Source organism: Methylophilus sp. TWE2 (assembly GCF_001183865.1).
Classification (GTDB): domain Bacteria; phylum Pseudomonadota; class Gammaproteobacteria; order Burkholderiales; family Methylophilaceae; genus Methylophilus.
On record NZ_CP012020.1, the window covers coordinates 1 to 57,671 of the forward strand.

Sequence of the window (57,671 nt, forward strand, 5' to 3'; positions counted from 1 at the left end):
GGCAATTATAACTAAATAAATGCAAAACACCTGAGACACAGAAGCAGGATGTTTATTGCTGACTTTTTAAAAAAGCACTGGAGCAATGGAAAATTTTTGGGCTTATTGTTTGCTCAAGTTCGAACAGGAACTGTCTGCACAACAATACAATACCTGGATTAAACCGCTTAAGGCACGCGTTAATGGCGAAGCTGTACAAATTGTTGCGCCCAACAAATTTGTCATGCAATGGGTCAAGAGCAAATTTTTCAATCGTATTGCAACCATTGCCAATGAATTATCCCCAACTGCCATCGTTGAGCTGATTGTGGATAGCAGCGAGCAGGCTGCGATTGTCAGCGGCCAAACTCTTGCAAAATCGCCACAGACTACTGAATCAACTGTTGAGAGCACTATCACTGCAGCTGCCACGCAAAAAACAAACAACCGCGTGATAGACAAAAAGCCTGTCAGCAGCCGGGCGCCCGCCAGACATCTTAAAAACGAAAAAAACAGTGGCCTCAACGACAGTTTCCTGTTTGATAATTACGTCACAGGCCGTGCCAACCAGCTTGCGCGAGCAGCAGCCATTCAGGTGGCCGGCAATCCCGGCCAGGCGTATAACCCATTGTTTATTTACGGCGGCGTCGGCTTGGGTAAAACACATCTGTTGCAAGCAATTGGTAACGAGCTGAAAAAAATCAAACCAGAAGCCAATATTCGTTACCTGCACGCAGAACGATATGTTTCTGATGTGGTGAAGGCTTACGAAAACAAAGCATTTGACGAGTTTAAACAGCAATATCACTCATTGGATTTATTGCTAATTGATGATATCCAGTTCTTTGCCAAAAAAACCCGTACGCAGGAAGAGTTCTTTTATGCGTTTAATACTCTGATCGAAGAGAAAAAACAGATCGTCATTACCTGTGATACCTATCCAAAAGAGATTGTGGATATGGACGAGCGGTTGCGTACGCGCTTTAGTTGGGGATTGACGGTGGCAGTAGAGCCGCCCGAACTGGAAATGCGCGTCGCGATTCTGCGCAAAAAAGCAGAAAACCTGAATATTGATCTGCACGAAGATGTGGCTTTCTTTGTTGCCAAACAAATCCGCTCCAGCGTGCGTGAACTGGAAGGTGCACTGAACCGGATTATTGCCATGGCCAACTTTACCGGCCATGCCATTGACGTGCACCTAGCCAAGGATGCCCTGCGTGACCTGATTGCCGTGCGTGGCCGACAAATCACCATCGAAAATATACAGAAGACAGTCGCTGATTATTACAAGATTAAAGTCAGCGATATGTTTAGTAAAAAGCGTTCACGTAATGTGGCCAGGCCACGCCAGGTGGCGATGTCTTTGGCCCGTGAACTGACCAATCACAGCTTCCCGGAAATCGGGGAAGCCTTTGGTGGACGGCATCACACCACGGTGATGCACGCCTGTGAAGAAATCGAACAATTACGCTTGAATGACCAAACACTGGCACGCGATATTGGTTTGCTGACGCAAGTCATCCGTGATTAAAAAACTTGTTTGGTTTAAATTTAGGCTGAGGAAAGCTGTGGATAACATGAGAATGAGGTGTGTTTAAATATTGCGTATAGACAAGATAAATTCGGTTTACAATATTAGGCACAAAAGATGCATGTTTAAACCGCAATTTATACACAAGCTAATCTGTCTGTAAGTGTTTGAATAACATTGATTTTTAGAGTTACCCACAAAAAAGTGAAACATTACTATTAGTCTTATCTTTTATATATTGAAATAAAGTTATTAATCAGGTCAGGCCATGCAAATCAAAATCAACCGTGAGGTTTTGCTCAAACCCCTCAACAATGTGACTGGTATCGTAGAACGCAGACACACACTGCCTATCCTTTCTAATCTGTTGGTGAACATCAAACAACAGGAAATGCATCTGACAGCGACCGATCTGGAAATGCAGATTTCACTGAAAGTGCATGGTGGGATAGAAGGTGAATTGAGTACGACCATTTCAGCCAAGAAATTGCTGGATATCTGCCGCTCATTGCCTGATAGCACGACCATAGAAATGAATAATCAGGATAATCGCATCACACTGAAAGCGGGCAAAAGCCGGTTTAACCTGCAAACTTTGCCAGCAGCAGATTATCCATTGATGAGCAAAGCCAGCGGACAAAACATCAGTTTCAGTCTGGCCCAATCGGAACTCAAGCGCTTGCTCAAACAAGTCGAGTTCGCCATGGCACAACAGGATATCCGTTACTATTTGAATGGCCTGTTACTTGAAGTGAATGGCAACCAGTTACACGTTGTAGGCACTGACGGACATCGCTTGAGTTACACCAATACCACACTAGACCAGGACTTTGAAAAAACCGAAGTGATCCTGCCACGTAAAACGGTATTGGAATTGACCAAATTGCTGGATGAGCAATCAGATAGCCCCGTGGTGATTGATCTGCTGAATGGCCAGGTCAGTTTTGAGTTTGGTGATATCCAGCTGATCAGCAAAGTGATTGACGGTAAGTTCCCGGATTACAACCGCGTGATTCCTACCGGACACCAGAATACATTTATCGTAAATCGTGTGGCGATTTTGAGTGCGTTGCAACGTGCTTCTATTTTGTCCAACGAAAAATACCGCAGCATTCGCATGGTGATCACCAATGGTCTACTCAAGCTAATCAGTACTAACACTGAGCAGGAAGAAGCGGAAGAAGAACTGGAAATTGATTACAGCAAAGTGGCACTGGATATCGGTTTCAATGTCACTTACCTGATTGATGTACTCAACAATCTGAGTGATGAACAGATTGAATTTGCGTTTGCTGATGCCAACAGTAGCTGCCTGATCACTGCCGCCAGTGATGCCAATTATAAATACGTAGTGATGCCAATGCGCATATAATGCATGCTTGCATGTTTCACGTGAAACATGCAAGGCATTGATTATTCATGTCTTTTAATCTCAATTAAAGAAGCTTTTTATGGCACAGCCACAAGAATATAACTCAGACAGTATCAAGATTTTGGAAGGGTTGGACGCCGTCCGCAAACGTCCAGGCATGTATATTGGTGACACGTCAGATGGTTCTGGTTTGCACCACATGGTATTCGAAGTGCTTGATAACGCCATTGATGAAGCGTTGGCTGGGCATTGTGACGATATTAAAGTCATCATCCATCCGGATAATTCCATCAGTATTTCTGATAACGGCCGTGGGATTCCTACTGATATCAAAGACGATGATAAACACGAACCCAAGCGTTCTGCCGCTGAAATCGTGATGACCGAATTGCATGCCGGGGGTAAGTTTGACCAGAACTCCTACAAAGTGTCTGGCGGTTTGCACGGCGTGGGTGTGTCTGTGGTGAATGCTTTATCTGACTGGCTAAAACTCAAAATTTACCGCAAAGGCAAAGTACACCAGATGGAGTTTCATCGTGGTGTGCCACAAGCGCCTTTGGCAGTCACAGGCACAACTGATAAAACAGGCACCGAGGTACATTTCCTGGCGTCTGTAGATACTTTTGTGCTGGTTGAATACCACTTTGAAATTCTTGCAAAACGGATTCGTGAACTCTCGTTCCTCAACAATGGCGTCAAGATCGAGTTGATAGATCAACGTAATGGCAAGTCAGAAAACTTTGCCTTTAGCGGTGGCGTTAAAGGATTTGTGGAGTACATGAACCGCACCAAGACTGTGTTGCATCCAAAAGTGTTTTACGCGATTGGTGAAAAAGACAATATCACAGTTGAAGTGGCCATGCAGTGGAACGATAGCTACTCAGAAACGGTGCAATGTTTCACCAACAACATTCCACAACGCGATGGTGGCACGCATCTGACTGGCTTGCGTACCGCAATGACGCGTACGCTCAATCAATATATCGAGCAAAACGAGTTTGCCAAAAAAGCCAAGGTAGAAACCACAGGCGACGATATGCGTGAAGGCATTACCTGCGTATTGTCGGTCAAAGTGCCCGATCCTAAATTTAGCTCACAAACCAAAGACAAACTGGTCTCCAGCGAAGTACAGCCGGTAGTGTCTGAGATTGTCGCTGCCAAATTGGCTGAGTTTTTAGAAGAAAACCCGGTAGATGCCAAGATCGTTTGCGGCAAGATTGTAGAAGCGGCCCGTGCCCGCGAAGCTGCGCGTAAGGCGCGTGAAATTACCCGTCGTAAAGGCGTCATGGATACCATGGGTTTGCCGGGCAAACTGGCCGACTGCCAGGAAAAAAATCCAGCGCTCAGCGAACTCTACCTCGTTGAGGGTGACTCTGCGGGTGGTTCAGCCAAGCAGGGCCGTGACCGTAAGTTCCAGGCCATTTTGCCGCTTAAAGGTAAAATTTTAAACGTTGAAAAAGCCCGCTTTGATAAACTGCTAGGGTCGGCTGAAATTGCCACGCTGATTACCGCGATGGGGACCGGCATCGGCAAGGATGATTTCAATCTGGAAAAACTGCGTTACCACCGCATCATCATCATGACCGATGCGGACGTTGACGGCGCGCACATCCGTACCTTGTTGCTCACCTTCTTCTACCGCCAGATGCCTGAGCTGGTGGAAAACGGCCATATCTATATTGCGCAACCACCTTTGTACAAAGTGAAACAGGGCCGCGATGAGCGTTACCTCAAAGACGAACACGAGCTGGATGAATACCTGCTCAATTCCGCGTTACGCGATGCCATTCTGGTCACCAAAGAAGGTGGTGAAATCCTCAAGGATGACGCGCTGAACAGCATCGCCAAGCAAATGGTACTGACTGAAGCCGTCATCCGCCGTATCGCTAACCTGTATGATGAAAGCGTGTTGCGTGCTATCCAGGATTTGGGCGATATCAATTTGAGTACGGAAGCAGCTGCCAATAGCGTGGCAGAAAAATTGCGTCCTATTCTTGGGGCCGTGGGTTCTGAAGTCATCGTGGCACAAGATACAGAGACCAGCGCCTATCGCCTTGAAGTGAACAAATACGTACACGGTAACCTGCAAAGTTGCGTGATTGATGCCGAATTTTTAGGTAGTGGTGATTACCGCCAGATCAACCGTACTTCACAAATGGTCAACAACCTGTTGGGTGAAGGTGCCATGATCAAGCGCGGTGAAAAAGAGCAAAAGGTAACGACCTTTAAACAGGCGTTAGACTGGTTGTTGGGTGAAGCCAAACATAACCTGAATATTCAGCGTTATAAGGGTTTGGGCGAGATGAACCCGGAGCAGTTGTGGGAAACGACCATGGATCCTACTGTGCGCCGCCTGCTTAAAGTGCAAATTGAAGACGCGATCGGGGCTGATGAAATCTTCACTACACTCATGGGCGATAATGTTGAGCCAAGACGTGCCTTTATTGAAAGTAATGCACTGAGCGTCAGCTCCCTGGATGTCTAATGATTTATGTAGGTTCGCAGAAATAGTGAAAACTTTCGCACAATTGTGAAAACTTACGTTGTGCGAATTTAATAAAAAAGAAGGTTAATAAGTGAAGCTTTAAAAAATTTGGTTTTTTTAAAGCTTCCTATATAGGAAATTAAGTACAATAATTATATATTTCCTATATAAAACAATAACTTAACAAAAAATTTTGTTGAGAAAATAGTCCCGGTGATGTAATCTTCCTGTTCGAAGATTATTTAATCCGGGATTTTTTTTGAGCCCTTTCGCTGCACATCTTTATCAACTTCGCCAAAGACTTAAATTAAGTCAGCGAGAGCTTGCTGAGCAAGTTGGTTACGAGCAAGGTCTGATCTCCGCGTTGGAGCTAGATAAGAAATCCCCAACGGATGAGTTTGTAGAAAAACTTGTCTGCAGATTTAACTTGAGCTTGGTTGAAATAGAAGAATTGAGGAAGCTCGCCAGAATTTCTCAACGTAAATACGTTATTCCAGCAGAAACACCACCCGAAGCATTTCATATGCTGCATCGTTTAATGAATGCTTTACCAGAACTCCAATTATCCGAGATACGAATTTTTGAAGAAGTACTGAGCTTGCGAGAGCAAAGACCGCTTGCTTTAAAAAGTGTGAACGGCGAAGAGGGGAGGCCAAAAATGTAAAAGGGGACAAACTTTTCAGCTTGCCCCCTTGGCTTCAGAGTAGTGTCTAAAGACCACAGAACCTTAAGTATCTTCTCTGAGCCTTGCGGGCGTCAAGTAGTAAATTCAATTATCACCTCATAAAAAAATTAGGTTTTCACCTGATCAAAGGCTTTTTGCGCCTTAAAAATGAGGATGTTCTGACCTAACAGTAAGGACTGACTATGACTGCACGTAAGGCTGTAACCCGTTCAGGACGGGGAGTAAGAGGCTATAGCGCTTCACTGAAAATGAGAAAGATGATTCCATGGGAATCGACTTTAGAGCGTGATGCCATTCTGATTTTAGAGTTTTCTCATGAGGTAAAAAATTATTCAGCACAACCTCAAAAATTCTATTTCTACGAACATGATCAACAAAAATTCTGTTATCCGGATTTCAGGGCTTGCAGAGCAAATAAATGCATTACCCATATTGAAGTTAAACCATCAGCTAAATTGAAGTGCCCGATATTGAGAGCTCGACTGGCTGCAATTAAGAAAGCGCATGAGCAGCAGGATATAGATTACCAAATCTGGGATGAAACCTTCATCAGACAAGAGCCAAGATTAACGAATCTAAAACTCTTGGCTTATCACTTACCAGGGATCAATGACGATCTTAGCGATGCAGATGATGCATTCGAAAAACTCATCATTCTTCCTGCCAGGACTTTAGCCGGAGTGATTGCAATCTTAAAAGACGAACGCTTGGCCTATCAGTTATTAGCGCTTGGTTATTTGATCTGCGATCTCGATCAACCAATCACGATGGAAAGTGTGGTTTATCTTCGGGAGAGAGATCAATGAAACACTTTGCATTTAGGAAGGGACTGGTCTTTATCCGTGATGAAAAGAAATTCACTCTACTGCGACGTTTAATGGATGGCAGTTTTCAGCTGGAGAGTGAGGATGGTGAGCTAATCAAATGCAGCGAGGCTGAGATCATTCTTGGTTGTAGCCGTGGCGAGTGGGTCATTGACGACGCTGAACTTGAGGCCCCATTAGTCATCGACCCAAAAATTTCTCGAGATCTTTCGACTTTTTCAGAAGAGGAGCAGCGTAAGGCCAATAGGAAAGATGAGTACTTGAGGCGGGTCACTGGCGGGCAGAAGTTTGTGATGAATTACGAAAAGCTCGAAAAGCAAATTGCCCAGGTTGCAGTCGAGTTGAATGATCCTAATCCACCTAGTGCTCTTAGCCTGTATCGCTGGAATAGAAAGAAACAGAAAGGGCGTGGCAGTCCGGTGGATCTCGTTGATCGGTTTGAGCAACGAGGCCGCCGATTGAGTTGGAGCAAAACGGTCAAGGACATCGTGGATAAAGCGATTGAGGAGGTATATTTCAATCATCAGTTATATCCGAAGGTTGCTGTTTCAGAACTGGTTGAAACAAGGGTCGGACAGTGGGCAAAGAAGTTGCCGCCTGACAACGAAATCAAGCTGCCTTCGAAGTCATCAATTTACCGGTATATTGAGAAATTGGAGGCATACAATGTTGTCTCGAAAAGACTAGGAAAGTCGGAGGCTGATCTTAGATTTAGGAGCGTGAAGGGCAAGCAGATAGCAACACGTCTCTCGGAGCGTTGGGAGATAGATCATTCTCCACTAGATATCCTAGTCATTTGTGAGAAAAGTTTTAAGCCACTAGGGCGTCCGTGGCTGACGATTACCATCGATAAATACAGCCGGATGATTGTGGGCTTTTATCTGAGTTTTCGGGAGCCGTCCGCATATGCGGTATTGCAATGCCTGAAGCAAGCCATTTTGCCTAAGGATGAAATTCTAGCGGCGTACTCCGATATCAAAACACCTTGGCCAGCGAGAGGAATTCCAGAGACCATCGTGTGCGATAACGGCATGGATCTCCATGCCAATGCCTTAATTAGTTTCTGCCAGGAGTTGGGCATTCAAGTCCAGTTCTGTCCAGCGAAAACACCTCAATACAAAGGTTCGGTAGAGCGTGTCTTCCGCACAATTGAAGAAGGACTGATACATCAATTACCAGGTACCGTGTTTGCCAACATTGATGCGCGTGGTGATTACCCATCGGAAGAAAAAGCCAGTCTGACATTCAGTGATCTTCAACATCTGCTGATCAAATGGATCGTCGATGTCTATCACCTCACGCATCACAGGGGGTTAGTATGACTACACCTTTGGAAAAATGGCAGGCGGGGGAGCGTGAGCGGATTATCAAGCATCCGGCCGAACCTGCATTGTTAGAAGTCATTGCTGGCCATCAGGAAACACGACGTGTATTTCATTATGGCTTGGAGGTAAATGGGCTGCATTACAACAACGACCATTTACAAAAACTTCGTCGGCAGTATGGGGAGGAGCTCAAAGTCGACTTCAAGTATTACGAAGATGATATGGGTTATATCCACGTCTTCGATCCTTACGAAAAGCTTTACTTCAAGGTACATGCCATACATTTTGAATATGCTAATGGTTTGAGGCTGGTGCAACATCAATCCATTCCCAGTGCTTTGAGAGAGCAGCAAAAAGACCCTCATAACAGAGAACTCCTGCTTCAAAACAAACAGGAGCTACAGCAAATTGTGACGTCAGCGATTCACCATAACAAAATGGGGAAACGAAAACGGCAAGCTGTCTTGCGAGGTAAGGACAGCCGATTGCCAAAAGCGGAAGTATTCACTTTTCTGGAAGAGTCTTTTAACGAGGAGGTTACTGAGGAAATCGACTTACCAGATTTCGAGATAGGTGAGCGTAAAAGCAATCAGAGAGGGGAGGCCGAATGATTTCATCCTCTAAAAACCATCTGCGCAACGCTGTAACGCGTTTTTCTATTCGAAATAGGATCATCTCCTACCCGAGATTCAAAGAAGCGCTGGAGCTCATTACACGACTACATATGCGGTCATTAAATACAGACCACCATGGAGGTTTACTGATTACCGGTTTATCGGGTGCAGGAAAGAGCACGATCAGGAATGAATATGAAGGGCGATATCCGAGAAGGGATCTTGGTGAAATCACAGTCATTCCAGTTTTGACGGTAGATACGCCAGCCGGGCCGACCGTAAAAAACCTTGCGGAGTCCATTCTTGTTGCGCTCGGTGATCCCATGAGTCACCAGGGATCTGCAGAACATAAAACGCACCGTATTTATTATTTCCTCAAGCTCTGCAAAGTGGAATTATTACTGATTGATGAGTTTCAACACTTTGTGGAGCATGCGAAGCGCAATGAAACTTTGCGGGTAACGGATTGGCTTAAGAATCTGATTAACCAGGCACGCATTCCAGTGGTGTTATTTGGTTTACCCAATAGCGAGGAAATTCTCAGGTTAAACGTGCAATTGGCCAGACGGTTTTCTGCGAGGTATTACCTGCGGCCTTTCAGCATTTATGACGAGCAAGAGGTGAGGGAATACCGCGGGGTGCTTAAGGTTATTGAGAATGCGCTCCCTTTAACCACAGTGTCTTTGAGTAGTCCGGTAATGGCAAAGCGGTTCTATTTCGCCACCTATGGTCTGATTGACTACATCGGCAAAATTGTGGACGGTGCAGTGCTATTGGCATTGCTAGAGAACAGCCCAACCATAAAGGAAAAGCATTATGCGGATGCTTTTAAGGAAGAGGTGTGGCGAGATGTAGCTGAGAAGCTAAATCCGTTTTCCAACAACTCTAAGCTGAGGCCACTCGTCAAAGTCGGTGAGCCTTTTGAGCGAATGACCGATAGTCTTGTGATGAAGACACATAACGATGTATTGAAAGAACAGGCGGGGTTGTAGCTATGCCAGGTACTTTGATATTTCGCCCTCAACCATATGGGAATGAGGGGCTAAATGGGTATCTGCTTCGACTGGCAGACGGCAATCGCATCGCTCAAATTAAAAGTCTTTGGAAAGAAGTTGGTGGGGTTCAGGCTGGATTAGAAAAGCTTCTGGGAAATCCCAACATTGTTGGGAATACACGCCTCTTTAGACAAAGTGATCAAAAGGGTAATCGACCCATCTGGAATAGCAGTACGAGTCGCTTTTGTCCTGACTGTCTCCGGACATTGAATTATTGGAAACAAGATTGGGAGCTATCCCTAATGTCAGCGTGCCCTGTACATCGTTGCTTACTAGTTGAAGTATGCTCAAATTGCCAGCGTACTCTTAATTGGAGAAGAAAAAGCCTGCTACATTGCCAATGCGGTAGTGATTTGAGGCACATGAGTACGGAGCCAGCTGATGATAAAGAGATCGAGCTAGCACAAACACTATCAAACAAATTGCATGGCCAGGATTCACAAATTTTGAATCTGCAGCCATTAAATTTAAAGCAACTCCACTCCCTATTGGTCACATTAGGAGTCTATGCAAATCCAGAACGACGTATTGATTTAAGAAACCAGAGTATTAACTCTCAAAGCAGTGCTCGGTCGCTTATTCTTACTGCTAGTAAAGTGCTTTTTAACTGGCCTGATAGTTTTCATCAGATGTTAGATCAGATTCAGAAGGTGTCTGAGAAAAAAAACACCGCCCGCTTGGGAAAGCGTTTCGGAAAGTTTTACGAATATCTCTATACCAATTATAAGGGACCTGAGTTTGGGTTCTTGATGCATGAGTTCGAGAATTATCTTGAAAATAACTGGAAACATGCAATAGCTGCCAGAAACAAACGTTTATCCAGGCGACTAAGGAGTGGACACATCTGGGTTCCAGTCCATACCATGGCGGTAGAGCTCAATGTCAGTAGAAAGGCCATTTCATCACTTATCGAAACGGGGGAGATTGATAGTAGCCGCGTGAGAACAACCATGGGGAGGGAGGTGATTTGTATCAACCGTCTTCAACGCGAATTGATACGTAGCCTCATTCTTGATCGAGTAGATCTTAAAATGGCTGCTGAAATGCTTGGACTGCAAGAGAATAGAGTCTGCCAGCTATATGAGCATCACCTTTTAGGTAAGGTAATCCGCGCTAAAGAGAACGCAAGCGGACGCTGGCAACTATCCAGAAGCTCGCTTGAGCAGATTCTGATACTCGGTGCCAATTTGCCCGAGGCTGCCTCAGATGGTGATTTGATCGGGTTAAGACATCTGCTGCACTATGTCCTAAATAAGCCTTTTTTGTTTCCAAGACTTCTTATGTCGGTCATGAAAAAGGAAATTCTGCCGATTTCAGTTTGTAAACAAGAGCGAGGTCTTAGCGCTTGGCAATTTGAGCGTTCACATTTTAAACATTGGCATATCGAGCAGTTGAAAGGATCACGCAAAGGTGCTTTCACAATTCCAGAGGCTGCTAAGTATCTCAAAATCAAGCAAGAGGTGGCTTATCACCTAGTAGGTTCGGGTTATATAAAATGCGTGATGGAGGAGGATTCGCAGCTAAGGCTAGTGACTTTATCCAATTTGGAAGACTTCAAGCGCAACTACGTTTTTGGAGTCGAGCTAAGCAAGCAGTTAAGTATCAGCCCAAAACATCTCTGTGAGCTACTTGAGCACAATAATATATGGCCCATTAGTGGCCACGGAGTAGATGGAGGCCGACAAATTATCTACCGGAGAGATCTTGTACTTCAAAGAGCAATGAAGGATTTAGGGGAAATAATACCAGTGCGCAATTAACTGAGACTCGGATTTATTTATCCCATGAGAAACACTCATTCTGAAGAACGAGAAGGATATATATGGACCAAGAACAACATCCACAAGAACTAGTGCATTTAAGAAGCTTGCTTATCAGGAGATATATTTCGCGTACGGTCTCCGTGAGTCGTATCCGGCAAAAAAGTTTGAGCAACATAGTACGCTGGCGCTCCCAAGGAAGTGATTTCAAGATTTGGGATGAGTGGGTGAAGTTATTGATGGGAGGTAGCGACCAGCTTGTAATTGATGTGTTGACTAACGATGTTATGGGGAGACAGCGGGAATTGCACCGAGCCCCTGTGTATGTCGGTCTTATCAATCCGCAAATTAGGCAGTATATATTTTCCCGTCCACTGACGGATCTACCAACGTTGGAAGATCTGAAGAGGTTCGATGAGATTCAGCAAAAATTTCTTCAATTAGGTCAAAGTAAGCTGGTTTGCCAAATGCACCTCCCCTTGCCTTAGTGTGCAGTGGAGGCGGGCGTGATCGATAGTAGAGCATGAAACGAGCATTTTTGATTTTATATGATAGCCGGACAGATCCCCCTACCATGCATTAGACGCTGGTAGGGTTAATCGAGTTGGATGGAGTAGCTTGGGCGTTAGCTCATCAACAATTTCGTGAGTTACATGTAAAACAAGACTCCTACTCTGCCGGTTATTCTTCCATGGAGCTTAACAGAAGTAGTGATTTCCAGGAGAGAATAGAAAATTATCTCGAGCGGTCGTCATACCATGTATTCGATGGTGTTAGGGCTAAACGTGCTGGGTGGATGGCTTGGGAGACTGCTCATCAAAAATGGCTTCAGGAGAAAATCAGAATTAAAAATAATGTTATGAATTTACTGCTTAAGTTTTTGATATTTAAGGTGAATATTGGCCTACCTTCGTGACATAACTATATGCCAAATAAAAATCGATTTCTGCTAACATTAAGACCGAATAAATATAATAAAGTAATCAATTTGCGATGAGTAATAACCCCTTAAAATTTGCGAGTCTTTTTTCAGGATGCGGTGGTTTTGATCTTGGCTTTATTGAGCAAGGGTTTAAACCAGTTGGTGCTTATGACTCTGATTCGGATGCAGTTGAAAATTTTAAAGCTAATATTAGTAATGAGGTTTATAAAGTTGACCTCAATGATGGAGTTCCTAATAAGGAAGCCATCAAAGGTGTTGATGTACTGGTGGCAGGTCCTCCTTGCCAAGGTTTTTCGACGGCAGGAAAAAGAAGGTTAGATGATGAGCGTAATCATTTGTTGACTCTAACGGGTCATTTAGCAAAAGAAATTAAACCTAAAGTTTTAGTTGTTGAAAATGTCGCTGGTGCATTATCTGGCTTACATTCACGTTATTGGAATGAGCTAGATGAGACCATGAGGTCAGCTGGTTATAAAACCAACACAATCAAATGCCAAACCACTGATATTGGTATGGCACAAATTCGCAAACGAATATTATTCTTTGCATGGTCTACCGATCGCACTGTTGATTTTGATTTTCCAATTAAATCAGCGACAGATTTACGGTCAATTTTGGTAGGTGTTAACGAACAAAAAAACCATAATCCACGCATACTTGATTTAGAAAGTAAGGAGTGGAAAATTGCCAGAAAAATTAAACAAGGACAAAAACTCTCTAATGTACGAGGTGGTGATAACGCAATTGCCACTTGGGATATTCCAGATGTATTTGGAGTTGTCTCTGATGAAGAAAGAACTGTACTGGAGTTGTTAAGGCGTCTTAGAAGGCAAGAAAGAACGCGTGATCACGGAGATGCAGATCCTGTATCCATTGCACGTTTAGAAGCTGCTTTAGGTGAGCCCTTTCATCAGCTTATAGTTTCGTTGTTAGATAAAGGGTATCTCAGACGAGTTGATGACTGTATAGATTTAGTCGGTACATTTAATGGTAAATTTCGCCGACTTGCGTGGGACAAGCCAAGTTGTACAGTTGATACAAGATTTGGCTCACCACGATATTTTTTGCATCCTTCACAGGCGAGGGGATTTACCGTAAGAGAAGCTGCAAGGATCCAGGGCTTCAGTGATGAGTATATATTCCATGGTAATGAAAAGAGCCATTATCGCCTTATTGGAAATGCTGTCCCGCCTCCACTTGCTGCGATGGCAGCGAGGTTAGCTAAGCGTTTGCTAGGTACTTAATAATGACGCTGAATGAATTACAGCAGTTAGTACACAAATGGGATTCTCAAAACTTGACTGCATCTGCAATTGCAGATGCGGCTTACACGATTATTTACGATAAGCTTGACCATTTTGCAAATAACGAATGGCGCCAATATTTGCCAGCAGAGCATCCAAGTTTAAACGCTAGTTATATGGAGCGCTTGGCAGCTTGGATTGGCAATTTATCAGATGAGGAGGATCAAAAACTCTTTTTAAAATATGCATTGCATATTAGTTTTTTTTCACATGAAGATTTTACTGCCCTTTATCGAACTGCATTTGATCGGGAAATAACACAATGGGTGGCTGACCAAATTGGAGCGAAGTTAATACCTCATGGTAGCCAAGGATTTCGAAGTGAGGTTCACTCAGCATTAAATGAACGCACTTGGTTTTGTCCTGTTACTGATAGCATGGACATAAATGAATTTTACAAAGTAAACCATTTACGAGGAATTGGGCATCGCCCAGGTTTCGCAACTCTAAAAATGTTAGCTTTAGATTTTCCTGTCCCTGATCCTTTACTGATGAATAATTTAATTCAGTATATGGATAACCCAAGTTTAGATCCTCGAGACCCTTTGCCATCGCTAGAGCGGTTGGTCCTGTTAGAGGATATAGTCGGATCCGGTTCTCAATGTTTAGAAGTCGTTGAATGGGTATTAAATAATCTTGGAAGGCCGGTCTTATTTGTTCCTCTAATATTATGCCCCAATGGTGCAACTGTTTTGAATAGTCTAGAACAGCGATCTCAAGGACGGCTAACAGTACGCCCGGTAATTGAACTTCGTCGCGGAGATTTGCTTGGGGGAGAGCGACAAGGTGAGTCTGGATGGGCAATAACGGACCAACTTGAAAACCTTATAAGCCGGTTTACAGGTAATTTTAAATACGAAGATTACGGATATAGGAATACCGGCTGCTCATTGGCAACCTTTTCTAATACCCCTGACAATACTATTCCAATGATCCATGATAATGGGCGGTCCAACACTTGGGCACCTTTATTCCCAAGGGTTCTTCGAGATACATGAATATAACAATCAATCCATTTCAGCAGCTTTATTTCTCCGATGACACTCAGTCAGAGGATCATTTTGTCAGATTATTTAGCACGGAAGTTTTACAGACAGCCATACACCCAATATTTCAGGGTGGGAATGTAGTTCTTAGTGGTACACAAGGTTGCGGCAAAACTATGATTTTGAACCTTCTGCGACCAGAAACTCGAATTGCATATTTTAAGTGTGGACAAGAGTTTCCTGTAAATCCGCAGATGCGAGATTTCATTTCCGCTGGGGTAAATCTTACTCGTAGTCGGATCACAGATTTAGTGCAAGTTACATTACATCGTGGGGACGATGCTGATGAACGTGAGTTGCCATTATATTTTGCTGATTTTTTTAATTATTTGGTTGTAGAAGATCTAATAAAGTCAGTAGAAACTATCGGAAATAATCCTGATGTCTTTGACGGAATTGTTAACTTATCTGAACCAGATAAGTTTGTAAAAATTTTGGTTCAACAGGACTGTTGGTTTGGTTATTTCGATGATGTTGTAAATCTAGACCAACTTAAAAACAGAGTTAATGAGCGTATAAAATTATATAGGCTTTGGGTGAATGGAAATCTTGAAGATGGTCTTCCTCCAGATATTCTCCGAAGAAGTAAAACCAATATAGGTGAGCCAATTGCTAGAACCGCGGAATGTCTTAGGCAAAGTGGAGTAATACCGAAGAATGTGCCGGTACTTATTCGAGTTGATCAAATTGAAGAAATGCATCGTGCCTTTACTGAAAGACAACGAATTCTCCTTCTTTCTTTCCGTAAAATATTAAATCGCGCTTTTGCGTCAAGAGACGCTAGAGTTCATTACAGAGCTGGAACTCGACGTTATGGCTGGGATAATCAAGAGTTCTTGGGGGTATGGGGTAGCGAAGCCAAGCTTGAGAATAGACGTGATTACAATTTCATCGATATGGATGAGGAGTTATTCAAAAGGGGGGAGGTTGTAGGAAATTCCATTTTTGAAAGATTTTCAATTGATGCATTTCAAAGGCGAGTAGTTTTCTATTTTGAAGACGAGGTTAATTTAAACCCCCAATTAGCCAAATCTATATTTGGTAAACATCCGTTTGCTGAGCAAAGGATTTCTTCATTAAATTCTAAGGCAGAAAATAGCCAGATTGATCGTGCTTTGGGGTTGGATCTACTGGCTGATGGAGGAGCATGGTCAGAAGAATGGCGCACTTTTTTACGAAATATGTATTTGAGTGGCACAGATGGAATGTTAGATGCCGTACTTGCTGCCGCATGGGGTAGGCAAACTGGTGGAGGAGGCTTAAGGCGTCAACACAGAGAGTCTCCGCCACCGCAAGATACACCTTGGCGAGAGCGCAAATGGTGGCGAAAAGAGCGACTGGATCAAGCTGTATTACAACTTATGACCAGATCTCAGCAACGATTCATGTGGTGGGGATTCAAAGATATTCTAACTTTGAGTGGGGGAAATATTACGGTATTCCTACATATTTGTCACAGAGTTTGGGATGGCTTTCTGAAAAATGAATATAGTCTTCCCGAAAATAAGCGGACCGATCTTTTGAATGGTGGAGTAATTAATCAAAACATTCAATCATCAGGAATTCTTTTTGCAAGTAATGAATGGTTCAATAAACTTCAAGAGGAGCCAGGTGGAAATGCTAGAAAAAGTTTCGTGCAAGTATTAGGTGAGAGGTTAAACGATAGCATGATGCGCGATTTAAGCATGTCATATCCGGGGGGCAATGGCATTTCAATCGCTCTTTCAGAATACACAGCTGAATCTAAAGATATTGTCAGTTTAAGAAACTTTATGTGTGAGGCGGTTGCTTATGGAGCATTATTTGAGACCGAGCATGCTTCAAAGTCAAAAGCCGGTGGAAGAAGGGTTAAATTTTATTTAAATCCGATTTTATGCCCGAGGTTTCAACTTCCAGAAGCTAGAACGAAAGAGCCTTACTATCTAAAAATTAGTGAGTTATTTGAGTTGTTAAAGAAGGCGGAAGTAACATTAGAAAATCCAAATGTCAGACCTACTAAATCGATGAATAATTTATCGCTTTTTCCAGAATTTGATGGCGACAAGCTATGACCTATCGTCCTTGGGGTTCCGTAGAGTGGTCTCTTTCATTAAGCAATCCTAAACAATGGTCATTGATTGGGGCTCTCGGGACCGAAGAGCGTTCTTTAAGTGCTTGGGGATTGTTTAATCAATTTGGAATTTTAAAAGGACAAAGTTTTGCTGAGATTCTTGATGTAGACTCTGTGAAATACAGACAACTAAATAAGGACTTACTCGCACTCCGACGCGCGGAGTTTCTTGGTAGTGGTGGTAAGGTTGCAGACATTACTACTTTTGATCTAATGAGTGAGTTATTTAGAATCCGTCAATTCTCTCAAGAAGTTATACAAAAAAACTCATCTATCGTATTAGATATAACATCTCTGCCAAAACGTTTTTTTTTCCCTATTTTGGAGGCATTGGTCAAAAGCGCCAATATTCGAGATTTATTAATTACTTATACTTGCCCTGATTCTTATGCAAGTGGCGCCCTTTACGAAGATATAGAGCCCTGGAAAACATTGCCAGGTTTTGGTGGTAGGGATAATCCAGATATTTGGATTGCTGGTGTAGGTTTCTTAGCTGAAAGCTTAAAACGATATATAGTAGATAATCCAAAAGAAAAAATAAAAGTGTTAGTTCCATTTCCAGCACCCTTATCTTCTCTAAGACGTACCTGGCAATCGGTGGCTGAACTTGAGCAAGGTAATCCAGAAAATAGAATTGATAAGATTCGAGTGGATACTCTAGATATGTCAGCGGCCTTTGACCGAATCAGCTCTCTTGCAGGTAAACCTGCAAAAAATATAGCGTTCGCTCCTTTTGGACCTAAACCCACTTCTGCAGCAATGTGCCTATATGCATTACAGCAAAAATCTTCAGTCCATTATCCCCAGCCTACCGTATATCATCCCGAATATTCCAAAGGTATCAAGAAAGGGGATCCTAAGATAGCGGTTTCATCTTATTGGATTAAACACGATGGTGAGTTTCTTTACCATGTATGATTCGTGAGATATTAAGATTTAATTTCTTCTTCTCAGAGCAAATCAAACCATTGAGGTAGCTTTATCTCAGTAAGTATATTGCCGAGCAACTCCAGTCATAGACATACGGTATTTCAGCATACTCATGCTTACTCTGAAATCGCTGGCAGCTATTGTCAAATCTAGTCTTTGTTTCATGATAGAGACTAGAGCCTCTCTTGGCAATAAGAGGCATCCGCTAAGCCAATCCGCCTCATCTTCTTGATCTTTCTCATATGCTGAAAGCATCAATACCCCTTCAGATGATGCATTCATTTCCTGACTTTGATGATCCAGAATTAAATGAGATAACTCATGCATTAAATCGCTAGATTGTCTTCCGAGAGAGTGGGATGAGTTGAGAATAACGAGCTTAATGTCTTCAACAATAAGAGTCACAGCGGACCAATCGCTGGCAGTTTTCCCATCGTTATGCAGCAAGATATTAAGGTGTTCCTGAGTTAATCCAGGAACATCATGAGGGGTCCAAACTTTAATCCCTAAATTTTCGGCAAGAAGTCTCGCATCCAATGGGTCGGATGAGCTTAAACCAAGCTCCTGACGTTTATCAGTTGCAAAGCGTTCGCACCAAGATTTGAAGCCCCTCTTAAACAAGTTTTATCCTTCAATATTATTATCAGTCAGTATTGCTTTTTGAGCCAAAAGAATCATTTCGCTTAAAGCTTTTGCGCTTGCTGGAGTAATCGCGCTTTCTTTCTTGAAGTGAACTCTGACTCGAGGGGTGGGTTTGATTTCCGTAAGACCTAAATAGATAGAAGGGTCTTCACCTAACCAAGCGCAAATTTTACTGAAAGTATCGAGGTCTGGAACCTTCTTATTTTCAACTCTTGAAAGTGTTGCTGAGCTTACACCTATTTCTTTTGCAGCTTCTCTGACTCCCTTGATACTTCGCTTTCGCAGGATGTTCTCTGCTAGCAGCTCAATATTCATTTTTGGCACTCCGTCTCATAAGTAATACAAAAAGTGTTTGACATGTAATACGATGCTGTGCAAAATGCAATCGTCTTACATGTGAGACGGAAGTATGTTGCAGAAACCATCAATCGTCAAGCTCAATGATGAGCAGAAAGGTAATAGAAATGGCAAAAAACAGGCCAAAAGGTTATGGGCGTCGTATCGGCGCAGTTAGGGGCCGCTCTCAAATGCAAACTCCATCAGGGCATTGGGTGAAGCGTGATACTGAGACGGGACGTTTTATGGAAATTAAAACGTCAGACACAAAACCATTTAAAGGTATACGAAAGGAAAAGAAATGAGCAACGAAAAAGAAGTGATTGATCTGGCTGAATACGCCAAAGCCGACAAACCAGTCCCAAAAGAGAAACACTACAAGTTCCGTGTGGACAAAACTGAAATCACAGTCTCGCAAGAAACAATTACGGGCCGTGAAATCCTCACCTTGGCAGGTAAAAATCCTCAGAATTTTATTCTGCAGCAGAAAATTAAAGGTCAGGTAATTCGAATTGGGCTTGATGACATTGTCGATTTGACTGTGCCTGGCGTTGAACGATTCATGACGATTCCTAATGAGGTCACAGAGGGTGAGGCACCGACAATGCGAACACAGTTTGAATTGTTACAAGAGGATCTGGAGTATCTTGAATCTTTGGGGCTGCCATGGGAAACGGTTCAAGATGACGTTCAGACGCGCCGCTTGGTAATCCATGGATTTCCGGTACCTGTTGGCTACAACGTTGATAAGGTCGATGTTTTTGTTTATCTGCCGCCGAATTATCCAGATGTACAAATCGATATGGCTTACTTTTTGCCAAATTTGGCTCGAAAAGATCAAAAACCAATAGGTGCCTTGAGTGAAGCAGTCGCAGATGGGCAGACATGGCAACGTTGGTCTCGACATAGAAATGAGTCTAGTAAATGGCGTATCGGTGAAGACAATCTACGCACACATATGACATTAGTCAGTGACTGGCTCGAGCAGGAGCTGACGAAATGATGACTCACGACCAGGTATCGTTGGCCTTAACGGCTCAACATCACGAGCAATTAAAAAACCATCTTTACCCGGGCGATGGCAAAGAGGCGGTTGCAATTGGACTTTGTGGCCGCTCCTACCATAAAGGTTTCTCAACATTGCTTGTGCAAGAGATTTTTCCTATTCCCTATGCATCTTGCACGGTTCGAGAACAAGACAGAGTGACTTGGCGACCAGAGGTTTTAGAAGAGCTGCTTGCCAAAGCCATGAAGCTAAATCTCTCTATTGTTAAATTTCACAGTCATCCAGGTGGATTCCGTCAGTTCTCTGATACTGATGACGAATCCGATGTCATGCTGTTTGAATCAGTTTATGGATGGCTGGATACTGATTCGCCTCAGGCGAGCGTCATTATATTGCCTAATGGTGAGCTGTTTGGGCGGGCTATTACAAGCAGTGGAATTGGAAACTCGTTACGATTAATAAGAGTCGTTGGCGATGATGTTCAGTACTACTTTGATCAGGATGGTGCTGAAGATACCCCTGAGCATGCAACGCGTGTAGTGCAAACTTTTGGTGAAGGAACCTACCGAATGTTCCGAGAGTTAAGAGCTGGAGTGGTTGGCTGCTCTGGAACGGGTAGCATCATAGTGGAGCAGTTGCTCCGGAACGACATAGGCACCTTGGTCGCAATTGATCCAAAAGTGGTTGGATCTAAGAATTTAAACAGAATATTGAATAGCACCGATGCTGATGTTCAAAGTAAAAAAAGCAAAGTTTGCTTGGTTAAGGAAACAGCCGAGAAAATAGGTCTGGGAACAGAGGTTATTCCCTATAAAGCAGATTTGCAGAGTGCGGAAGTAATTCATGCGCTGTCGCAATGTGATGTCATATTTGGATGTATGGATTCCGTGGATGGCCGTCATCTACTGAATAAATTAGCCAGTTATTACTTAATCCCATTTATAGATATGGGAGTGCGAATTGACGCAGATGGTAAAGGGGGCATTGATGCAATCAATGGTGCTGTGCACTACATCAAGCCAGGTGGTTCAAGCTTACTTAGCAGGGGTGTTTATTCCATGCAGGATTTGGAGGCCGCCTCAATGAAACGACATGCACCAGAGCAATATGCTGAAAGATTAGATGAAGGTTATATCAAAGGGGTGCGTGTTGATCAGCCTGCCGTGATATCAGTCAACATGCAGATCGCTTCGACAGCATTCAATGAGTTTTTGGCAAGAGTTCATCCTTATCGCATTGAGCCAAACCGTTACTATGCTCAACGCAGAATAGTCATTAGTGATCCGGCAGCAAGCTTGGATATCGAAGAAAATAATCCCTGCCCAGTGTTTGCAAGATATCTCGCTAAGGGTGATCAAAAACCATTATTAGGAATATTAGGCCTAGCATGATGAAAAGCTATCTACGTGCAATTTGGGGGTGGCTGCTTACACTTTTTGGCCAATCCCCTTTATATCGACTTGTACTGTTGGATGAATTACCGGAAACGCCTAAGCCACAGAAAGTATATGTGATTGGCGATGCTGATACACATTGGATGGCAGCAATGATTTGTCCATGTGGCTGTGGTGATCTGATCCAATTAGCCACAGATCCAACAGGGCGACCAAGATGGGATGTAACCCAAGAAAAAGATGGTATGGCGAGTCTACACCCTTCAGTACACCGTAAAGTTAGATGCAAAAGTCATTTTTTTGTAAAACGTGGCCGAATAATTTGGTGTAACGATTAAATAACAATCAAAAAGCAATTTAAAGAAAGGTTTCAGTAAATGGCGTCATTAGCTAGAACATTAAATAATCCATATCCGTTTTTAATTGTGGCACTTACAGCTGCCTTTTTCTTTTTAATGGCTTGGTATCGAGCAGGAACGATATTAAGCATATTAGAAAGAGTCTGGAGGCTTATTGTTGGAAAAGGGGAAATAACCGATCCCAAGTTATTAAAGTTCAATAAGCAAATGAAAGATATTGAGCTATTTAATTTTGTATATGGCCTTAAAGTGCAATCCATTGAAAAAATGCATCAAGTAATTGAATGGATAGAGCAGCATAAATTAGATTATGTCGATGTTAGGCGTGCAAAAAAATGGATTGATATCAAAACGCTGGATGTTCAAAGTCCAGAAAAAAGTGATACCAGATGGACTTTTGTAGCCCTGATATTTTGTATATCTCTTATGGAATTAAGTAGTTTTGCTATGGGATCAAAGTCTGCGTTATTGCAGTTTAAAGAGTCAGGAGTTTGGTTTTTCCTAGATCAAAATGAAGCCCGTGGACTTCGAGGCAATTGGACGTTAAAAGCCACGCAATGTGATGTTTCAAAGAAGGGTGTGCGCTTAGTAGCAGAACTGACGGAGGATGAAAGCAACGTAATATGTGAGTCCTTCAAAGATAAAGGCTTAGCAGATTACCTGCAAAAAACAGTTCGGACGCAAAGGATTTTTTCTGGATACATCTTTTTAATTGCGTTGGGCTTTATTTATTGGATAGTAAAACATAGACTAGGCATTCTTGCTGCAAAAAGAATAAAAGAGACTTTGGGTAGCAATAAATTGAACTGTGTAAATGAAGCTTGAGTATCAAGGTTATGAGACTTTCTATTACGCTGTATTATTACAACTATGAAAACCGTTCAGACAGTAAAACTTAGTGAGGCAGAAATCCTTCGCATTAAACGCGAAGGGCAGGCTAAATCACGCCAATTAGTCAAAGATGGCATTCGAACCCAGGAAAGCATGTTCTTGATTCCTCCTGCAGTTGCAAAAGCATCTAAGGTTCGTTACAGAGGTTTCTCAACAATAGGGTAGTGAAGTTTCATTAATACTGCATTTTAGTAGGATTTTTTCACTTAATATTTTTGTTTCCAGAATAGGATCACGCACTTAATTTGAAATGTTGTTGATTTCATTAGGTGTGAGTTTTCACTTATTTTGAGAACCTACAATGATTTAGGTATCGGTTCTTAAAATAAAAAAGCCCCGGAAACCCGGGGCTTTTTTGTTTCGCTCATTTTAATTATGACTGGTTTTCAAAAAACAACGGGCGTGCCAGAATGCTTTTTATTCCTGACCACTACGGTTCCTGCAAGTTTGTCATGCCAGCCTTGTTTGCGTCTATCAAATGCCACCCAGAGGATGCCAAGCATAAGGGGGAGCATTGCAACAAAATAGGCAAAATACCTGCCGATAGATTGACTGGTAGTCATGGGGTGGCCAGTGCTTGCATCCACTACTTTTGCGGATATCGCCATCTTTCCCGGTGTGGCCTGTCTGGTCACCCAAAACACAATAGTGGCCACTGCCGGAAAAAGATAGGAGAGCAACACATCCATTGGTCCTGTCAGCCCTTCGTTTGACCAATATTCCTCGCCATAGAACGCTGTCAGCAGTGGCCCTATGATCATCAGAATCAATATCGTATCGATGATCGCTGCGCCTACGCGAGGCCAAAATCCCACATACTCCAGTTCTTCTGCTTGCATGCTTTCTCCCATCGCTATGTTGTGCTTATTAAAAACTCAGCCCAGTTATTTGATAGGGCGAAGAGCGTGAACTTAATCTACTTTTTTCATGCTGATTCACCGCGGATTTCCGTTTCAAGAATGCATCCACTGTCATTGCCAGGCGTGCTGGCTCATCATAAGGCAGTCCATGCCCAACATCAGGGATCATTTTGTATTCCAGATCAGGGTTAAGGGTATGCAACTGGCGTGCAGTCTCAGCAGACACCATCCCTTCGCTACCTAATACCAACAAAGTCGGGATATAAATGTTTCGAATCAGCTCATCAAATTCGGGATTTGGAGGAATGAGCACGTCAAAGGCATTCACACTGGTTTGCAGCCTGGCTTCAATCAGGTGTTCAATAATCACTGAGGCACGATAGCGATGTTTGGCTTTAGCTTCTTTAAACAGTGCTTCCTTGGTGGATTTCAACATTTGTCGATGCTGCTCCACCGCTGCGTGCTTGTAAACCTCATTTTGCCATTCAGGACTGATAAAGGTAGGGTCCGCCACGATGAGGCCACTGACAGCGCTGCCCAAGCGGTTGGCGACCACCGTGGCCGTCATGCCACCCATTGAGTGACCAAGCAAGTAGGGCGATTTAATGCCCAGGGTTCTCATTAGTTCGATGACATCATTGGCATGCTCCTGGTAGGTATATCCTTGTAATGGTGCACTGGAAAGCCCATGCCCCCGCGCATCTGGCATGATGATGTCATAGTGTTGTTCAAGCGCTCTTGCCATGGGTGACCAGCAGGCACCATTTCCAGCCAAGCCATGCAAGGCAATGAGGGTGGGTTTATTACCACCCGTTCTAAGATAATGAATATTGATGCCATTCGCCCTGCAAATGCCATCCGTCCAGTGTGTAGAAGGTGTGTTTTGACGTGCCATGATTAAAACTTTCTAAATGAACCGGTAACGACGCCCCAAATTTCAAACTGCATCTGCTTTGAGATTAGGATGGGCGAATATCTTCCTGAGGAGTTGGCGGGTAACAATTTGGGCATGCCATCTTTTTGCTTAGCCAGGGTTTTGACCGTGAACTCACCATCAATCATGGCCAGCACAATATCGCCAACGGCAGGGACTTTGTCTTTTTCCACCACCGCTTTGTCGCCCGGCATCAGCCCAACCTCAATCATGGATTCCCCCTGAATGGTGACAAAAAAGGTTTTGTCGGCTTTATTGATCAGGTATTCATTGGGGTCCATACGTGATTCAACATGATCATCAGCGGGGGAGGGCAAGCCAGCGGGTACTTTTGATTCAAACAGCGGCAAGCTCAGGTTTTCCAGATCATCCGATAGCTGGGTAAACTCTTCCACGCTATCCAGGTTGTCTTTCAGCTCACTAAGGCGCTGCTTCTTGGCATAGGCCTCCAGAAAACTTGTAATGACAGGTTTTTGGCTATTAGGGACGCGGATCACGCTCGTGTCTTCTTTGTACAAACCGGTTCCGGATTTGCGCCCGCCACCAGGTTGCCGGATACGTTCTTTTTTTATTTCTTCGCTCATTTTATTTCTGTAACAAAAATAATGTTATTATCGTAACAGAAATAATATAAAGATTTCTATTATTTTTTGAATTTAATTTTTCTTGTTTCGTTCAAATCATTCACATGGAGCTCAAGCAAAAACTCGAAATCCTGGCAGATGCCGCAAAATACGATGCCTCATGCGCATCGAGCGGCACAGACAAACGCACTTCCACCAATGGTAAGGGGATAGGCTCTACCACGGGTATGGGCATATGCCATAGCTACGCCCCAGACGGACGCTGTATTTCCCTGCTGAAAATATTGCTGACTAATTTCTGCGTGTATGACTGTGTCTATTGCGTCAACCGGGTCAGTAGCAATGTGCCGCGTGCGCGGTTCAGTGTGGATGAGGTGGTTAACCTTACCTTGAGCTTCTATCGCCGCAATTATATTGAAGGGCTATTCCTGAGTTCAGGCATTATCCGCAACCCCGACTACACCATGGAGCAAGTGGTAGAAGTGGCACGCGTACTGCGAGAAGTGCATGATTTTCGTGGCTACATTCATCTCAAGACCATTCCCGATGCCAGCCCGGAACTCATGGTACGCGCAGGGTTGTATGCCGACCGCCTGAGTATCAATGTTGAACTGCCAACCATTGCCAGTCTGCAGTCGCTGGCGCCAGAAAAAGATGGCAAGGCTATCCGCCGTTCCATGGGGCAATTACGACTCAAGATAGAAGAAAGCAAGGAGAAGACACTGACTGGCAAACGGCCACCACGGTTTTCTCCAGGCGGGCAGAGTACGCAGATGATCGTCGGTGCAGATAGCACGGATGACCGGGCCATCCTGGATACCAGCGCTAACCTGTATGGTGCTTTCCGCTTGCGGCGTGTCTATTATTCTGCTTTCAGCCCGATACCGGATGCCAGCAACATGTTGCCGCTCAAGGCACCGCCGCTGGTGCGCGAGCACCGTTTATACCAGGCAGACTGGCTGTTGCGCTTTTACGGTTTTGATGCCGAAGAAATCATCACCGGCCAGGATGGCATGCTGGACCTGGATGTAGACCCTAAGACAGCCTGGGCGCTGCAACACCGCGAACAGTTTCCGGTTGATCTCAACCGCGCACCCAAAGCCATGCTGTTGCGTGTGCCCGGGCTGGGTGTCACCAGCGTCGCACGCATTTTAGCTGCGCGCAAAGTACGCGCTATACGTTATGACGACCTGACTCGCTTGCGGCTGTCTCTGAAAAAGGTGTTACCGTTCGTCGTGCTGCCGGATTACCATCCCGGGCGCAGCCTCGACGATAACCACCTCAAACAACGCCTGCAGCAGCCTGTGCCATCGCAACAGTTTGCCCTGTTTTAACCACTCATACGTCTTTGTCGTGTCATTCTTGTATGCAGACCGTCCGCCTGGCCAGTGACACTGATATTGAAGGCTGGCGCAATGCCGCCCGCACTTTGCTGTTGCAAGAGATCGCGCCTGAGCATATCCAGTGGCGAGTCGGACAGCAAACGTATGGATTATTTGATCTGCCGGAAGATGAGCTAATTCCAAGCCAGCGGGCGAATCAACGTCCAACCACTCAATTCAAAGTCCCACGCGAGTTTATCGAGCTTTGCCGCCAGGTCATCCTGCATAGCGACCCATCGCGGTTTACCTTACTCTACCGCCTGCTATGGCGTTTAAAAGCGCAACCCAAACTGCTACAGCTGTCAGTGGATCCCGATGTGGCAAAGGCGCAAGCCATGGTTAAAGCCGTCCGTCGCGATCTGCACAAAATGAAAGCATTCGTGCGCTTTAGAGAGATTGAGATGGAAAATGGCGAATCCGAGTTTGTTGCCTGGTTTGAGCCCAGCCATCATATTGTGGAAGCCTCCGCACCCTTTTTCACCGGGCGTTTTACCAATATGCGCTGGTCCATCCTAACGCCGGAAATCTGCATGCACTGGGATGGCCACACGCTGAATTACACCGCGGGTGCCAGCAAGTCTGAGGCACCGTCCGAGGATGCAGGTGAAGAATTATGGCGGTCTTATTACCGTAGCATTTTCAACCCGGCAAGGCTCAAGGTATCGGCCATGCTGGCGCAGATGCCTAAAAAATACTGGCGCAACCTACCCGAAGCACCGCTGATTGCCGAGTTGATTGCAGATTCCTCGCCACGCATGCATGGCATGATCGTTGCACCGCCCACTGAGCCTCAGCGCAAAATTGTGAAATATGTGACGAAAGAGGAGAGCAGGCGACTGCCTGCAGACGCTGGAGATGTGATGACGGCTTTGCGTGAACTCAACGACACGATGCTGTCCTCTGCAGACTTTCCGCTCTCAGGTCATGCCACGCAAGCGGTATTGGGTCAGGGTGTTGCACCCGCCACCATCCTGTTGCTAGGCGAACAACCGCAAGAGCAGGATGACCTGGCTGGCCAGCCGTTTACCGGCCAGGCTGGCACATTGCTTGATCAAGCCCTCAATGCGGCAGGAATAGGGCGGTCTGATGTTTACGCGACCAATGTCCTTAAACACTATAAATACAAGCTACAGGGGAGGCGACGCATTCCTTTAGCGCTTGAGGATAGGGATATCCAGACCTATTTACCCTGGTTGCGGGCCGAGATTGAGGTTGTACAACCATCAGTCATCGTTGCTTTCGGACCGATTGCGGCGCGTGCGCTTACTGGCAAGGGGATGGAGAGTGAAGCGCATGGCGGCAAGCTGTTAACGCTGCCGGATGATAGGCAGCTGGTAGTGACCATCCATCCTGCATTGATCTTGAGCATACGAGATCAGGCAACAAAACAGTTGCGGTCCGAACAGCTGGTGAAAGACCTGGCTCTGGCCGCAAAAGCGGCCATGCAACGGGCGCTTGAAAAAGGTTAAGCAGCCATCGCGCAACGATGCGCATACAGCTGCGAGAGTTCATCACGCAACAGTTTGCATGCCTCATCGTAAGTCACACGGGAAAGCAGTATGCGGTCACCTTTGGCAGGCACAAACAAAAAGGATTGAGTACTCACGTCGGTAATAAACTCACCGACGATGGCTTCATTGATCGTGACAACATCCAGATTGGCGTGCGGTTCTGATTTTTTGAATTCTATTTTCATGAATATTGCCTTAGTCAGTCTCTTAACATAAAGCGTGGCTTCCGCAGAAGCCACCTCTTTCCAGCATCATTCACCCAGCACTTAAACGCGCATGGGTGTGGTGTTCGACGCTGTCTGTAAATAGATTAACGGCAAAAAATGGATAAATTTATAGGGCAAATGCGCGATAATTTGTAGGAATATCTTTATGTCTCAGAAGACGTACTTTCCATTTCCAGCAAGGTTTTCAAATCCTGCCGTCCTTGCTCCATTTGGCTGGATAACGCCTTGCGGTCATGCCTGATTTTCAGGGTGGCCTCCAGCTGCTCCATATCATGCTTTTCAAATTGCTTGATGATCCTGCCAGCCGCTGCGGCGGTTTCGCCTATGATGATCAAGGACTGTTTGGCGGCTTCCAGTGAAGAATAAAAGGTTTCACGTATCGGATGCAAATCCAGCTCACGTAAATCAAAGGCATCGGTTCGGCTCCTTGCCCTCACCACAATTTTCACCTGTGGCCAGCGCTCCTTCACCAGTTTAGCCATCTCCAACGTGGCCGTCGCATCATTGACAGCAATCACCAGTAATTTCGCTTCGGCAATCCCGGCTTCTTCCAGTACATCCAGCCGGGAGGCATCCCCGTAATAACAACGCCAGCCAAACTGGCGGGTCAAGTCGACCTGGTTAGGGTCATTATCAATCAGGGTGGGCGTAATGCCTTTGGCGGTCAACACCCGGCCCACAATTTGCCCAAAGCGTCCAAAGCCCGCAATGATGACACTGTTGTTTTCCGGGATCGCGTCTTGGGGGCGCTCTCCACATTGTAAATTCAAGAACCGGTCATACAGTAATAGCAGGATGGGGGTGACCAGCATGGAGACGGCAACAATGGCATTGAGGATATTATAGGTTTCACGCGATAGAGAGTCCTGCGTCAAGGCCACGCCAAAAATCACAAACGCAAATTCGCCAATCTGAGAAATGGCGGCACCAAACAAAAGTTTGTCGCGCAGCGGGTATTTAAACAATTGCCCCAATCCCATGAGTATCCCAACCTTGGTGGCAACAATCAGCAGTGCAAAGCCAAAAATCAGCATGGGTTGGCTGGCCACCAGTGCCAGGTCGACCGTCATCCCCACCGAAATAAAGAACAAGCCCAACAACAAACCTTTCACTGGCTCAATGTCCAGCCTAAGCTCATAGCGGTATTCAGAGTCGGCCAGCAGCACGCCAGCCAGAAAAGTACCCAATGCCATCGACAAGCCGACGGAGGCCATGGCCAGCGAAACGCCAATCACCAGCAAGAGCGAAAAAGCGACAAACACTTCACGCATCCCCGTTTGTGCCACCATGCGCATAATCGGCCGCAACACGGTTTTGCTCGCCAGCACAATGGCTGCAATCACCGCGATGGACTGCGTGAACGCCCACAGATCAAATCCGGAGGCGGTTTTATGCGGCGCAATAAACGCCAGCACCATAAATAGCGGAATCACGGACAAATCCTGGAACAGCAAGGTAGCAAATGCCGCCTGGCCGCCTTGTGTGTGTAATTGCTTTTTTTCAATCAGCGCCGTCAGGCCAATGGCTGTAGAAGACATGGCCACCCCCATGCCAACAATCAGCGCTTCAGGCCATGAAAAATGCAATAGATGAGCGATGACGGTGACCAGAGCAATCGTGACGGTGACCTGCATGCCACCCAGGCCAAACAAAAGCTTGCGTAGCTCCCATACCTTTTGCGATTCCAGTTCCAGGCCAATGAGGAACAGCATCAGCACCACGCCAAACTCGGCAAAGTGCAACACATGTTCGGGGTCAGCAATCAGTTTTAACGCAAAAGGGCCAATCAGGATCCCTGCAATCAAATAACCCAGCACCGATCCCAGGCCCAGTCTTTTAAAGATGGGTACCAGAATAATGGCGGAAGCAAGGTAGATGGCTGCCTGTACAAGAAAGTCGGAGTGATTCATGGATGCCTTTTAATGAGAACGGAGGTGTTTTCTGCCGACTGGCTTGTTGAGGCTGAAGCCAGCGCCCTGTTTGAAGCAGAAAGTAACATATCGCTGCGGGCAGGTCGAGTATTGGCATAGCGCCATGTGCGCATGATTGATAGCCGTTTGCCGGATGAATCTGACAAGAAAATCAGAGTTTTACCCGTGTTGCCGGTGGCTTATTCCTCCTACACTGCCTTAACGCTTAATTAACCCTTCAACAATCACGTGAATCACAGGTTGCCTTCCATGTTGCCTCCAAATGAATATGCAGATCAGATTTTTGATGTATTAAGGTTTTCCATAGACTTGGCGTGTACCGAGCAACATTGGTCTACCGTCAGCCGTGACGCGTTGGCCTTTGGCTTCACCCAACGTGATGTCTCTACGGCTTTTGCTTACGCACAACGGTTTGATCTGTTTATCGCCCCCGCCACGTTCATCAGCCTCAATTACCGCTCATTCGACCCTTCAGGCCCGTTCCGCACCTTGCCAGCGGTCAGTAAATTTGAATTAACCATGTCTGTAGAAGGTGAAATCGTTCGCACCCATCAAAATGATTTTGATGAGCCTGTGGTCGCCAAAGATACCTCTATCTGGGGTGAGCTCTCGTTCACATAATGTGAGCTGTTCACTCAACCAGGTATCAAATCAGCAGGAGGTGACAGCATGAAATATCTTAAGCAAATGAAATATTCGCTGATCGCCCTAATAAGTTGGCAGGCTGGCCTTGCGCTCGCTGCAGAACCGCAGCAGTTGTTTGAACCCATCCGCTCCGTGTTGCAACACCCACGTTGCCAAAACTGCCATATCCCTGGTGACCAGCCATTGCAGTTCGACGAAGGCAAACCACATGCCATGCTGGTAAAGCGTGGCCGTGCCGGCATAGGCATGCCCGCCATGGAGTGCACTTCTTGCCACCAGCAGAAAAATTCGCCACCCATCATGGGTGACCACGCCCCGCCAGGTGCACCGCATTGGCAGCTGCCGTCCCCGGAAAACAAAATGGTGTTTATAGACCTATCGCCCAGAGAGTTATGCATGGTCCTCAAAGACCCCAAGCGTAATGGCGGCAAGGATGGACAAAAACTCATCTCTCATTTTGCTGACGATAAGCTGGTTGCCTGGGGATGGAATCCAGGCGGTAATCGTACGGTGCCACCCCTCACCAAAGAGCAGACCGTCGCTGCGGTTAAACAATGGGTAGATGCTGGCATGCCTTGCCCAAATTAAGGGGTTGTCTGCATAGAGCTGTAGCTTGTTTAAACAGCAGACAAATGCATCCACTATTCATCCATTAAGACATGCCTCATTAACTGCACCAGTGTTTGAAAACACGGATGTTGCGCGCTGGTGAGAGCGTACTCACTATCACCCAAACGCCGTACCTGTACCGGCACACCCGCCAGCAACAGTTTCGCAGCATACGCTTCAGCTTCGTCCTTGAGAGGGTTGGATTCGGTGGTGATGACTGTGGCCGGCGCTAGCCCGGCCAGCCGACATGAGTGTACGGGCGAAGCATAAGGGTGCACAGCATTGCTGGCGACCTGGATATATTCAGCCCAGGCCCGGCGGCACGGGCTATCCACCGTCATTTGCATAGAATGCGAGCTCTGCGAGGCATCCAGCATGGGGTTAATGAGGATTTGACCGCGTAACTCGGCACGTTGTTTACCGCTCAACCCGCGGTCCCTGAACAACATTGCCACCACTGCCGCCAGGTTTCCACCTGCCTGTTCACCAGCCACAAATACCCGACCCGCATCGCCACCGAGGGATGCCGCCTGCTGGCTGATCCAGGCCAGCGCCTGGTAAGCCACTTCTATCGTGTCCGGAAAATGCAGCCTGGGCGCGAGAGGATAGTCCACACAAACCACCACCGCCTGTTCAGACAGCGCATTGGCCACCGCATGCGCAGTCTCTATGTTGCCGCAGTTAAACAACGCGCCATGAAAAAACAACATGATGGGCAGTTTGTGTTGAGCGGGTACGCCAAACACCTGCAGCGCCACTGGCTCTGCTGTCACCGTCGATTGAAATGAAGTGGTCCGCATGGTTTTTTGCTTATTCGCTTAATCCAGCCTGGGTATTTGCATGCCGCGCTGCACGGCTGGCCGCTCACCCACCATGTTTAACCAGCGTTGCATGGCAGGCTTGGTCGCCAGTGAGTCTTTCAACACCTCTTTCAGGTAGGTGGTCGCCGCCAGCGTCCACGCATAGCAAGCAATATCCGCAATCGAATATTCGTCACCCGCCAGGTAAGTGTTGGCCTGCAACTGCTTGTCCATCACCGTGAGTAAGCGGTCTGCTTCTTCGGTAAAGCGGGCAATGGCTAATGGTGCTTTCTCCTGGCTGCGCACCGCAAAAAACCCCAGCTGGCCCAGCATAGGGCCCAGCCCGCTGGTTTGCCAATGCAACCATTCAAACGCAGTGTAACGGGCCTGGCCGTGTGGCGCTAAAAACTGGCCATATTTTTCGGCCAGGTAAGTCAAAATCGCACCGCTCTCAAAAATCACCACCGGCTCCTGGTCTGGCTCAGTGTCAATAATGGCCGGGATCTTATGGTTAGGTGAAATCGCGCTGAAATGGGCTGAAAACTGCTCCTGCTTGCCCAGATCAACCGGGCTCACCGCATAGTCCAGCCCCAACTCTTCGAGCATGATGGAGATTTTTCGGCCATTGGGTGTTGCCCATGTGTAGAGGTTGATCATTTTATTCTCACTTCATTAACGCAAGCCACCGCCCACCAGCAATTGCTCGCCAGTCAGCCAGTATGAATCTTGTGAGGCCAGGAAAGCCGCGACTGAGGCAATATCGTTCGGTTGACCGGTACGGCCCAGTGGAGTCTGAGCCACATAGCCACTCTCCATTTCAGAGCCAATCACCCCCGCCGTCTGTGTGCCTTCCGTGGCAACCAGGCCAGGGTTCAAGGCATTCACGCGAATCTTGCGTGGGCCCAGTTCTTTAGATAATGAACCAGTGATGGCATCCACTGCGCCTTTGGTTGCGGTATACACCGCCGCACCCGGAGGCGTTAAGCGGCTCACCACAGAGCCAATGTTGATAATGCTGCCGCCTTCAGGCAAATATTTCACCGCCGCCTGGGTGGTCAACAACAAACCCAGCACGTTGATATTGAATTGTTTGTGAAAGTGTTCAGGGGTGATTTCTTCAATGCTGCCGAATTCATAAATGCCGGAGTTATTCACCAAAATATCCAGCTTGCCATAGGTGCTAATCGCCGCTTCAATAATCGCCTGTGCGTCTGCCACTTCACTCACATTGCCACCCACCGCCACGGCCTTGCCACCCGCCGCTGTGATCTCAGCCACCACTTTCTCTGCCCCGGCTTTGCTCGATAAATAATTCACCACCACCGCTGCGCCATCACGGGCAAAACGTCTGGCGATTTCAGCACCAATGCCTTTAGATGCACCAGTCACAACGGCGACTTTACCTTCAAGTTTCTTGCTCATAATAAATCTCCTAAATAAAAAGTCATGAAGTTGTTTGAAACTGGTGATCACTATAAATAAATAAAAAACACAGATAAATCACCTAAATATGTAATCACTGTGCTAATTTATTGGACAATCAATCTAAACAAACAAAGTTATGGACCGCTTCGACACCATGCTGGCGTTCACAAGAGTGGTAGAGCTAGAGAGCTTTACCAAAGCCGCCATGTCGCTCAATTTGCCCAAAACTACCGTCTCGGCCCAAGTGTTGGCCTTGGAAAAACGCTTGCGCGTCAAACTGCTGCACCGCACCACCCGGCGCATCAGCGTCACCACCGATGGCGCCGCCTATTACGAGCGGGCGATTCGATTACTCAACGAGCTAGAAGAAACCGAAGCCGCCCTCAACCAGGCCACGGCCAGCGCAAAAGGACGTTTGCGGGTCGATGTGCCCACGCCCGTGGGGCGGCTGGTGATTATTCCGGCACTGCCAGACTTTTTTAAACGCTACCCCGAGATACAACTCGAAATCGGCTGCGACGACAGGCCGATTGACCTGCTTGAAGAAGGTGTCGATTGCGTCATCCGCATCGGCAACTTGTTAGATTCCAGCCTGGTCGCCCGCCGGGTAGGCACTATGCAATTTATGCTGGTCGCCTCGCCAGACTACTTAAAAACTTACGGCACACCACAAATCCCAGACGACCTGCAACGCCACCAGGCTGTGCACTTTTTTTCATCCAAAACCGGCAAAGTACGCAACTTCATCCTTGAGCACGAAGGCGCAGAGCAAGAAATCCCCACCATACGCAAACTAGCCATTAATAATGGCGATGCCATTGTCTCCGCTGCCCTGGCAGGCATAGGCATCTGCCAACTGCCCAGCTTTATGGTGCAAGGCTATTTAACTGAAGGTAAGTTAGAAAAAGTACTGGGTGATTATGGGGCAGGGAGTTTGCCGATTAATGCGCTCTATCCGCAAAACAGGCATTTATCATCGAAGGTGCGGGCGTTTATTGAGTGGGTGGCGGAGTTGTTTGCGGAGTGCCGACTGCTTCAAACCTCAGCCAAAAATGAGCAAGCTGGGCAAAAATAACAATCATTATTCAAGAGGCTGGCGAATCGAAGACAACATCCAAATTTCAGAGGGTGTTTGTTTGATGCCAATAAGTTAATATCTTGGCTCAAACGAGTTTTAAGATTTTATTAAGTAGCATGGGTGCAGAATCCTTAGCGATGGGTCAAGAAATAGAAAATGGCAAAAGAAGATAACAAAAATATTAAGGGTGATCACTTAGGTTTTGAGGCTGATCTTTTCAAGACTGCCGACAAGCTGCGCGGCAATATGGAGCCTTCCGATTACAAGCACGTTGCGCTTGGGCTGATCTTCCTTAAGTACATCTCCGATGCCTTTGAGGCTAAGTACAAAGCTTTGTTAGCTGAGGATGCGCGTGCCGCGGAAGATAAAGACGAATACTTGGCAGACAATGTGTTTTGGGTGCCCAAAGAAGCGCGCTGGTCTCACCTGCAGGCCAACGCCAAGCAGCCCAGCATCGGCACTTTGATAGATGATGCAATGCGTGCCATCGAGAAAGATAACGAGTCGCTAAAGGGAGTTCTCTCTAAAGACTACGCCCGCCCAGCATTGAATAAGGTAATGCTAGGCGAGTTGATCGACCTGATCTCTGGTATTGCACTCAATGAAGAAGGCGACCGCTCCAAAGATGTCCTTGGAAGGGTGTATGAGTATTTCCTTGGGCAATTCGCTGGCGCTGAGGGTAAACGGGGCGGCGAGTTTTACACCCCGCGTTCAGTCGTGCGAGTACTGGTTGAGATGCTTGAACCATATTCCGGCCGTGTTTACGACCCCTGTTGTGGCTCGGGCGGCATGTTCGTGCAGTCAGAGAAATTCGTGCAGGAGCACGGCGGCCGCATTGGCGATATTGCAATTTACGGCCAGGAGTCAAACTACACCACCTGGCGACTGGCCAAGATGAACTTGGCCGTGCGTGGCATTGATTCTGACATCCGCTGGAACAACGAGGGCAGTTTTCATAAAGACGAACTACGCGACCTCAAAGCTGACTACATCCTCGCCAATCCGCCATTCAACATCTCTGACTGGGGCGGCGACCGCCTGCGTGAAGACGTGCGCTGGAAATTCGGCGCACCGCCAGTGGGTAATGCTAACTACGCGTGGCTTCAGCACATCTACCATCACCTCGCTCCGTTTGGCACGGCAGGCGTTGTCCTGGCTAATGGCTCAATGAGTTCCAACACCTCTGGTGAGGGAGATATCCGCCGCGAAATGATAGAAAAAGACGTGGTGGATTGTATGGTTGCACTCCCAGGTCAGCTTTTCTATTCAACGCAAATCCCTGCTTGTTTGTGGTTTCTGGCACGCGACAAATCCAATGGCCGTTCTGGTAAAGCACATCTGCGTGATCGACGTGGGCAGGTACTATTTATTGACGCCCGAAAACTGGGGGGGCTGGTGGATCGTACTCGGCGCGAACTCACTGACGAAGAAGTGCAGAGGATCGCTAACACTTACCACGCCTGGCGGGGTGAGAAAGATGCAGGGGAATACGCTGACGTGGCGGGTTTCTGCAAATCGGCCACGTTGGATGATATTCGTAAGCACGGCCACGTGCTGACACCAGGCCGCTACGTGGGTGCCGCTGAGCAAGCCGAGGACGGTGAACCCTTCAATGAGAGGATGCAGCGACTTACCAAGCTGTGGCTCGAGCAGCGGGCAGAAGCTACCAGGTTGGATATGGAGATCGATGCCAATCTGAAGGGACTTGGATATGGGAAATGAGTGGTCAATAGTCCGTATTGAAGACATTGCAGAAAAGATAGCGATGGGTCCATTCGGCTCCAATATTAAAGTCGAAACCTTCGTAGACACGGGGGTTCCAGTTATCAGTGGATCCCATCTACGCGGCGTTCGCTTGGAAGACGGTGATTTCAACTTCGTTACTAATGAGCACGCCGAAAAAATGAAAAATTCGAACGTGCAACGTGGAGATGTCATCTTCACCCATGCTGGCAACATTGGTCAGGTTGCCTACATTCCACCAAATTCGCAATATGATCGATATGTAATTTCCCAACGGCAGTTCTATCTGCGTTGCGATTTGAATAAGGCTGATCCAGCCTTCATTTCCTATTTTTTTCATAGCAACGAAGGTCAGCACAAGCTACTCGCCAATGCGTCTCAGACTGGAGTTCCATCAATTGCGCGGCCATCTTCCTATTTGAAGACGATCGAGCTATCGCTACCGCCAATGGCACAACAGCGTGCCATCGCTCACATTCTTGGTAGGCTGGACGACAAGATCGAACTTAACCGCAAGCAGAATGAAACGCTGGAGGCGATAGCAAGTGCCTTGTTCAAGGCGTGGTTTGTGGACTTTGAACCGGTGCGTGCAAAGATGGAAGGTCGCTGGCAACGTGGCCAATCGTTACCTGGCTTGCCTGCGCATCTTTACGACCTCTTTCCTGATCGTCTTGCCGAATCGGAGTTGGGGGAAATTCCGGAGGGATGGGAAATCGGACGAGTGTCTGATTTCTTGAGTCTTGCTTATGGCAAATCATTGCCTGCCGGGAGTCGGAATCCCGGAGTTGTTCCAGTTTATGGATCTGGTGGAGTCACGGGTTATCACGACACTTCGCTTCTTGATGTTGAAACCGTTATCGTCGGTCGAAAGGGAACAGTGGGAAGTCTTTATTGGGAGCCATTGCCTTGCTTCCCAATTGATACTGTTTTCTATGTGCAGCCCTTGGTGCCATTGCCATTCTGCTACCACTTGCTTGAGTCACTCCCGCTAAGTGACATGAACACTGATGCAGCTGTTCCCGGCTTGAATCGTGAGAATGTATATCGTCTCGAAGTCGTTGCGCCGCCTCAACCGCTGATCAAAGAATTTTCGGACTTGGCAAGAAAGTTTAGAGATCAGATTTTCAGGTTACATGCTGAAACGCGCATCCTTGCTCAGTTGCGCGACACACTGTTACCTAAACTACTTTCCGGCGAACTTCGCGTTCTAGACCCTGAGCGCATTATTGGAGCATTAATATGATCCTGGATTGGTGCCCTGGCATTCGCGAGGCATGCGGTCATTGGCGCGATGCGCCTATGTTGCAGCAGACCTTCGAGGCGATGGAGCGCAATCTAGAGCAGAACAACGACGCGTGCATCGACTGTGCCAAGACTGTTGTTGAGGTTATCTGTCGTGTGGTGGTAGAAAGTTTTCATACGCAGCAAAACCCACTAAAACCCACGCAAGAGACACCTTCGCTCTCAGACTGGTTGACGGCCGCAATTCGTGCGCTCAAATTAGGCGATGTTCGTGATGACCGGTTCAAAAGGCTAGTATCCAGTCATCACAAGTTAGCCGATGCACTGAACGACCTTCGCAATAAAGCAGGCCCCGCTAGTCATGGCAAAGATCCGTATCTAGCTCGTTTGGCGGAACATCACCGACGCAGTGCGGTTTTGGCAGCCGATGCCATTGTAGCCTTTCTGCATCAGGCCTATCTGGATACGCAACTTGACCCGAGCAGCTCTCGCGAGCCATGGGAGCGGTTTGCTAAAGACAATGCGCTGATCGATGCACATGTACGATTGGAAGTAGATGCCGAGGAAGGTGACTCTCCAACTTTGCGTTTTCTACTTCCAAGCGGTGATGAGTTGCCTATCAATATTGAAGTGAGCCGTTTGCTCTATCAACTAGATCGGGACGCTTATGTCGAGGCATTGAACGCTACACGTGGATTACCAGCTCCGGCTGCAGATGCCGTTGAATAATAAGATAGGTTGTAATAGTGTTTTGTCGCAATGGGGTGACTTAACCTGATGATGGCCTAAACATGCATAAAAATTTCTGTTTTTTGAACATATTGCAGTTATCATGTTAAAAATATCTAATTTTATTAACACGATGAGTGAGTCATGTTAACGCCGAGCTATATCATTCCCCCTCTGCCGCCAGTCGGTGTGGATTTTGATGCCCCTGTGTTGCTGAAAGCATTGGCATTGGCTCACCGCCATTTGGCGGAATTGAAAGGCTGCGCCAAGAGTATCCCCAATCAGGGCATCCTGGTCAGCACGCTGGCATTGCAAGAAGCTAAGGCGAGCTCGGAAATTGAAAGCTATGTGACTACGCAGGATGAGCTGTTTCAGGCGGATTTGCAGTTGGCAGCAGGGATATCAATAGCAGCTAAAGAAGTTTCGCGTTACCGTGAAGCCTTGATGTTGGGCTACGAGCAGATGCGTGAACAACAGGGGTTGTTGACCAATGGTTTGCTAATTAGCTTGTTTCAGATGCTGAAAAATAGCGCAGAGGAATTTCGTCAAACACCGGGCACGGTACTTAAAAACGACAAAACGGGTAAGACGGTGTTTGTACCACCGCAAGACGCGGTGGAGATTTTGCAGCATATGCATGCGCTGGAACACTTTATCAATACGGCTGAGGATGGGCTGGATGATTTGTTGAAGATGGCAGTGATTCATCATCAGTTTGAGAGCATTCACCCATTTAGTGATGGCAACGGGCGTATTGGGCGGATAGTGAGTGTACTTTATCTGAGTAAAACGGGGCTGCTAGAGGCGCCTGTGCTGTATCTTTCGCGCTTTATCAATCAGCATAAGACGGATTATTACCGTCTGCTGCAGGCTGTGCGTGATCAAGGTGATTGGCAAGCATGGCTATTGTTTATGTTGCAGGCCGTGGCTGAAACGGCACAGACTACCGTGGTGCTGGTTGAGGGAATGCGTGAGTTGATGGCGGAAACCAAGCAGCGTTTACGGCAGGAGTTGCCCAAACTCTATTCTCAGGATTTGCTTAACAACTTGTTTCGGCACCCTTATACGCGTATTGAGTTTGTACAGCGTGACCTCGGCATCACCCGCCAGACAGCCGCTAAATATTTGAAGCAGCTCGCGGCTAAAGGCATCGTGCAGGAGTTTGCGCAAGGCAAGCATATGTATTTTATTAATACACCACTGGTGCGATTGCTCACTGAAGGGGAGCGCTAATGGCATTTTTATCCGAAGCGCAAGTGGAGCAAGCACTACTGGATCAATTGCGGGCACTTGGTTACAACATTGCGTGCGAAGAAGACATTGGCCCAGACGGCAAGCAGCCGGAGCGAGAAAGTCACAATGAGGTGATACTCAAACAGCGGTTTGAGGACGCTGTAGCGAGGTTGAACCCGAGTTTGCCAGCTGAGGCGCAAAACGATGCGTTGCGGCGAGTGATGCAATCTGAACTGCCATCGCTGCTTGAAGAAAACCGCCGCATCCATAAGCTGATAACGGAGGGTGTAGACGTTGAGTACTACGCGAACGATGGTACGCTGACGGCGGGCAAAGTTACTCTGATTGATTTTGAGCACCCAGAGCATAACGATTGGCTAGTGGTGAGCCAGTTTGTGGTGATTAACGGCCAAAGCAATCGTCGACCCGATGTAGTGATCTTCGTCAATGGCTTGCCTTTAGGCGTAATAGAACTCAAGGCGCCGGGAAGTGCAGGGGCGCATCTCTTGGGTGCGTTTAACCAACTGCAGACCTACAAGCAGCAGATTCCGGCGTTGTTTAATACCAATGCACTTTTGGTGACCTCAGATGGCATTGCGGCACGGGTTGGGTCGCTCTCAGCAGACCTAGAACGCTTTATGCCTTGGCGTACCACCGACGGTACGGATGTTGCGCCTAAAGGTGCGCCAGAACTCTCGACATTGATTGAAGGCGTATTCGAGCGGCGCCGCTTACTGGCTTTGATACGCGATTTCACTGTGTTTGGTGAAACGGGTTCTGGGTTGGTCAAAATCATTGCAGGGTACCATCAATTTCATGCAGTACGGCATGCGGTTGCTTCGACGATTCGAGCTTCAGCTTGTGTACAGGGCGCAGCGCAAGATCCAGCGGATTATGGTTTGCCGAGTGTGAAGACACAGAGCCAAGGTGACAAGCGTGCGGGAGTTATCTGGCATACGCAAGGGTCGGGCAAAAGTTTCTTGATGGCGTTTTATGCAGGGCAACTGGTGCGGCATCCGGCCATGGCAAACCCAACACTGGTAGTGCTAACTGACCGCAATGATCTTGATGACCAGCTATTTGCCACTTTTTCGATGTGCCGTGACCTGATCCGGCAGACGCCGATACAGGCCGAAAGCCGTGACGATTTGCAGAAGGTGTTAAACCGGGCCTCTGGCGGTGTTATTTTTACGACGTTGCAGAAGTTTGGCGAGGTGACAGAGCCGCTCACCACAAGACGCAACGTGGTCGTCATCGCGGATGAAGCGCATCGAAGTCAGTATGGCTTTAAAGCCAAGGTGGACGCCAAGACCGGCGAAATTTCGTACGGCTTTGCCAAGTACATGCGCGACGCCTTGCCAAATGCATCATTTATCGGTTTTACTGGCACGCCGATTGAAGCGGACGATGTGAATACACCATTAGTATTCGGTAATTACATCGATGTTTACGACATTAGCCGTGCGGTGGAAGACGGTGCAACCGTGCCGATCTACTACGAATCGCGGCTGGCGCGGATTGAGCTTGATGAAGACGAGAAGCCAAAAATAGATGCTGAGGTGGAGTATCTCACCGAAGAAGATTCCGAGGCCGACCAAGAGCGCTTGAAGAAGAAGGGGTCTACGATTGAAGCCCTGGTTGGCAGCGATAAAAGACTGGCATTGGTCGCCAAAGACATGGTTGCTCACTTTGAAGATCGGGTAGCTGCGTTAGATGGTAAGGCCATGGTGGTGTGTATGAGCCGCCGCATTTGCGTGAGGTTGTACGAAGAAATTATGAAACTACGCCCCGATTGGCATAGCGATGATGACAATGCAGGCGCAATCAAGATTGTAATGACAGGGGCGGCGAGCGATCCTAAAGAATTGCAACAGCATATCGGCAATAAGGCTAGACGTGATTTATTGGCCAAGCGTGCACGCGATCCGCAAGACCCACTCAAGCTTGTGATCGTGCGGGATATGTGGCTCACCGGTTTTGACGCACCTTGCATGCATACGATGTACGTGGATAAGCCGATGCAAGGGCACGGCCTGATGCAGGCGATTGCACGCGTGAACCGCGTGTTTCGAGACAAGCCAGCGGGGCTGATTGTTGACTACATTGGCATTGCACAAAATTTGAAGTCTGCCCTACAGCAGTATTCTAAAAACGATCAGGAAAACACTGGCATTGATGAAGCTGAAGCCATTGCAGTGATGCTGGAGAAATATGAAGTTGTGAGGGATATGTTCCACGGCTACAACTATGCCTCTGCGATGAATGGCACACCACAAGAGCGTCTGGTGATGATGGCTGGGGCGATTGAGTGGATTCTCGACCTGCAGCAGAAGCTGGCGGCGAAAGAGAAAACGAATGAAGGCAAAAAAAATGCGCATCGTCGATACCAAGATGCCGTACTAGCATTGTCCAAAGCATTTGCTTTGGCATCAGCCTCTGATGAAGCACGTGATATCCGAGAGGAAGTTGGCTTCTTTCAGGCGATTCGTGCCGCGTTGGTGAAGAGCAATACAGGATCGGGTGTCACCCAGCAGGAGCGCGAACTGGCAATTCAGCAGATTGTCAGTCGTGCCGTAGTTTCGACCGAGATCGTGGATATTCTGGCCGCCGCTGGTATCAAGAGCCCGGATATCTCGATTCTTTCGGATGAGTTTCTGGTTGAAGTACAGCAGATGGAGCGCAAGAACCTTGCATTGGAAGCCTTGCGTAAGTTAATCAATGACGGCATTCGATCACGTAGCAAAGCTAACGTGGTGCAAACCAAGGCATTTTCGGAACGGTTGGAAGATGCTGTAGCACGCTATCATGCGAATGCGATCACCACTGCCGAGGTATTGCAAGAGTTGATTCAACTGGCCAAAGATATACGTGCAGCCCGTCAGCGTGGTGAGGAATCGGGACTATCTGATGAAGAAATTGCTTTTTATGATGCCCTGGCAGAAAACAATAGCGCTTTAGAGGTGATGGGCGACGATAAACTAAAACTGATCGCACACGAGTTGTTAGTAAGTCTTCGCGAAAATGTCACCGTGGACTGGGCACATAGGGATTCCGCTCGGGCGCGTATGCGAGTATTGGTAAAGCGTATTCTGCGTAAGTATGGCTACCCACCTGATCTGCAGGATGCTGCTGTGCAAACGGTCCTACAGCAAGCTGAAGCTTTGTCGTCAGGATGGAAGTTTTAATCACAGGAATTACTCACTTCCACGTACCAAAAGACAGTGCGGTTGTCTCAGTACCTTTGAGTTGTCAAGGAATCCTTGATAACTCAAAGGGAGAAAGAGTTAAAGGTACGCTATGGAAAATCAAGAACCCACCCGCGAAGAGATTAACAGTCTAACAGGCGCCACCGTTTTAGAGTTTGGCGCCAACTGGTGTGGTTACTGCCAAGCTGCACAATCAGCCATCCACGCTGAACTTACCCTTTTCCCAAATATCCGCCATATTAAAATTGAGGATGGCAAAGGCCGCCGGTTAGGGCGGTCGTTTCACGTGAAACTATGGCCGACGCTCATTTTTATGAAAGAGGGCGTTGAGCTTAAGCGCTTGGTGAGGGAGATTGATGCGGAGGAGTTGAGGTTAGGGCTTGCGTTAATTACCGCCGAGGCGTCTTAAGTGCCTTTTTAAACGGCATCTTTCCACGAGGCTTGCATGTCAATGTCATCAAAGGGTTTGGGTTTACTAAAAAAATAACCTTGTACCACTTTGCAGTCGCAACCTTTTAAATACTTGGCTTGTTCAGCCGTTTCTACGCCTTCTGCCACCAGTTCTTTACCCAGGCTTTTTGCCATGGAGATAATGGCCTGCACAATGAGTTTGTGGTCGTTGTTGTCTGCAATGCCTTGCACAAACGATTGGTCAATTTTGATCTCACTCACCGGGAATTTGTTTAAATAACTTAAGGCGGAATAGCCGGTGCCAAAGTCGTCTAGCGAGATTCTAAAGCCCAGGCTATCGAGGGCTTTTAGGGTTTTGCGGATGTGCGCGCTGTCACTTAAGAGTAGGCTTTCAGTGATCTCTAAAGTGATCCATGCTGGGTTGCAGTGGGTTTTTTTTAACAGGTGCCGGATGGAGTTGAGCAGGTTGTTATGGATAAACTGGCGGCTAGATAAGTTGATGGCGACGGTGATGGGGTCTGTGCGGCCGGTGTTCCACCTGACGGCATCTTTAAAGGCGGTTTGCATGATCCACTCACCGATCTCAATAATGAATCCTGAATCTTCTGCAATGCCGATAAACCGATTGGGCGGAATCATTTCGTTGTGATTGCGGTGCCACCTTAACAGGGCTTCTACGCCGACGATTTTGTCAGTCTCTAAATTCACCTGCGGCTGATAGTGCAGCAAAAACTCGTCGTTTTGGAGTGCGGTGCGTAGTGAGCGCTCAATGTCTATGCGCTCAATGGTGGTTTGCGAGAGATCGGGGGAGTAAAACTGGTAGTTGCTTCTGCCTAGTTTTTTGGCCTTGTACATGGCGATATCGGAGTACTTCACAATATCGCTGGCATCGCTGCTATGGTCTGGGCAGATCACGATGCCTATGCTGGCCGAAATAAACAGTTCAGTGCCACGGATCAGGATGGGTTGCTTGATGGACTCAAGCACTTTTTTCGCAACCAGCCCGGCATTTTTCGGGTCTTGCACGTCTGAGAGCACGATGGCGAACTCATCGCCGCCCAGGCGGGCAACGGTATCGGTCGGTCTCACTGAACGCTCAATCCGCCTGGCCATTTCATAAAGCAGCAGGTCACCTTCAGCATGGCCGAGCAAATCATTCACGGCTTTAAAGCCATCCAGGTCCAGCATCAAAAATGCAAATGAGGACGCTGCGCGCTGCGTTTTTTTAATGCAGTGATCTAGTACTTCGAGCAATGAAATACGGTTGGGTAGGCGGGTGATGGAGTCAAAATAAGCCAGGTGATGAATGCGGTCCAGGTTTTCATAGGACTGCGTCATATCTTGCCCGATGGCGATGACAGCAATGACTTCGTTGATGGCATTAAATTCGGGCGTCAGCACCGTATCCATGATTTTGTGTTTGCCATGTTGGGTGGTCAGCCGGAAGGCAACATGCTGGTTTTGGCCGCTTTGAAATACCTCGCGTATACTTTTTTCCAGCGATTTGGCAGAGGCCCCACCAGGATATTGCGAAGGGGATTTGCCGATTAGGGTGGCCGAATCTACTTCATAAAACAGGGAGTTGGCTTTGTTGAGAAAGATACGCTCACAGTCGCGATTGTATTTGGCAATGCAATTGGAAGAGTTTTCTACGATGGATTTGTATTCGTTTTCTTTTTGGATATTTTCCGTCACATCCCTGGCGTAACCCAGCGAGCCGACCACTTTGCCATCTACCACCACGGCTGATTTATAAGACTCTATCCAGTAATACTCGCCATCTGCGTTTTTAATGGGCACAGTGACGGCACTAGGCGTGGTGCTAGCCATGGCTTTTTGATCGCCATCGACATATTCCTGGGCTAAATCGGGCGGGAAAAAATCAAAATCGGTTTTGCCTATCAGCTCGGCACTGGATTTGACGCCTACCATGTTGGCATAGGCAGTATTCGCCACCAGGATGCGGCTGTCCTCATCCTTGAGCCAGACCATGAATGGAAAGTTATCAATCAGGGTCTGGATATATTGATCGCTCTCAATAGGTTGATTTTTAATTTTTTTCATAAAAGGTATGAATAGCTGATGATTTTTATCGTCCCGGTATAAATATATTCCTTAAATTGTTTTCGGTCATATTTAACTTTTCTTAAATAGAATGGCAGTTTGCAACCATCTTTATCGCTGGGTAAAGCAGGCTTTTAACCCCAGAACGCCTTTCTCCAGTTCTGCCGTGGTCAGGCTGCCAAATCCTAGCCGGATGGCATGCACACTTTGCTGTGATTCTGAAAAGAGTGTGCCGGGCAAAATGCGCACTTTGTGGGCCAGTGCCTGGGCCGCTATCGTTTCAACCTGGTAGCCCTCCTTTAAACGTAGCCAGATGGCGAGTCCGCCATCTGGGGCATCAAAGGTCACGTACTCTTTGAGTTCCTTTTTAATCAACGCAATCAGCAGGTTTCGGCGTTCGTTGTAAATCTTGAAGGTTTTGCGGATATGGCGTTTGATTTCGCCAGCGTTCATGAGCTCGGCGACGGCAAGTTCGGTGATGGAGTTACCTTGCCGGTCTATGAGCATGACCTCCTGTGCGCAGCGGTCTATCAGGCTGGGTGTGGCAACCAGGTAACCGACACGCAATCCAGGGGCGAGCACTTTAGAGAGCGAGCCGACATAGATGACGCGGCCACCGTGGTTGGTGCTCGCCAGGGGGAATACCGGGTGATACGAAAAATGAAATTCGTGGTCGTAGTCGTCTTCTACAATGGTGAAGTCGTATTGCTCAGCCAGCATCAGGAGCTTTAAGCGCCGCTCGGCGGTCATGATCACGGTGGTGGGGAACTGGTGGTGCGGGGTGACATAAATAGCGCGGATCGGGTGTTGCTGGCATAGTTTTTCCAGTGCAGTGACATCGATACCGTGTTTGTCCTGCCCCACGGTGAGGATGTTGGCACCGCAGGAGCGGAAGGCTTCTTTGGCAGCGGGATAGCTCAGTTGTTCTACCACCACATTGTCATTGGGCCGGGTGAGGATACGCGCGGCCAGGAAGATGCCCATCTGGCTACCGCGTGCGATGCAGATTTGGTCGATATCCACACTCAGGCCTCTCTCCATATTGAGCATGGTGGCAATCGATTGCCGTAATGCCAACGTGCCACGCGGATCACCATAGCCAAGGTTGTTGCCTTTGCTGGAGCCAATCAGCGCATGCCGGAATGCACGCGACAAAATGTTGAACGGGATCAGCCGTGAATCAGGAATACCATCATTGAAATCAATCACACCATTGCGGGGTGACTGATAGTTGAGGAGCGGATGCGTGGGGCCTTCCACCACATTGGCAGGCTGATGACCGGTTTTGCTTGCTTGCGGTTGTGCAGTGAAATTGGGCAGGTTGGCTGAAACAAATGAGCCACGTCTTTGCTCGGTGACCAGCCAGCCTTGGGCGATCAGTTCATCGTAGGCGAGGATGACGGTTTTGCGGTTGACCTTAAGTTGTTCCGCCAGCTCGCGTGTACCCGGCATGGCGGTAGACGGGGCCAATCTGCCTTTCTGAATTTCTTCCATGATTTGCTGGGCGATTTGCAGGTAGACCGGCAAGCCAGAGGCTTCGGCAATGGTTAATTGCAGACTCCAAGAACGTAGCATTTTCCTCTCCTTTTTTTGTGCCAGCAAACGCAACAACGGGAAAAATTCCCTTTATTTTGTTGGCAATCTGGATTAGCAAACAATCACTATATCGCATAAATGACTGGACCAGTAAGGTTCTCTAAACTGGAGGATTGTGGACCTGTAACACTCTGTTACATTTTTGAAACATTTTATTAAAGGAAAGATTCATGTCCACTACCTCTGATATTCGATTGGCATTAGATAACCAACTGACAGACTGGCGTCAGCATGCGTTGAACCTTGAAAAACAAGTGAACCAAGTGATTGTGGGACAAAGCAAAGCCGTCAGATTAATGAATATTGCGATTTTTGCCCGTGGTCATGTATTGCTGGATGGGGGCGTGGGGGTGGGTAAAACTACTTTGCTGCAATCAATTGCCCGTGGCATAGGCGGGGCGTATGAGCGGATTGAGGGCACGGTGGATTTGATGCCGAATGACCTGATTTACCACACGTTTCTAGGGCCGGATGGCAGGCCGCAAATTGATGAAGGACCGTTGTTGCGTGCGGGTGAAAATTTATCCGTCTTCTTTTTTAATGAAATCAACCGCGCCAGGCCGCAGGTACACGCCCTGATGTTGCGCGTGATGGCGGAGCGGCATATCAGTGCGTTTAAAAAAGAATACCGCATGCCGCACATGATTGTGTTTGCTGACCGCAACCAGGTGGAGAAAAACGAAACCTTTGAGATTCCTTCTGCAGCGCGTGACCGGTTCATGATGGAGATCCCGATTGAGATTCCTTCAGATCGCGAGCTGAAAAAGTCACTGGTGTTCAATACCAAATTCCAGCATGCGGAAAAACTGACGCAGCAGGTGGAAAGCAATATTCTGCAATTTGACCAGTTGAATGCGTTTTCCGACCGTTTGCAAAACTATATCCAGTCCAGCGACGTGCTTGAAGAGTACACCATGGATTTGTGGGATGCGACCCAGCATCCGGAGAAGTTTGGCGTGACCATGGACAGTGTAGATGTCAGCCGTGTGATCCAGACCGGCGCCAGTCCGCGCGGCATGGGCATGCTGATGAAAGCGGCACGCGTGAATGCCTGGTTGAATGGCCGCGACAGTTTGTATCCTGAGGATATCCATGCTGTGTTTCATGAGGTGATTTCACATCGCCTGGTATTTAACGCCGCTTACGAAAATCGCCGGACCGCGCTGGCCAGAGAGTTGACCAACAACATTATCCGTACGGTGGCCGTGCCTAGCTTGTCATTTAGCAAAGCAGCTTAAAAGCAGGTCATCATGCGATCAACACTCAAACATGCCTGGAATAAAGCCGGGCAGACAGTGCCGGGGCATCACGATGAGGGCGAATATGCGCGACCCTTCGAATATGTCATTGGCTGGAAATCTGACAGCATCCAGCTCGGTGATCATCCCGGCACACAGCGCGGTATCGGCTCCGATTACCGTGGCACCATCAACCTGGTGGATTACCCGGATGCCAGGCGCATGGATTTACGGCAGACGATACGTGACCCGTTTGAACAGGTGCAGGTGCGGCAGTTTAACCAGGACAGCACGACGCCGATTTATGCCGTGTGTGATTTATCAGGCTCTATGCAGTTCACGGGGCAGCAGCGCAAGCTGGATACGGCAATAGAAATCGCCACGGCGGTGGCGAACTCGGCTTACCAGGCCGGAGATCTGTTCGGCTTTATTGGCTATCACCAGCAGGTGATTGAAGATTTTACCTTGCCTCTCAGCCGCAGTTTTCACCAGAGCAAACAGACTATCGCCTTGCTGCATACCTATCAATCGCAGCGCATGGGCATGGACGGCGTCACCGACATGCCTAATTTCTTGGGACAGACGCGCGCGCTAGTGTTCTGGATTTCAGATTTTCATATGCCATTGCCTGTGATTGAGAAAACACTGCTGGCCATGTCTGCGCACAAAGTGGTGCCTATCGTGCTGTGGGACGATGAGGAATATAAAAAGCTGCCCAAGTTTGGCTTTGGCACCATGATAGACCTGGAAACCGGGCGTAACCGGACGCTGTTTTTCCGTGGTGAAGTAAAGGCCAAATTCCTGGCGGCATTTAATGCGCGCAGAGAGGCATTGGAGGCGTTGTTTTTGCGTTTTGATAGTCCGGCGTTGTTTATGCATGGCGATTACCGGCCCGAGCTGATGACGCAGTATTTTGAACAAACGATGTGAGTGAAGTTTACCTAAGCGAGAGTGACAAGCATGCGTAATCAAATTTCAAACAAGCTATTGGCCAAGGCAATGCAGCGCCTGCTATGGGTGGCAGTCATGGTGCTGACGGTGAATGCTGCGATGGCGGCAACGGCTGAGAAGCAAGCAACGGCAACACCAACCATCCGGGTATTCAATCCTGCCACAAATAATCATGTGCATATCGGCGATGTATTGCAGCGGACCGTGGTGTTACAGGTGCCAGTGGCGTATCAGTTTTCAGACCAAACGTTGCCCAAAAAAGGGAGCAAGCATGACGGGATAGAGTTGGTGAATGTTGCGGTGCAATCCGAAGCGGAATCTGACCATACACAATACACCCTGCAACTCAGTTACCAGGTGTTTGCGGCAAGCATGACACCGGCCGTGATGCAGTTACCCACTGAAAAACTCGTATTCACCAGTAAAACTCCGCCGGTTTCAACCCGTGTAGAAGTGCCTGCCTGGGGTTTCTGGTTTTCACCACTGGTGACTGGCGGTAGCGTGACAGCCAAGAAACATATGTTGCCGGAAGTGCGTACGCCGTTGATTGAGCATAAGGCACACCAACAAAGGCTGGTCGTGTTTCTCGCTTTGCTGGGTGGCAGTTTATTGGCCCTGTTATACATCAATGCAGATGGTCACTGGATGCCGTTTATGGGCGGCGCCTTTGCCCGTGCGCACCGACAGCTCAAGCGGCTGGCAAGATCATCCACACCAAAAACGGCAGTGGAGGAGAAAAAGGCCTTGGTGTATTTGCATCAAGCATTTAACCAGCATTACGGCGCCAATATTTTTGCGAGGGATGTGCAAGCATTTGTCACATTGCGCCCTGGCTTTAAAAGCCTGCAACAGGAAATCACCCAGTTTTTTGAAGCCTCTAATCAATCGTTGTATGACGTGAAAACACGCGATAGCCGCCAGGTGATTGCGCAACTGGTGCAGCTCAGCAAGCGTTTGCGTGATTGTGAGCGGGGTGTGGCATGATTATTTTACATCCATGGGCATTTGCCCTGTTGCCCATCGCGTTGCTGCCTTTCTGGTTAAAAGGACATCAGGGTCAGCATTACAGCTGGCTGGAGCTGATGCCGGAGGACCTGTTTTCGGATCGGCTCAACCTGGCAGTTAAAGTGGTGATGTCGTTGTTACTGCTGAGTATCGTGATTGCATTAGCCGCACCTAGGGGAGCGGATGAGCAAGTACCGCGTGTGGGCAAGGGCGCACAAACCGTGATGGTGATAGACCGCAGCGTGAGTATGGATCACCCGTTCGCGGGAGATGCTTCCGGCCATGTGGCGGAAATCAAGTCTGCCGCGGCACGCCGGATTATTACGCAGTTTATTGATTCGCGTCCGAACGACATGATGGGGGTGGTGGGATTTACCAACTCGGCGTTGTATGGCATCAAAATCACGACCAACCGTGATGCCATCCATGCCGCGATTTTGGCCGCCACCAGCCCCTCGCTCAACCAGACCAATATCGGCGCAGGCCTCACCGAGGCGGTCGGTCTGTTCGATAACATTGAGAACTCCGGCTCACGCGCGCTAATCCTGCTGTCTGACGGTGCAGGCAAATTAAGCCCGCGCGTGAAGTATTTGCTGAGCGAGCGCCTGAAAAGCCGCAAGCTGAGTATTTACTGGATCATGTTACGCGAACCGGGCGAGCCGAGTATTTTTTCCAAAGACGAATATGACGAGGACCGCACGCCTAACTCCATTGTGCTGCATAAGTATTTCCAGTCATTGGGCCTGAAGTATAAAGCGTATGAAGCGGATGATCCGGAAACCTTGCAGTCGGCGATTAATGACATCGATTCGCGGGAAAAAAAGGCCATTAAATATCGCGAGACCATTGCCGGCTATGACTATTCCAAGGTGTTTATGGTGTCTGCGCTGGTGTTGGTGTTGTTGATGCTGGTGATTAAAAATCTGAGGGTGTATGAATGAAAAACCATTTAACGCGCAAAAACCAGGTGTTGGGGTTGATGCTGATTGTCGGCGTGCTCGGCAGTGTCTATGAGGGTTATCAGGTCAGTCATGTTGCGACTGCCAACCGTGTCTTGCAGGCTGGCGAAGTATTAGAAGGCGACCCGTTTCCTTTCCACCAGAAATTTGCTGATGCTTACCAGCAAGGTAAAACAGGCAACTACAAACATGCCATCCAGAATTTTGGCCAATTGCTGGAAGCCCCCAAACAACAGGATTCCGCGGTATTTGAACCAGGCCAGGCATTGAAATCGCAGATTCATTTTAATATCGGCAATCAGTTGTTCCGTTCCGGTTTGCAGCGCCTGGTTGAAGCCGATGGCGCCATTCAGGAGCAAGCCAAATTTGATTACTTGCAGGCGCGGGCGGCCTATGAGCAGGCTCTCAAACTGGATCCTCACAACCAGACGGCCAAGTTCAATTTGAGTTTACTGCATGGGGTGATTCCCAAACATATCAAAACGGTGCCACAGGATCCTTCCGGCATGGAAATCAGCAATTTGCCACAGGGGTTGCCATGAAGCGTTTATTTTCACTGCTGAAAGAGCACTACGAGACTACCCTGTTGCTGGGTGCGGCCGTCTTTTTGTTGTTGGCCTTAGTCAAGCCGGAGATTCAGCTCAAACAGGAAGTGCATAACTATTTATTGCTGGCAGATATTTCGCAGAGCATGAATGCGGAGGATATGCACATTGCCGATAAACCCGTGACCCGCCTGGCCTACACACAGCATTTGATGCGGCAAGTTGTCAAAACATCGCCCTGCGGTACTTATGTGAGTGTGGGCGTATTTGCGGCGGAAAATGTGGCTCTGCTATTTATGCCACTGGAAGTATGCGCTAACTTTGACATTATTAACGACAGTATTAACCACCTCGAATGGCGCATGGCCTGGAGTGGTAACAGCCGCATGACGTTTGGCGTTAAAGCTGCCGAGGCGACGTTTGATTACCTGAATATTCCGGCACAAATGCTGTTTTTTACCGATGGTGACGAAGCGCCCAAAGCCAATGGCATTAATAAACTGGATATCAGCGATGTGCGCATAGGCAAACATGTCATTTTTGTCGGCGTGGGCGGCAAGGAGCCTGCACCGATCAAACGCTTTAATGCCAACAATCATTTTGTCGGCTATTGGGGGACGGATGCGGCGGCAGAAAGTGCGGGCGGAGGTGTTAACTACAGTGATGCCAGCAAAGATGATCCTGATCCGCCGGTGGCTTATGCAGAGTTTGACCGTTATTTATCCAGCCAGGATGTGGAGCATCTAAAAGAGATGGCCACGGAAATCAAAGGCCAGTATATCGAAGGCATAGATCAACCGTCATTTTATGCGTTTGTGCAATCGCAAACGCCCGCCGCCAAGTTTGTGACCAGCTATTCGGTCAAATGGATATTCCTGAGCCTGGCAGCATTGATGGTCATTGCGACTTACCTTCCTGATCTATGGGGATATCGCCTGCATCTGCGCCGTGCCACATAGTCATATGGTGGGAATGATTTGTGGTTTAACACAAATCATCCAGGCTAGTCGGTTCGCAGATGCGGGTCTCTTCTTTTTCTGCCCGCATTTTTTTAGCCATTTCATAGCTCATTTTCCGGAGCCGCATCACGGATCCCAGTGGGCGGTGGGAGGTAATCCCATGCCAGGGTGAAAACAGCATGCCTTCATCCACCACATGCGAGCGATAGGGGCTCCAGGCAATTTGTGGCTTGGCAGTAATGCGTGCAACCGGCACATAGGGCGAGCTCTCTTCTGACCAGATCACGGTGGAGTCTTCAATCGGCATTTTGTGAATGTCTGTGCAGAGTTGTACGCGCATTTCCCAAACGGCAGTCCGCGACACAAAGAAATCGACAATCGATTTTCTGAGCCCGTCTGAGGCAAACAGGTCTATGGGTTTATTGGTGAGGGCAATCAGCTCTGGCGCAATGGGCACAAAGGCAATTTTGGCCATGTAATTGCCATACATAATCGGGTCCTGGCTAAAGTAGGTTTCACCGAGGATATTGGTCTCCTGGGCTTGGTGCAGGTTTTTGATCAGTATTTGCTGACCACTGCGCAGGGAATCTATCAATTTGGCAGTGGAGCGGAATATTTGCGATAAAAAGTGGCGGAACTCTGTGCTGGTCTCTGGTGTGCAAGCGATATGCTTGAGGTTGGAAAGGAACACTTGTACGCTGGAGGACATAAAGCTGGCGCCATTCACAAATAAAAAGTCCTGGGTGATGGCTTCTTCGCTACCGGGGAGTCTTTCGCCCTCTACACCGAGCACCTTAATGGCCAGGCTGCGAGGGGTACAGGTCTTGTCGTGCAGGATATCACCCGGCACGGTGGAAAAACGCATGACCAACGGCAGAGTTTTTGGCTTGGCAAAAATGCCTTGGGCAAACGGGGCGGGCAGGTTATCGTAAATTTCCATTTCGGCAGAAATCAGGCCATGACTCTTCACATGCACGCTGCGTGCACTATAGGTTGACTGCCCATAACTGATTTCTGAGATTTTACGTAAGGTGTATTGCAGGTTATCGCGACTCTGCGTTTCGCTCTCTTCCAGCACCTCAAACCCGGGTTGGTATTTGAGGGGGGAAATTCCGATATGACTAGTCTGTTCCATGACAACCCCCACTTGTTTGAACCAGTTTGCCGGTCACTTATTGCAATGATTAAGTTCGCAAACCTGGGTAATTCTTTATTGAAAATTTGGTCACGTGTTTGTTGGGCCTATGCGTTCAAGTGTCTTTGGTTTCGCCGGCCTTTTTGCGTTGCTTGTTGACGATGCGGGCCGCCACTTCTTCTTCGCGGCCGGGGTAGCGGTGCTCTTTTTTAAACTCGGTTTTGAGTTTGTCGTATTCGTGTTCGCGCTTGGGGCTGGATCCTCTAGGCATTTGCATACTCCTTCTGAGTTGAGTACAAACGGCAGCCGTTAAGGCTGCCGTGTTTGTCTTGTTGTGAAGTTCAATTCGAAAATATTTCGACATGAACTTACAAACGCGACAATTGCAGATTACGCTGATAGACCTGAATACTTAATAAGCAGAAATCCTATTGTGATGTAGGAAACGCTTTATGAACAAATGCTTGCAATCGATACATTTAGACAAAAGTATTGTTAAAAGATTCACGCCATTGCAAGTTTTTTGCTATTTAGCTTGCAGGGCATTAAAAGCAGTCATCAGGTTGCGGTAATCTGGAATATGGTTGGCGCATAAAGTGCCTAAACCTTCGATATCACGGCGCCAGTCCCGATGCAGCTCACAGGCCACGCCAAACCAGCTCATGAGTTGCGCACCCGCAGACGACATACGGTCCCAGGCAGCATCGCGGGTGATTTCGTTAAAAGTGCCTGAGGCGTCGGTCACCACAAAGACTTCAAAGCCTTCTTCAATCGCTGCGAGTGCAGGGAAGGCGACGCAGACTTCTGTCACTACGCCAGCGATAATCAGTTGCTTTTTACCGGTGGCCTTGATGGCTTTGACAAAGTCTTCATTATCCCAGGCGTTGATCTGTCCGGGGCGGGCGATGTAAGGTGCATCAGGGAACAAGGCTTTGAGTTCCGGCATCAGCGGGCCGTTAGGGCCGGTTTCAAAACTGGTGGTCAAAATGGTAGGCAGGTTAAAAAACTTGGCAGCATCGGCCAGGGCGAGTACGTTGTTTTTGAAACGGTCTGGCTCGATATCCCGTACCAGCGAGAGCAGTCCAGCCTGATGGTCTACCAGCAATACTACTGCATTGTCACGGTCCAGGCGTACGTAGGGTTTGTTGTTCATGATCAATATCCTCTCAAAGATAAATGTAGTTGTTTGGAGATCACGGCAGCCAGCGGACTGCAAAGTGCTGACGCCGTGTTTCCTGTTTTAATAAAGTTGCTCAATTTAAGCGGTGGCAAAACGGCCCTGGTTGTAGTCATTAATGGCCTGGTCAATTTCTTGCCAGCTATTCATGACAAACGGTCCATGACCCACCACCGGTTCATTCAACGGTTCACCGTTCAGTAACAACAGCACGGTGTCTTGCTGCGCCTGCAATACCAGTTCGTTGCCTTCGCGTTGCATCACGGCCAGCTCGGCAGGGCGGATGGTATGTACTTCACCGGTTTTTACCGCGCCATGCAGGACAAAAATGGCAGTGGTGTGACCTTCCGGCAAGGTGAAGGTGGTGCGTGTGCCGGCATTGAGGCGCACATCCCACACATTCATGGGGCTGAAGGTGCTGGCCGGGCCTTGTTGGCCTGCATATTCCCCGGCAATCACGCGTACCTTGCCTGCTTCATCGGGCAAAGCGACTTCAGGAATCTGGTCACGGCTGATGCCTTGGTAACCAGGCTTGGTCATTTTGTCCTTAGCCGGCAGGTTGACCCATAACTGGATCATTTCAAACGGGCCACCGGTGCGTGCATAGTCATCGCCATGGTATTCCTCATGGATAATGCCGGAACCGGCTGTCATCCACTGCACCTCGCCCGGGCCGATAGTGCCACCGGCATTGGTCGAATCGTGGTGTGATACCTGGCCGTCATAGACAATGGTCACGGTTTCAAAACCACGGTGCGGGTGCTGGCCGACACCACGGCGTTGAGTCGTGGGTTCAAAGCTGGCTGGGCCGGCGTAGTCCATGAGCAGGAATGGTGAAATCTGTTCGGCGATATCACGGTATGAAAAAATGCTCTGTACCGGAAATCCGTCACCCACCCAGTGATTACCATTACTACGTTTGATAAAAGACAGTTTTTTCATGGTGTTTCCTTTCAAAAATTTTGTTGAATCGTTGTTTGTGATTGCATGGTTCACACTATAAACAGATGACTTTTAATACACTAGATGGTTAAATGTGAAATAACTTTTCAATTAAATGAACAATAGGCCATGGACTTTAACGAAGCCGCGGTATTTGTGAGAGTGGTACAGGCGGGCAGCTTTAGCGCTGCAGCCCGGCAACTAGGGTTGCCCACTTCGACTATCAGCACACGGGTGGCCCGATTAGAAAAGCGGCTGGGAGTGACCTTGCTGCAACGGACGACGCGCAAGCTCAACCTGACCGAGGCGGGCACGCTGTATTTTGAGCATGCCTCTACCGGTCTGGGGTATTTGCTGGAGGCTGAGGCCGCACTGGATGAAGCGCGCCAGCAGCCGCAAGGCGTGTTGAAGGTGACGGCACCGGCCGACCTGGGCGATGCCCTGCTTGGCGGCCTGATCGCACAGACGCAGCAGGCATATCCGGCATTGTCATTTGAGCTGATGTTGACTGAACGGTATGTAGACTTGGTGGCGGAAGGCGTGGATGTGGCGATACGTACGGGCGAACTGCGAGATTCTAGTCTGATTGCCAAATCACTGGGCACCATACAATGGGCATTGTTTGCCAGCCCGCAATACCTGCATGAGGCTGGCGCAATTGCGTCGCCAACAGACCTGGGTCAACATCAATGTGTGCAGTTCACACCCATGGGCCGTCATCATTGGGATTTGCAACGAGGCACCACGGCGATCCGCGTGCCTTTGGCGGCACGTACGCTGGTCAATAGTATAGGCGTCGTGCGGGCCATGGCCGAAAGTGGGCAGGGGGTGGCTTTGTTACCGACTTTTATCTGCCAGCCGAGTGTGCTGGCGGGCGGCTTACAGAGAGTATTGCCTGAGTGGCGTGGGCAGGCAGATGCGCTGCACCTGGTTTACCCGAAACAGCGCTTTATGCCGCCCAAATTACGTGGTTTTATTGACTTGGCAGTGACTAGTTTAAAGCCACTATTCATTTCCTAAACAACACATATATTCAGGTATGGAGCCTTAGCATGACAAACAATGCCTCTTTAGTCCCGGAAACCAAAGGTGCCAGCGTGGTGATTACGCATCATGTGAATCCGGCATTGCAGGCCGAATATGAAACCTGGTTACAGGAGATCGGGCCGGTATGCCGGTCATCGGCAGGCCTGCTGGACTGGCATATTATCCGGCCGATTGCCGGGTATACCGATACCTACTCGGTCATGATTCGCTATGAAACCGAACGCCACCTCACGCAATGGCTGGATTCCCCTGAACGGCAAGCGCTGATTGCCAAGGCTACCCATTTGCTCGTCGGACAGGAGGAATATCAGGTCAGCACTGGCCTCGACTTCCTGTTTATGCAGCCCGATGCGGCGCCTGCCAAACCGCCCGTGCGCTGGAAGCAGTTTCTGCTGACCTGGTCGGCAATTTTCCCACTGGTGAGCGTGGTGCCATTGCTGGTGGTGCCTGTACTTGATGCGGCTGGCCTCCCGCAAAGCCACGTCGTACATACCTTCTTTATCACGGCTGTGGTAGTCGCACTCATGGTGTATGTGGTGATGCCCCGTTATGTCAAGCTCGTACGGCACTGGCTGCACCGCTGACATTTCTTAGAGTTTTTTTGCGATGTTTGGATGAAAAACGCTGCCCGGAATAGTGTTTTTTTCTACGTTTGAGCGCATGATAGCTGCATAGATTAAAGTCTATGCCTGAATGACCCGTTGTTGACCTATGACAATAACTACAGGGGGAAGATGCGTTGAACACGGTCGCGGACTCATCCGCTTTGCGCGCAGAAATTGTGGACATGCTGTACGCAAACAATCGCAGGTCGTTGATGGCCGCCCTTGTGGTCATGGTTGCACTCTTGCTGGTGCAACGACCATTGATTAGCCCTGTGATTCTTGGCGCCTGGACAGGCGTTTTTCTCAC

Annotated in this window: 54 protein-coding genes and 1 pseudogene (1 of these 55 running past the window's edge); 39 read left to right on the forward strand and 16 right to left on the reverse strand. The window is 47.8% G+C overall.

Annotation, left to right across the window (positions count from 1 at the left end):
• Nucleotides 1–85 precede the first annotated feature (85 nt).
• The 15 genes and pseudogenes from dnaA to ACJ67_RS00075 all read left to right on the forward strand — a co-directional run bounded on the left by dnaA (nt 86) and on the right by ACJ67_RS00075 (nt 17,951).
• Nucleotides 86–1,510: a chromosomal replication initiator protein DnaA gene (dnaA, locus tag ACJ67_RS00005; protein WP_049637358.1), complete on the forward strand. Its 1,425-nt coding sequence runs from the start codon at nt 86–88 to the stop codon at nt 1,508–1,510.
• A gap of 268 nt (nt 1,511–1,778) precedes the next feature.
• Nucleotides 1,779–2,882 (forward strand): DNA polymerase III subunit beta, encoded by a 1,104-nt coding sequence (gene dnaN, locus ACJ67_RS00010; RefSeq protein WP_049637359.1) that lies wholly within the window; start codon nt 1,779–1,781, stop codon nt 2,880–2,882.
• 79 nt (nt 2,883–2,961) lie between these two features.
• Nucleotides 2,962–5,367 (forward strand): DNA topoisomerase (ATP-hydrolyzing) subunit B, encoded by a 2,406-nt coding sequence (gene gyrB / locus ACJ67_RS00015; protein ID WP_049637360.1) that lies wholly within the window; start codon nt 2,962–2,964, stop codon nt 5,365–5,367.
• 259 nt (nt 5,368–5,626) lie between these two features.
• Entirely contained in the window at nt 5,627–6,031 is a 405-nt protein-coding gene (locus ACJ67_RS00020) for a helix-turn-helix domain-containing protein (RefSeq protein WP_049637361.1), read from the forward strand.
• A gap of 203 nt (nt 6,032–6,234) precedes the next feature.
• Nucleotides 6,235–6,858, forward strand: coding sequence for a hypothetical protein (locus ACJ67_RS14890; protein WP_197080634.1), 624 nt, complete (start codon nt 6,235–6,237; stop codon nt 6,856–6,858).
• The gene (locus ACJ67_RS00030) at nt 6,855–8,198 is read left to right on the forward strand and encodes a DDE-type integrase/transposase/recombinase (RefSeq protein ID WP_049637363.1); all 1,344 of its coding nucleotides are present in this window, start codon (nt 6,855–6,857) and stop codon (nt 8,196–8,198) included. Before ACJ67_RS14890 ends, ACJ67_RS00030 begins: the two co-directional genes overlap by 4 nt.
• Nucleotides 8,195–8,812 carry a Mu transposase C-terminal domain-containing protein gene (locus tag ACJ67_RS00035; protein WP_049637364.1) on the forward strand — a complete coding sequence of 206 codons (618 nt, stop codon included), beginning with the start codon at nt 8,195–8,197 and terminating at the stop codon, nt 8,810–8,812. Before ACJ67_RS00030 ends, ACJ67_RS00035 begins: the two co-directional genes overlap by 4 nt.
• Nucleotides 8,809–9,807: a TniB family NTP-binding protein gene (locus ACJ67_RS00040; protein ID WP_049637365.1), complete on the forward strand. Its 999-nt coding sequence runs from the start codon at nt 8,809–8,811 to the stop codon at nt 9,805–9,807. Before ACJ67_RS00035 ends, ACJ67_RS00040 begins: the two co-directional genes overlap by 4 nt.
• A gap of 2 nt (nt 9,808–9,809) precedes the next feature.
• Nucleotides 9,810–10,133: pseudogene (locus tag ACJ67_RS15200) on the forward strand (TniQ family protein); the annotation flags it as partial.
• A 99-nt stretch (nt 10,134–10,232) separates the two neighbouring features.
• On the forward strand, nt 10,233–11,630 hold the full coding sequence (locus tag ACJ67_RS00045; RefSeq protein ID WP_049637366.1) for a hypothetical protein: 1,398 nt from the start codon (nt 10,233–10,235) through the stop codon (nt 11,628–11,630).
• A gap of 62 nt (nt 11,631–11,692) precedes the next feature.
• Entirely contained in the window at nt 11,693–12,118 is a 426-nt protein-coding gene (locus ACJ67_RS00050) for a hypothetical protein (RefSeq protein ID WP_049637367.1), read from the forward strand.
• Nucleotides 12,119–12,623: 505 nt separating this feature from the next.
• Nucleotides 12,624–13,817, forward strand: coding sequence for a DNA cytosine methyltransferase (locus ACJ67_RS00060; RefSeq protein WP_049637369.1), 1,194 nt, complete (start codon nt 12,624–12,626; stop codon nt 13,815–13,817).
• 2 nt (nt 13,818–13,819) lie between these two features.
• Nucleotides 13,820–14,875, forward strand: a complete 1,056-nt coding sequence (locus ACJ67_RS00065) for a hypothetical protein (protein WP_049637370.1) — start codon at nt 13,820–13,822, stop codon at nt 14,873–14,875.
• Nucleotides 14,872–16,974 carry a hypothetical protein gene (locus tag ACJ67_RS00070; protein WP_049637371.1) on the forward strand — a complete coding sequence of 701 codons (2,103 nt, stop codon included), beginning with the start codon at nt 14,872–14,874 and terminating at the stop codon, nt 16,972–16,974. The genes ACJ67_RS00065 and ACJ67_RS00070 overlap by 4 nt, the downstream gene beginning before the upstream one ends.
• A complete protein-coding gene (locus ACJ67_RS00075; RefSeq protein ID WP_049637372.1) occupies nt 16,971–17,951 on the forward strand; it encodes a hypothetical protein in 981 nt (326 codons plus the stop codon). The genes ACJ67_RS00070 and ACJ67_RS00075 overlap by 4 nt, the downstream gene beginning before the upstream one ends.
• A 66-nt stretch (nt 17,952–18,017) precedes the next feature.
• Here ACJ67_RS00075 and ACJ67_RS14895 read toward each other — a convergent pair whose 3' ends face one another.
• Together ACJ67_RS14895 and ACJ67_RS00085 are read right to left on the reverse strand one after the other, a co-directional pair.
• On the reverse strand, nt 18,018–18,584 hold the full coding sequence (locus ACJ67_RS14895) for an ImmA/IrrE family metallo-endopeptidase (RefSeq protein WP_197080635.1): 567 nt from the start codon (nt 18,582–18,584) through the stop codon (nt 18,018–18,020).
• Nucleotides 18,585–18,587: 3 nt separating this feature from the next.
• Entirely contained in the window at nt 18,588–18,920 is a 333-nt protein-coding gene (locus tag ACJ67_RS00085; RefSeq protein ID WP_049637373.1) for a helix-turn-helix transcriptional regulator, read from the reverse strand.
• 322 nt (nt 18,921–19,242) lie between these two features.
• On the opposite strand from ACJ67_RS00085, the gene ACJ67_RS14540 reads away from it, so the two are divergent.
• The 4 genes from ACJ67_RS14540 (at nt 19,243) to ACJ67_RS00105 (ending at nt 22,525) form a co-directional block, all read left to right on the forward strand.
• On the forward strand, nt 19,243–19,944 hold the full coding sequence (locus ACJ67_RS14540; protein WP_082163870.1) for a multiubiquitin domain-containing protein: 702 nt from the start codon (nt 19,243–19,245) through the stop codon (nt 19,942–19,944).
• Entirely contained in the window at nt 19,941–21,338 is a 1,398-nt protein-coding gene (locus ACJ67_RS00100; protein ID WP_049637375.1) for a ThiF family adenylyltransferase, read from the forward strand. Before ACJ67_RS14540 ends, ACJ67_RS00100 begins: the two co-directional genes overlap by 4 nt.
• A gap of 155 nt (nt 21,339–21,493) precedes the next feature.
• Nucleotides 21,494–21,679, forward strand: a complete 186-nt coding sequence (locus tag ACJ67_RS15205; protein WP_369799115.1) for a DUF6527 family protein — start codon at nt 21,494–21,496, stop codon at nt 21,677–21,679.
• A 39-nt stretch (nt 21,680–21,718) separates the two neighbouring features.
• Complete coding sequence (locus tag ACJ67_RS00105) at nt 21,719–22,525, forward strand: DUF6216 family protein (protein WP_049637376.1); 807 nt, start codon at nt 21,719–21,721, stop codon at nt 22,523–22,525.
• Nucleotides 22,526–22,977: 452 nt separating this feature from the next.
• Here the strand turns inward: ACJ67_RS00105 and ACJ67_RS00115 are convergent, their stop codons facing one another.
• Genes ACJ67_RS00115 through ACJ67_RS00125 form a run of 3 tightly spaced genes read right to left on the reverse strand, consistent with a single transcriptional unit; the run spans nt 22,978 to nt 24,969 of the window.
• Nucleotides 22,978–23,430 (reverse strand): RDD family protein, encoded by a 453-nt coding sequence (locus ACJ67_RS00115; protein WP_049637378.1) that lies wholly within the window; start codon nt 23,428–23,430, stop codon nt 22,978–22,980.
• Nucleotides 23,431–23,458: 28 nt separating this feature from the next.
• Nucleotides 23,459–24,346 carry an alpha/beta fold hydrolase gene (locus ACJ67_RS00120; protein WP_049637379.1) on the reverse strand — a complete coding sequence of 296 codons (888 nt, stop codon included), beginning with the start codon at nt 24,344–24,346 and terminating at the stop codon, nt 23,459–23,461.
• Nucleotides 24,347–24,348: 2 nt separating this feature from the next.
• Nucleotides 24,349–24,969: a LexA family transcriptional regulator gene (locus ACJ67_RS00125; protein WP_049637380.1), complete on the reverse strand. Its 621-nt coding sequence runs from the start codon at nt 24,967–24,969 to the stop codon at nt 24,349–24,351.
• A gap of 104 nt (nt 24,970–25,073) precedes the next feature.
• Between ACJ67_RS00125 and ACJ67_RS00130 the strand changes: the two genes are divergently transcribed.
• Both ACJ67_RS00130 and ACJ67_RS00135 read left to right on the forward strand, forming a co-directional pair.
• Nucleotides 25,074–26,303, forward strand: coding sequence for a putative DNA modification/repair radical SAM protein (locus tag ACJ67_RS00130; protein ID WP_049637381.1), 1,230 nt, complete (start codon nt 25,074–25,076; stop codon nt 26,301–26,303).
• Between the two features lie 32 nt (nt 26,304–26,335).
• Nucleotides 26,336–27,820: a TIGR03915 family putative DNA repair protein gene (locus ACJ67_RS00135; RefSeq protein WP_049637382.1), complete on the forward strand. Its 1,485-nt coding sequence runs from the start codon at nt 26,336–26,338 to the stop codon at nt 27,818–27,820.
• On the opposite strand, the gene ACJ67_RS00140 is transcribed toward ACJ67_RS00135, so the two are convergent.
• Together ACJ67_RS00140 and ACJ67_RS00145 are read right to left on the reverse strand one after the other, a co-directional pair.
• Nucleotides 27,817–28,047: a hypothetical protein gene (locus tag ACJ67_RS00140; protein ID WP_049637383.1), complete on the reverse strand. Its 231-nt coding sequence runs from the start codon at nt 28,045–28,047 to the stop codon at nt 27,817–27,819. The two genes, ACJ67_RS00135 and ACJ67_RS00140, sit on opposite strands and share 4 nt — an antisense overlap.
• A gap of 185 nt (nt 28,048–28,232) precedes the next feature.
• On the reverse strand, nt 28,233–29,999 hold the full coding sequence (locus tag ACJ67_RS00145) for a monovalent cation:proton antiporter-2 (CPA2) family protein (RefSeq protein WP_049637384.1): 1,767 nt from the start codon (nt 29,997–29,999) through the stop codon (nt 28,233–28,235).
• 270 nt (nt 30,000–30,269) lie between these two features.
• On the opposite strand from ACJ67_RS00145, the gene ACJ67_RS00150 reads away from it, so the two are divergent.
• Nucleotides 30,270–30,641: a hypothetical protein gene (locus ACJ67_RS00150; protein ID WP_049637385.1), complete on the forward strand. Its 372-nt coding sequence runs from the start codon at nt 30,270–30,272 to the stop codon at nt 30,639–30,641.
• A gap of 48 nt (nt 30,642–30,689) precedes the next feature.
• Nucleotides 30,690–31,253, forward strand: coding sequence for a hypothetical protein (locus ACJ67_RS00155; protein ID WP_156171610.1), 564 nt, complete (start codon nt 30,690–30,692; stop codon nt 31,251–31,253).
• Between the two features lie 53 nt (nt 31,254–31,306).
• Here the strand turns inward: ACJ67_RS00155 and ACJ67_RS00160 are convergent, their stop codons facing one another.
• From ACJ67_RS00160 to ACJ67_RS00170, 3 genes are read right to left on the reverse strand one after another with little or no spacing between them, the layout of a single operon-like run.
• On the reverse strand, nt 31,307–32,074 hold the full coding sequence (locus ACJ67_RS00160; protein ID WP_049637386.1) for an alpha/beta hydrolase: 768 nt from the start codon (nt 32,072–32,074) through the stop codon (nt 31,307–31,309).
• Nucleotides 32,075–32,092: 18 nt separating this feature from the next.
• Entirely contained in the window at nt 32,093–32,731 is a 639-nt protein-coding gene (locus ACJ67_RS00165; protein WP_049637387.1) for a glutathione S-transferase N-terminal domain-containing protein, read from the reverse strand.
• A gap of 15 nt (nt 32,732–32,746) precedes the next feature.
• Entirely contained in the window at nt 32,747–33,496 is a 750-nt protein-coding gene (locus ACJ67_RS00170) for a glucose 1-dehydrogenase (RefSeq protein WP_049637388.1), read from the reverse strand.
• A 139-nt stretch (nt 33,497–33,635) separates the two neighbouring features.
• Between ACJ67_RS00170 and ACJ67_RS00175 the strand changes: the two genes are divergently transcribed.
• The 7 genes from ACJ67_RS00175 (at nt 33,636) to ACJ67_RS00205 (ending at nt 43,139) form a co-directional block, all read left to right on the forward strand.
• Entirely contained in the window at nt 33,636–34,574 is a 939-nt protein-coding gene (locus ACJ67_RS00175) for a LysR family transcriptional regulator (RefSeq protein WP_049637389.1), read from the forward strand.
• Between the two features lie 159 nt (nt 34,575–34,733).
• Nucleotides 34,734–36,299, forward strand: a complete 1,566-nt coding sequence (locus tag ACJ67_RS00180) for a class I SAM-dependent DNA methyltransferase (RefSeq protein WP_049637390.1) — start codon at nt 34,734–34,736, stop codon at nt 36,297–36,299.
• Nucleotides 36,289–37,563, forward strand: a complete 1,275-nt coding sequence (locus ACJ67_RS00185; RefSeq protein WP_049637391.1) for a restriction endonuclease subunit S — start codon at nt 36,289–36,291, stop codon at nt 37,561–37,563. Before ACJ67_RS00180 ends, ACJ67_RS00185 begins: the two co-directional genes overlap by 11 nt.
• Entirely contained in the window at nt 37,560–38,291 is a 732-nt protein-coding gene (locus tag ACJ67_RS00190) for an abortive infection family protein (protein ID WP_049637392.1), read from the forward strand. The genes ACJ67_RS00185 and ACJ67_RS00190 overlap by 4 nt, the downstream gene beginning before the upstream one ends.
• A 144-nt stretch (nt 38,292–38,435) precedes the next feature.
• Nucleotides 38,436–39,524 carry a Fic family protein gene (locus ACJ67_RS00195; protein ID WP_049637393.1) on the forward strand — a complete coding sequence of 363 codons (1,089 nt, stop codon included), beginning with the start codon at nt 38,436–38,438 and terminating at the stop codon, nt 39,522–39,524.
• Nucleotides 39,524–42,709, forward strand: coding sequence for a type I restriction endonuclease subunit R (locus ACJ67_RS00200; protein WP_049637394.1), 3,186 nt, complete (start codon nt 39,524–39,526; stop codon nt 42,707–42,709). The genes ACJ67_RS00195 and ACJ67_RS00200 overlap by 1 nt, the downstream gene beginning before the upstream one ends.
• Nucleotides 42,710–42,821: 112 nt before the next feature.
• Nucleotides 42,822–43,139, forward strand: a complete 318-nt coding sequence (locus ACJ67_RS00205) for a thioredoxin family protein (RefSeq protein ID WP_049637395.1) — start codon at nt 42,822–42,824, stop codon at nt 43,137–43,139.
• A gap of 8 nt (nt 43,140–43,147) precedes the next feature.
• Here the strand turns inward: ACJ67_RS00205 and ACJ67_RS00210 are convergent, their stop codons facing one another.
• Entirely contained in the window at nt 43,148–45,205 is a 2,058-nt protein-coding gene (locus tag ACJ67_RS00210; RefSeq protein ID WP_049637396.1) for a GGDEF and EAL domain-containing protein, read from the reverse strand.
• 111 nt (nt 45,206–45,316) lie between these two features.
• Entirely contained in the window at nt 45,317–46,780 is a 1,464-nt protein-coding gene (locus ACJ67_RS00215; RefSeq protein ID WP_049637397.1) for a PLP-dependent aminotransferase family protein, read from the reverse strand.
• A gap of 191 nt (nt 46,781–46,971) precedes the next feature.
• Between ACJ67_RS00215 and ACJ67_RS00220 the strand changes: the two genes are divergently transcribed.
• From ACJ67_RS00220 to ACJ67_RS00245, 6 genes are read left to right on the forward strand one after another with little or no spacing between them, the layout of a single operon-like run.
• A complete protein-coding gene (locus tag ACJ67_RS00220) occupies nt 46,972–48,039 on the forward strand; it encodes a MoxR family ATPase (protein ID WP_049637398.1) in 1,068 nt (355 codons plus the stop codon).
• A gap of 12 nt (nt 48,040–48,051) precedes the next feature.
• A complete protein-coding gene (locus tag ACJ67_RS00225) occupies nt 48,052–48,969 on the forward strand; it encodes a DUF58 domain-containing protein (protein ID WP_082163872.1) in 918 nt (305 codons plus the stop codon).
• A gap of 30 nt (nt 48,970–48,999) precedes the next feature.
• Complete coding sequence (locus ACJ67_RS00230) at nt 49,000–49,974, forward strand: hypothetical protein (protein ID WP_049637399.1); 975 nt, start codon at nt 49,000–49,002, stop codon at nt 49,972–49,974.
• Nucleotides 49,971–50,936 (forward strand): VWA domain-containing protein, encoded by a 966-nt coding sequence (locus ACJ67_RS00235; RefSeq protein WP_049637400.1) that lies wholly within the window; start codon nt 49,971–49,973, stop codon nt 50,934–50,936. Before ACJ67_RS00230 ends, ACJ67_RS00235 begins: the two co-directional genes overlap by 4 nt.
• The gene (locus tag ACJ67_RS00240) at nt 50,933–51,496 is read left to right on the forward strand and encodes a tetratricopeptide repeat protein (protein WP_049637401.1); all 564 of its coding nucleotides are present in this window, start codon (nt 50,933–50,935) and stop codon (nt 51,494–51,496) included. The genes ACJ67_RS00235 and ACJ67_RS00240 overlap by 4 nt, the downstream gene beginning before the upstream one ends.
• Nucleotides 51,493–52,458: a vWA domain-containing protein gene (locus tag ACJ67_RS00245; protein ID WP_049637402.1), complete on the forward strand. Its 966-nt coding sequence runs from the start codon at nt 51,493–51,495 to the stop codon at nt 52,456–52,458. Before ACJ67_RS00240 ends, ACJ67_RS00245 begins: the two co-directional genes overlap by 4 nt.
• A 25-nt stretch (nt 52,459–52,483) precedes the next feature.
• Here ACJ67_RS00245 and ACJ67_RS00250 read toward each other — a convergent pair whose 3' ends face one another.
• From ACJ67_RS00250 to ACJ67_RS00260, 4 genes are all read right to left on the reverse strand, one after another.
• Nucleotides 52,484–53,593 carry a catalase family protein gene (locus ACJ67_RS00250; RefSeq protein WP_049637403.1) on the reverse strand — a complete coding sequence of 370 codons (1,110 nt, stop codon included), beginning with the start codon at nt 53,591–53,593 and terminating at the stop codon, nt 52,484–52,486.
• Between the two features lie 115 nt (nt 53,594–53,708).
• Nucleotides 53,709–53,864 carry a hypothetical protein gene (locus ACJ67_RS14900; protein ID WP_018987166.1) on the reverse strand — a complete coding sequence of 52 codons (156 nt, stop codon included), beginning with the start codon at nt 53,862–53,864 and terminating at the stop codon, nt 53,709–53,711.
• A gap of 255 nt (nt 53,865–54,119) precedes the next feature.
• A complete protein-coding gene (gene ycaC / locus ACJ67_RS00255) occupies nt 54,120–54,746 on the reverse strand; it encodes an isochorismate family cysteine hydrolase YcaC (protein WP_018987165.1) in 627 nt (208 codons plus the stop codon).
• A gap of 105 nt (nt 54,747–54,851) precedes the next feature.
• Nucleotides 54,852–55,712: a pirin family protein gene (locus tag ACJ67_RS00260; RefSeq protein ID WP_049637404.1), complete on the reverse strand. Its 861-nt coding sequence runs from the start codon at nt 55,710–55,712 to the stop codon at nt 54,852–54,854.
• A gap of 129 nt (nt 55,713–55,841) precedes the next feature.
• Here ACJ67_RS00260 and ACJ67_RS00265 point away from each other — a divergent pair, with 129 nt between their 5' ends.
• The 3 genes from ACJ67_RS00265 to ACJ67_RS00275 all read left to right on the forward strand — a co-directional run.
• Entirely contained in the window at nt 55,842–56,732 is an 891-nt protein-coding gene (locus ACJ67_RS00265) for a LysR family transcriptional regulator (RefSeq protein ID WP_049637405.1), read from the forward strand.
• 32 nt (nt 56,733–56,764) lie between these two features.
• Nucleotides 56,765–57,343, forward strand: a complete 579-nt coding sequence (locus ACJ67_RS00270) for an antibiotic biosynthesis monooxygenase (protein ID WP_049637406.1) — start codon at nt 56,765–56,767, stop codon at nt 57,341–57,343.
• 155 nt (nt 57,344–57,498) lie between these two features.
• Nucleotides 57,499–57,671: the 5' portion of a bifunctional diguanylate cyclase/phosphodiesterase gene (locus ACJ67_RS00275; RefSeq protein ID WP_231587205.1), read on the forward strand. Its footprint extends 1,807 nt past the window's final position; 173 of the gene's 1,980 nt are visible here — the first part of the coding sequence; it begins with the start codon at nt 57,499–57,501; its stop codon lies off the right edge, out of view.

Coding starts and splice junctions, on each gene's coding strand:
- dnaA (WP_049637358.1), top strand. CDS start 86: ATGGAAAATTTTTGGGCTTATTGTTTGCTCAAGTTCGAACAGGAACTG.
- dnaN (WP_049637359.1), top strand. CDS start 1,779: ATGCAAATCAAAATCAACCGTGAGGTTTTGCTCAAACCCCTCAACAAT.
- gyrB (WP_049637360.1), top strand. CDS start 2,962: ATGGCACAGCCACAAGAATATAACTCAGACAGTATCAAGATTTTGGAA.
- ACJ67_RS14890 (WP_197080634.1), top strand. CDS start 6,235: ATGACTGCACGTAAGGCTGTAACCCGTTCAGGACGGGGAGTAAGAGGC.
- ACJ67_RS00030 (WP_049637363.1), top strand. CDS start 6,855: ATGAAACACTTTGCATTTAGGAAGGGACTGGTCTTTATCCGTGATGAA.
- ACJ67_RS00035 (WP_049637364.1), top strand. CDS start 8,195: ATGACTACACCTTTGGAAAAATGGCAGGCGGGGGAGCGTGAGCGGATT.
- ACJ67_RS00040 (WP_049637365.1), top strand. CDS start 8,809: ATGATTTCATCCTCTAAAAACCATCTGCGCAACGCTGTAACGCGTTTT.
- ACJ67_RS00045 (WP_049637366.1), top strand. CDS start 10,233: ATGAGTACGGAGCCAGCTGATGATAAAGAGATCGAGCTAGCACAAACA.
- ACJ67_RS00050 (WP_049637367.1), top strand. CDS start 11,693: ATGGACCAAGAACAACATCCACAAGAACTAGTGCATTTAAGAAGCTTG.
- ACJ67_RS00060 (WP_049637369.1), top strand. CDS start 12,624: ATGAGTAATAACCCCTTAAAATTTGCGAGTCTTTTTTCAGGATGCGGT.
- ACJ67_RS00065 (WP_049637370.1), top strand. CDS start 13,820: ATGACGCTGAATGAATTACAGCAGTTAGTACACAAATGGGATTCTCAA.
- ACJ67_RS00070 (WP_049637371.1), top strand. CDS start 14,872: ATGAATATAACAATCAATCCATTTCAGCAGCTTTATTTCTCCGATGAC.
- ACJ67_RS00075 (WP_049637372.1), top strand. CDS start 16,971: ATGACCTATCGTCCTTGGGGTTCCGTAGAGTGGTCTCTTTCATTAAGC.
- ACJ67_RS00085 (WP_049637373.1), bottom strand. CDS start 18,920: ATGAATATTGAGCTGCTAGCAGAGAACATCCTGCGAAAGCGAAGTATC.
- ACJ67_RS14540 (WP_082163870.1), top strand. CDS start 19,243: ATGAGCAACGAAAAAGAAGTGATTGATCTGGCTGAATACGCCAAAGCC.
- ACJ67_RS00100 (WP_049637375.1), top strand. CDS start 19,941: ATGATGACTCACGACCAGGTATCGTTGGCCTTAACGGCTCAACATCAC.
- ACJ67_RS15205 (WP_369799115.1), top strand. CDS start 21,494: ATGATTTGTCCATGTGGCTGTGGTGATCTGATCCAATTAGCCACAGAT.
- ACJ67_RS00105 (WP_049637376.1), top strand. CDS start 21,719: ATGGCGTCATTAGCTAGAACATTAAATAATCCATATCCGTTTTTAATT.
- ACJ67_RS00115 (WP_049637378.1), bottom strand. CDS start 23,430: ATGCAAGCAGAAGAACTGGAGTATGTGGGATTTTGGCCTCGCGTAGGC.
- ACJ67_RS00120 (WP_049637379.1), bottom strand. CDS start 24,346: ATGGCACGTCAAAACACACCTTCTACACACTGGACGGATGGCATTTGC.
- ACJ67_RS00125 (WP_049637380.1), bottom strand. CDS start 24,969: ATGAGCGAAGAAATAAAAAAAGAACGTATCCGGCAACCTGGTGGCGGG.
- ACJ67_RS00130 (WP_049637381.1), top strand. CDS start 25,074: ATGGAGCTCAAGCAAAAACTCGAAATCCTGGCAGATGCCGCAAAATAC.
- ACJ67_RS00135 (WP_049637382.1), top strand. CDS start 26,336: ATGCAGACCGTCCGCCTGGCCAGTGACACTGATATTGAAGGCTGGCGC.
- ACJ67_RS00140 (WP_049637383.1), bottom strand. CDS start 28,047: ATGAAAATAGAATTCAAAAAATCAGAACCGCACGCCAATCTGGATGTT.
- ACJ67_RS00145 (WP_049637384.1), bottom strand. CDS start 29,999: ATGAATCACTCCGACTTTCTTGTACAGGCAGCCATCTACCTTGCTTCC.
- ACJ67_RS00150 (WP_049637385.1), top strand. CDS start 30,270: ATGTTGCCTCCAAATGAATATGCAGATCAGATTTTTGATGTATTAAGG.
- ACJ67_RS00155 (WP_156171610.1), top strand. CDS start 30,690: ATGAAATATCTTAAGCAAATGAAATATTCGCTGATCGCCCTAATAAGT.
- ACJ67_RS00160 (WP_049637386.1), bottom strand. CDS start 32,074: ATGCGGACCACTTCATTTCAATCGACGGTGACAGCAGAGCCAGTGGCG.
- ACJ67_RS00165 (WP_049637387.1), bottom strand. CDS start 32,731: ATGATCAACCTCTACACATGGGCAACACCCAATGGCCGAAAAATCTCC.
- ACJ67_RS00170 (WP_049637388.1), bottom strand. CDS start 33,496: ATGAGCAAGAAACTTGAAGGTAAAGTCGCCGTTGTGACTGGTGCATCT.
- ACJ67_RS00175 (WP_049637389.1), top strand. CDS start 33,636: ATGGACCGCTTCGACACCATGCTGGCGTTCACAAGAGTGGTAGAGCTA.
- ACJ67_RS00180 (WP_049637390.1), top strand. CDS start 34,734: ATGGCAAAAGAAGATAACAAAAATATTAAGGGTGATCACTTAGGTTTT.
- ACJ67_RS00185 (WP_049637391.1), top strand. CDS start 36,289: ATGGGAAATGAGTGGTCAATAGTCCGTATTGAAGACATTGCAGAAAAG.
- ACJ67_RS00190 (WP_049637392.1), top strand. CDS start 37,560: ATGATCCTGGATTGGTGCCCTGGCATTCGCGAGGCATGCGGTCATTGG.
- ACJ67_RS00195 (WP_049637393.1), top strand. CDS start 38,436: ATGTTAACGCCGAGCTATATCATTCCCCCTCTGCCGCCAGTCGGTGTG.
- ACJ67_RS00200 (WP_049637394.1), top strand. CDS start 39,524: ATGGCATTTTTATCCGAAGCGCAAGTGGAGCAAGCACTACTGGATCAA.
- ACJ67_RS00205 (WP_049637395.1), top strand. CDS start 42,822: ATGGAAAATCAAGAACCCACCCGCGAAGAGATTAACAGTCTAACAGGC.
- ACJ67_RS00210 (WP_049637396.1), bottom strand. CDS start 45,205: ATGAAAAAAATTAAAAATCAACCTATTGAGAGCGATCAATATATCCAG.
- ACJ67_RS00215 (WP_049637397.1), bottom strand. CDS start 46,780: ATGCTACGTTCTTGGAGTCTGCAATTAACCATTGCCGAAGCCTCTGGC.
- ACJ67_RS00220 (WP_049637398.1), top strand. CDS start 46,972: ATGTCCACTACCTCTGATATTCGATTGGCATTAGATAACCAACTGACA.
- ACJ67_RS00225 (WP_082163872.1), top strand. CDS start 48,052: ATGCGATCAACACTCAAACATGCCTGGAATAAAGCCGGGCAGACAGTG.
- ACJ67_RS00230 (WP_049637399.1), top strand. CDS start 49,000: ATGCGTAATCAAATTTCAAACAAGCTATTGGCCAAGGCAATGCAGCGC.
- ACJ67_RS00235 (WP_049637400.1), top strand. CDS start 49,971: ATGATTATTTTACATCCATGGGCATTTGCCCTGTTGCCCATCGCGTTG.
- ACJ67_RS00240 (WP_049637401.1), top strand. CDS start 50,933: ATGAAAAACCATTTAACGCGCAAAAACCAGGTGTTGGGGTTGATGCTG.
- ACJ67_RS00245 (WP_049637402.1), top strand. CDS start 51,493: ATGAAGCGTTTATTTTCACTGCTGAAAGAGCACTACGAGACTACCCTG.
- ACJ67_RS00250 (WP_049637403.1), bottom strand. CDS start 53,593: ATGGAACAGACTAGTCATATCGGAATTTCCCCCCTCAAATACCAACCC.
- ACJ67_RS14900 (WP_018987166.1), bottom strand. CDS start 53,864: ATGCCTAGAGGATCCAGCCCCAAGCGCGAACACGAATACGACAAACTC.
- ycaC (WP_018987165.1), bottom strand. CDS start 54,746: ATGAACAACAAACCCTACGTACGCCTGGACCGTGACAATGCAGTAGTA.
- ACJ67_RS00260 (WP_049637404.1), bottom strand. CDS start 55,712: ATGAAAAAACTGTCTTTTATCAAACGTAGTAATGGTAATCACTGGGTG.
- ACJ67_RS00265 (WP_049637405.1), top strand. CDS start 55,842: ATGGACTTTAACGAAGCCGCGGTATTTGTGAGAGTGGTACAGGCGGGC.
- ACJ67_RS00270 (WP_049637406.1), top strand. CDS start 56,765: ATGACAAACAATGCCTCTTTAGTCCCGGAAACCAAAGGTGCCAGCGTG.